Here is a 54,881-nt window from a genome sequence, read left to right on the forward strand (position 1 = left end):
GTTCCAGCGGTTGGCGTTCCAGCGGTTGGCGTTCCAGCGGTTGGCGTTCCAGCGGTTGGCGTTCCAGCGGTTGGCGTTCCAGCGGTTGGCGTTCCAGCGGTTGGCGTCATTTTTATTTGTTTATAAAATTTATTTGAGACAGATAAAACACACTCTTAATAATTAACAATAAAAAAGTTAAATTTTAAATCAATTCACCCAAGCTAAATAACCAAAGAAAATATTATAAAAAAGAAAACCCAATCAAAATAAAAAATTCAAAAAACATCACCCCATAACGACCGCTTCCACTAAGCTTTCATAGAGGTTCATGAGTCATACAAATAAAATCACCGAAAAAAAACATTACTATATTTAATTTTGGTTGGACATATATATGACAATCCGTACAATATAATTCAGAGAACAAATGACAAACGCATTTAGTGAGCCCAGCCCAAACCATGCTACTTTAAATAATATTACGCTTTATTATTTCTAATACTAAAGCTTCTAGCCAAGTAATTTCAAAGCTAAATACGGAACCACAAAAAAAGTCAACGTTATTACTTTATAGTTGCTAAGGTAGCTAAAGTACAAAACGCTACATTTAGATTCAGGAATATCAAACATTTTGGCATGTAATGGTAAAACCTTTCCTTTTAGTGCTAAAAGCAGAACCGTTGTTGTACAAAGAACAACTATATTTATGAATGCACACCAACCAAAAAACTCAGTAACTTGCTCTAACGTAACCATAGTTAAATCCATCCATTTTTTAAGTTGAAGCATAATACTTCAACGTTGGGCCGCATAAATACACAACTATACTTAGCGACAAAGGAGCACAAGCCATGCGGTTTGTGTCCTTGTCAAAATAAGACTTGTTAGCTTCCTTTCCTCTGTCGCAGTTTATCTAACGATAACTCAGCTTTATCGACCAGTGTAAAATAACCCTCACCAGCTGAAAGTTGCAGATCTATTGATACCTCGATACTTTCTGCTGTGTCAGGGTAACTTTGTAGCTTAGGAACCACTCTAATCGCTATATCGTCCGCTGTACGATTAAACAGAAAATCCTGCAATTTGTTAAATTCTAGTTCAGAAGTCTGATCAAATCTAAGACTATAAACAATTACCTTTTTCTTCGTTAAAAAGCTACTTTCCTGACTTGCCTGTGGCGGTAAAAGCTCTGTTAATTTAAACTCTCCATAATGAGTACCAGCTGATGAATTAATATCAACTCCAACCCAGCTTTTTTCTGGAGCAAGTACAAAGCCGTCAGGAATTGAGATTTTTACTCTTATCTCTTCTGATTTTATAGCTTGGAAATCATCCAAGCCAAATGTTCCCATTTTCGCCATCGTCGAAATAGGTATTGAAGTACATGCACATAGAGATAATGTCAGGACAAATAATATTATTTTTTTCATAGTGTTTGATTACGTAAATTGTGGAAGCTAACGCCTGCCGAAGGGGGGCTTAAAAATAGTTAGCTAAACTTTAGCGAGGAACAAGCAACAAGCCAACTGTTTTATCTCCAGTTGTCTTAATAAGTTTGTCATATTTTTTAATCTACTCATTTTTAAGCTGCAACTTTAACGTTTTTAAACGGTAAAGATACAACTCCCACCTAGGAGGTGAAAATACTTGGCTATAAGCTACAAAGAATGAGCACAAGCCAAGCGTTGTATATCCTTTTGAGTAAAAAATTAGCGATATTATTTTGCAAATCTTATTTTTGCTTCTTTTAACGTATTTAAAAATACAGAAAAAGCACACACTCCAGCGCATATGAGCCCGACTTGGAGAATAGATATAGAAGAAAAACTAAATTGCTGAGAGTACATGTACTGACCAAGTAACTTACCAGCGGTAAATACACCTAAAACAATCAAAAATGGACAAACTACTAAAGAAAACCAAAACCAAATACTTTTAATGTGTGTCACAAATACTTCCTTTGAATTAACGAATACGGCTAATGTATTGCCAACAAGGTCAACTTGTTATGCTATCTTTTTCGCCGGTTCAGATGAACCTATACATACATTCTCGCCATCAAAATCAGTATCAACCCTACCGACGAACTGATGATTCAAAGTGAATATAACATCAGGAAAATCATCTGGCATTACTTTAATGCACAAACACTCGCCTAAGGTTTCAACCTTGAATTTATGCTCCCCCGCGACTTTGAGTTCTGACACTACCATGCCAAGGTCACTATCAAGCCCTTTGGCAGAAATTGATGTCTGTACGAAGACGCACTCACCACAATCAGCTCCAGAAGCAGCAGATAACAACATAAACCCAACATGATCACCTTCGATGGACTTTAGAGTCATTGCCTTTGCTAATTCATTATTCAAAATATTATCCTCGATACTAAACGTTGAAAATACCTCTTAAGCGCATCGTTAGCACACAGCTCACCGCTGCTTCATAAACGCCACTGCTACCCCAGAAGAAACGAATGTTACACCTGCACCAACATTTAACCCTGACACCAACTTAGGCTTATTCTTGAACCACTGAGACAATTGAGACGAGAAAATCCCCATTAGGCTAAAGCCAATTGCAGTTAATGCCGCAAACCACACTCCATAGCCAATCATTTGAGTTGTCACTGCCCCTAAGCTCGGGTTTACAAATTGAGGTATAAAAGCAAGAACAAACATACCTGGCTTTGGATTAAGCGCAGCTGATAAAAAGCCTGTTGAGAAGATAACTTTCAAAGACTGTTTTTTCACAGGCTCTAATGAGAACAAATTTCTCGTACGAAGTACTTTCACACCCAACCAAATTAAATAGGCAGCACCAACCAGTTTTACACCGTAAAACGCGATTTCTGAAGTTTGAATTAGAAGTGTTAATCCAAAGGTTGCTGCAATAACATGAAATAAAATGCCAGCTCCAGAAGACATACCTGACATTACTGCTGCTAGTCGGCCTTGGCTCAAACCTCGACCAATAGCGAGCAAGTTATCCGGCCCCGGTGATATAACCAACAGCAAACAAGCGAGCGTATAAGCAACAAATACTTCTAATGGAAACATAAACCGCCTTAATGATTCTAAGTGCTAACGCCTCGTTAGAGGCAAGTAATAGTTGATTAAAATACTCGACGAAGAAGCAAAAACCAACTATTTTGAGACCTACTTGAATAGTTTGTTAGTAATCGATTACTTTGCATACTCATAGCAGCAATCGACCGAGTTTTTGACGTAACGCCCCCACTATGTCATCAAGAATGTCACCATGCTCACATGCCTTAAGCATTGCAACAGTATTATCTAAAGTAGAGGTAGAGCTATAACTAATTTCAGTGGCAGTTTCACTTGAGTAAAACTTAAATTTTTCTTCAGTAACTTTTTCAGAACCAAAGATTGCAGTAATTACCCTGTAATCACAACAATATAATATAACCCTATTATTTTCCTCATACTTCCTTTTTTAGTGACTCGTTTGGTGTTTAAATTAGCTTTTGCCAAAATAACGCCTTACCCATTTTAGGATCTAATTCATAGCCATTAAAACCGAACTTTATATAAGAATTTTGAGCTACTTCATTACCTTCTAAAACTTCTAAGGTGATTTTACAACACCCTTTTTCTCGAGCTCGCTCCTCAACTTTAGCCAGCATAGATTGGCTAATTCCAAGCCCTCTAAATTCATTGACTACGACTATATCGTGTATATTTATGAGGGGCTTGCACTTGAACGTTGAAAACGCCTCAAAGCAATTAATTAACCCTGCTGGTTTACCATCTACATAGCAAATAACACTAAATGCATGAGGAATTTTTGATAACTCCTTTGCAAGGTTATCCTTTGTGAAATCTGATAAAGGTAAACCACCACCCATAGGATCTTCTGCGTAGTGATTTAATAGAAATCCAATATCTACAGCTTGATTTTCATTTAAATAATCAGCAATTAATACTTCAACGTTCATTTATTCTCCATACTAAGTTTTAATCAGTTGCGCTGTTCCTATCACCTTTAATTTGGTGGCTAAATTTTTGTGCCATTACATTGAACACATAAGTCAAACTTTGAACCAAAACCACCAAGCGGTAGGAGTCTCTCTTAAATACATAGTCATGGCTAACAATCCTCGAATGACGCAAGACAAACTAACTGTTTTATAAGAATTTAACCCGCTCATCTACGCATTCATTTGAGCCCATTTCAAATTCGCGACATATCCAAGGACGATTTTCATAAATTGTACACATTAAAGTTTCTCTATCTAATGCAGCACACCAACCATCGTATAATCGCTTCATTGTCTCACCACCATACTGGTCCCGTTCGATAAACTCCTCCGGCACACCCGTGTCTGAAATAATCATAACTTCAAGACGGCAGCAACAAGCTTCGCAGTTTGAACAAGATACGTCCGATGAATAGACGTTTTTAGTTGGTATAATCATGAGTAACTACAATTTTTTTCAATTATGTATAATACCGTAAATTCAATACAAACAACCTTTGTTTTTGAGATTGTTTCTCTTATGGGTCATTACGCCCTAAATATAGGCAAAATATCGTTTGATCTATACAAAATACTTGCGCTAAAAACAGCAAGCGTTCTTCAACCCAACCTCTACGATGTTCATACGATTTACCCGTGAATTTATCTTCGCCGCACAGAAATGCGCGCCTGACACAGCGTGGCACACAATGATAATACGGAGTATCTGACAAACTGATTTGCCGCTTCCTTGCTAATCCCATCGTTCACTCCTTGAACTTAAGAATTGATTCGATTTTGAAGAACTAAAAGCTTAGACAACCCTTCCCAACATTCAAGTTGGGGTGGATGTCCATTTAAATATTTTGGTAAAAGCCTCAAAACACTGAGTGAATTTAAAACCTGAAATACCAAATGATTTTTCCTGAGTTGCAATCCTAGAGCTAAGACCCGCATAAAAAAGAAATTCTAAAAAACCGACAATTAGAATAACGATCACAATACTTATTTGTAATACCATCTACCGGTAACCCTAACGCCTCAAATAACCGACACAGACGAGCTGGCTAAACTTAAAATCAGCCATCGAGGATGTGTCCGGTTAATTTGTTTTGTTATATGCCTCATTACAACTCTTCAAATCTTTCGTTATTGATGAGCAAATTCAAATTTTTAAACTGACACTCATTGTCTTTTGCAAAGACTATCACTGCATAGTTTTTACCAGCTTCTGCATCTATGTCATATACATGATGTTTGATTGCTCCTTTGTAGTCACATTTCACCTTAAAGCTATATTGCCCAGGGAGAACCGAAACCTGACTGTTAGTTTCAAATGGAGTTCCATTAATTGATTGGGAGTTGATTTTGAGGTCTGCTGGCAAGAAGTCGCCTCTATATTCGGGATTATCTATCCACATACTAAAAATGGCAGTTTGCGAATTAGACAAAGGAGGCCCTTCATAAAACTGTTTTGTAGTCATCCCGCATCCAACCAAAGAGAACAAAATTGCTAGGACTGTAAATCGTTTCATTTTAACTCCATTTCCAAAAGGCATATAACGCCGCCATATGGGGTGCATAAATGCTTGGCTAAAATTAGCGAAGAATGAGCGCCAGCCAAGCGTTTGACGTCATTTTTGATGCGCTTGTTAGGTGAACTTATTAGTATTGGCTAGAATTCAACTCTAATTCCATACTTTTCTTCACAAGACTCTATGATTTCAGCCATGTCTTGCATGCCAGATATAACTGTTTCTGAAGGCCTAGGGGGACCATTTTTAAGCATTTCTTCCATGTTTTCCATTACTGAATTTGCTAGTTTGGCATATTCACTTAGTGCATTGCTAAATTCTGAATACTTCGTAGGCTCCCATTTCTCTTGAGCTATTTTTGCGGTGCATTTACATAGCTTTCTAGTTTTTTCATATTCATCTTCATTGGTAGGCGCAATTAATAACTGTAGGTTCTGTGAAACACTCTCTAACTCACTCAAGTTAACTTCCTTAGCTTTCAAAATTGGGGAGAACAGCATAATAATTATTAAAATAATAGTTTTCATTGATATTTCATGTTCACCTAACGAGCCTGTAGAATAACTCGTTTCAAATTTATTTTTGTAATCAACAAACGATAACTGAGTTTCTATTTTGATTCAATCGTTTAGTTGGGTGTGAGTTGTTATTTTAGGGCGTTTTTTTAAGCTGGTTTGTTGTGGTTTGAGAGGCGTTTCGGAGCTGTTGGGTCAGGTTGTTCTTGGCTTACGACACCCTTTCTCGCAACTTTTCGATATTGTGAACAAGGCAGTATAGCTGCCATTGTGCATTGACTTTTACTTGGCCGCGTAATGTGAGCTTATTCATCCCTTTATTCACCGTGATGTTGCCGAACACAGTTTCGATACATCCAAGTCGTTTGCTGTATTGTCGTCGTCCCATGGGGCTATCTATTTTCACTTTCATTTTGTCGATGAAACTGATTTTTTTGCGTGATTCATCATTCTTAAACTGCACTTGTCGCCCTGTTTTTATCGGTGGTTTTCACATACATTGCTGTTGCAGAGTGCAGATTTTACAGTCTTTTAAGTAACCACAGAATCGTGTGTATTGTTGATGATGGCTGTTTACATTGATACCACTTCGCCACATCTCATTGCCTGCGGGGCAGCGGCAGGTTTGTGTTACTTCATCATATTGGAAATCGTCTGAGGTAAATAACCGTGGCTTGCCTTTATTGCGTTTTAATCGGCGCTTTTCTTGCTCTGTTTCGTAGGTTTCGCTCTCTTTAAACAGCGGGTTGCGTTTTCTAAATTGGTTATCGGCTATGTAGCTATCAAAGCCACTTTGCGCCATGAACTCTAGGTTCGCTTCGCTATTAAAGCCGCTGTCTGCGGTGAACTTAATTGTGTGTTTGTCTGTGGGTTTAACCGTGTTCAACTTATCAAGCTGCTGCTTTAATTGCGTCACTGTAGGTGGCAGTGTTTGTTGTTCGCCCACCGAACCCCACACCTGTGCTTGCAGGATGATTTGGTGCTTATCGTCATTTATCGCAATGCCGTTGTAGCCTTGGATGGTACCTTTGGAGGTGGTCATTTTTGCACTGTCTGGGTCGGTGATATTGCTTTTAACCGGCTTCCCTTTGCTGCCTGTTTTTTCTGTATGTGTGTCGAGGAACCTTGTGATTTTAGCCGCGCTTTTATCTAGCTTTTCTTTTTGCTTTAAGTCCTGAGTGACTAGCTCTTCACTTAGGCCATCTTGTGCTTGATGGCGCTCAATGATGCGTTTACTTGCCCGCTCTAGTTTTGCTTTTTTACGGCCTAACTCATCGAATGTGCCGCTCCACTCCTTGCTCGCATTCGACTTTAACTTGCAGCCATCAATGGCAAACATATTGCGACCTATCAACCCTTCTTCGTCACAAATCATCAGCACTTGTGTGAATAGCGCTTCAATCTGTTCGTGCATTTTAGCCACAAAACCCGCTATTGATGTGTAATGCGGCTGAATATCACCCGACACACTCATAAATAAAATGTTTGTTTCACACGCTTTAGCAATTCGACGACTACTGATTAAACCATGTGCATAGCCAAGTAAAATAACCTTTAACATCACCGTGGGTGGATACGCCGCAGCGCCTGTTTTGTCGTTGTTATACCAAGCGTCAAAGCCCGATAAGTCGAGCTTATTTTCGACAATATAACAAAGCGCATATTCAAAGGTTCCTGGCAAAATTTGCTCAGCGAAATTGATTGGAATGAATTTATTTTGGCAGGATAAGTCTGGCTTGTAGTTGGCCATAACAGATTACCATGAGTGAATAATAGCTATTAGATCACAGTAACCAACTCGATTCAAGGTTAAAAAACAGTCAACCCAGAACCAATAATCCAGTACCTAAAAAGAGTAATTCTACAGCCTCAACGCCCTGTTAATGGGCGGATTACGCTTGGCTAAAATTAGCGACGAAGGAGCGCAAGCCTGCTGTTTCGCGTCCTTTTGGTTTAGGCACTTGTTATGTTTTGATTTTAAATACAAAGTACCTAAATAGTAAAGCTTCAGTTAACGCTATCAAACCTAATAACCAAGGCCCATTAGTAAAATAGCTTACACATAGAAACGAAGCTGGTACGAGCGCATAGTAAAAACAATTCGTGCAATTGAACTTACAAGCAAGCCAGTGAATAGGAAAACCTATAAATGACCACCCAACAAGTGAGAACAATAGAAACACACCGATATAAAGCAGAAAAGAAACAAATAAACCAAATAGCCCAGATAATTCGAAGCTATTTAGCTGGAATGATTCAGTTAAGTAGACGATAGGAATTAATAAACTCGAGGTGAACAAGCTTTTGAATAGCGCACTGTCCCAGTTACCTGAATTCAAACATTTCACCTAAAAACCTAACGCTTCACATATGGGGCGCAAAATACTAACTGAATACTAACTGGAAATACTAAAGCCCCAAGCATAATTGCCTTGTGATATGTAAAGAAACACCATATTTAAGAAAAATATTTTGATGCTACACCCAGAGCAATAATTAAAATAACTAATACAATCCAATGTTTATTTGAGCTATCTAAGTGTTCACCACACACAGGACATGATGATGACGTTATTGGAGTGCCATCAACATTTGTAGTCTTAACTATTGGGGAGGTAATCCCTGATTTACACTTTTTACACTTCATAAAGATCCATTTTTAGTAGAACAAAGCTCAATGTTAAAATTACACATAACGCAGCAATATGGGGCGTATTAAGCTTGGCTAAAATTAGCGAAGAATGAGCGCCAGCCAAGCTTTAGACGTCCCATCCATAATTGCCTTGTTAGCAATACTTTATGCGCTACAGCCTTTACTGATTGGTTTTTCGCTACCTTCTTTTACAACCCAATAATAAACACTCATACCTTCTCGTTTTTTCCTAATTATGTATGTGTTACCAGCTTCGGCAAAAAATTTAACACACCCATTTGAACTAATTTGACTATGCCAATACTCAACTTTTACTTCATTTTCCCCTTGAAGTATTTTAGCATCCTCAGGGTAGCCTTTAATGAAGTCACCTGCAGCAACACCATTTATTTCATGTATATATAATCGTTCATCCAGCCCAACAAAAATACCATGTTCATGCTCGGAATCAGCTTTTAAATAAGCTGAGTTTTCCGAATTAAGGCCTTTAACTTCATAAGTTGTGGCGGCACAACCAGCTAAACAAATTAATAATCCAGCTAGTCCAAACTTAAGTCCGTTTTTCATTTTTACTCCAAACTCTCATGTATTGCTAACGCCTTACTAATGGGCGCATAAATGCTTGGCTAAAATTAGCGACGAAGGAGCACAAGCCAAGCGTTTTGCGTCCTTTTGAGTAACTTGTTATGTGCCGACCATAGACCACACTATTTGAGATGGTGATTTACTTTGCGCTATTTTTTTAGCTTCTTCAATTGTTTGACAACCTACTGAATCAGGCCAAGTAGGCTCGTCACTTTCTGTGGCATGCTTAAAGCGTACGTAATATAAAACGCCAAGCTGATTTAAAGGCTCAGGTTTTTCGTCAGGTTCTAATTGATCATCAGCTTTTGCTAGCTCAAACCACCAATCGTAATTGAGGCTGATTATATCAACAGGCTTCTCTATTGAATTTGCGTAAAACCATATACCAGATTCAACGATTGATAGAGTCATAATTCTTTAGGCACATAACGCCCGCATAAAATGCGGATAATGCTTGGCTAAAATTAGCGAAGAATGAGCGCAAGCCAAGCGTTTGACGTCATTTTTGATGCGTTTGTTATGTGTAAACGTACTCATTAACTTTAAATTCGGTGAACCGTACTTTGAATATAGAACCAGAACGTAACTCGATAATGTGTTTATATAGCTCATTTTCAAATGATACTTCATGAGTTAACACGTCACCGTGGTAAGTATCATTATAATTGATTCCATTTTCATGACCGATTAACTCATAGGACTTAACATTGCTGTAAGTTAAAATAATATCACGATCATGCTGCTGCCCGAGGAGAGTTAAAATAATTGATAACGAAGCATCAAACGGACGTTTTCTATTTCGATTTTCAGCAATTGTTAAAGAAGTAACCCAACTATCATGAAGTGACTTAGGGTGATTTAATTCATAACGCTTTTGGTCAGTTCCAAACTCAAAAAGCGAGTCTGGAAAGTTTGCTTTATTGGCAACAAGATTCGAAATATATTTATCAAATTCTGAATTCACTACTGAACTTCCATTTACACATAACGCTCGATTAACGGGTTAAAAATTGTGGGCTAAAATTGAGCGAAGCGAATAGCCCGCAAGTTTTTTATCCCTGTTGAATTGCTTGTTAGCATTACTTATAAACCAACTTACTACCTTGCCTGACAAATTTAAAGCTTAAAATAAAAGTTGGAATACCCCACAGAGCCACTAACTTGCCCGAATTTTCTGGGAAGTAAAACGCCAAAATTGAAATTACTACTCCAATTGCAAAAGACCACAGCATGAAACTGTGAAATTTAGCTACTTTGCTGCGATAAAACTTAAACACAGGATCAATGTGAAACAACAGAATAAATGCTATGGCAGACGCCAAACCAATCTCCCAAAACCCGTTGCTAAATGTAATTATTGGCAACATCAGCAAAGCAAATGGATAGTTAGCGAGCCTAGCGTTGACTCTTTTCTGATTGAGGTTGATGCTGAATCTCCGTGTAATGCTAACGCCTTAATAAACGGCGGAAAGCAGGCTAAACTAAGCGAAGAATGAGCGCAAGCCTGCTGTTTTACGTCCATTGTTTAATTAACTTGTTATAAGCCATTTATATCCATTTGATTTTAACTTTAGCAGAATGAACTTTTTCACTTTGAAGTCTGAAAAAGTCACAATCAATTTCAACATAGCTAATCTCTTTAGGGGCTAAAGTTATTTCATTCCCTTTACCCGTACAATTACCAATGAACTTACCATTAGAATCGAAAGTTGACGCTATGACCTCTACAGCATAAAGCTCTTCGCTTGAAGTGTTTTTTAATTCTGCAGTAATCTTTACTCTGCCATTTTCCTTGAATATCTCAGACAAGCTAACTTCGTAGCTAGGGGTTAATTCGTTTATTGAATTCATAACTTTTAGTTGCAGGCTTTCTTTGAAGCCTTTATCCACATGCGCCGCCATATTCAATGTATAAACGGTGCCTATACTAATCACAGAGAGCGAGAAACCAAGCCCCCAAAAGAAGCCTTTTAATACTTCCTCAAAACTTTTAGATGGCACAAAATTCTCCTAGGCTTATAACGCCTTACTAATAGGCGTAAAATGCTTGGCTAAAATTAGCGACGAAGGAGCGCAAGCCAAGCGTTTTGCGTCCTTTTGAGTAACTTGTTATATGCCGACTACACCGTAATTGGACCAAAAAGTTTGATACTTAAGCCCAGAACAATTACAAAACAAAGCTGCCCTATGATTGGAACAATTACAGGTATTAATATTGTTTGCCACAAAGTTAATACTAAAAATTTTCGTATGACAGCCAAAAACAAAATGATAGTTAATAGTAATGCTGCGAGATCGTCAAGAGCGACTAACTCGCATATTGTTGAGCTAACCATTTGAATAGCGAGTAAAAGAAGACTTAAATAAATAGCTCTTTTTAACCGTTGCTCACTAACCTTTAATTTTTTTAAAACAAAGTTGAAGCCAATAAAATAGCCGACTAAGTTTGAAAACAAATATAGAAATGTAAACACAAAATCCCTTTAGGCATATAACAGCTTATTCTCTCCCAAAATGTCGGAATAAAAACAGACAAAACGGGCTATATTACGTGTGCTAATTTTCACACGTAGAAAAACCAATGTAAACAATCCATTAAAGTGTTCAAAAAACATCCCTTGTCATAATTGGACAAAACGGGCCGTAATAATGTTATTGGACAAACAGAAAACCACTGTCTATAAAAACAGTGTCTTTTAACAAATGGAATTGTTTATGAAGTCACCTTTTTTAACCATGGTGCAAGAGCATATGTATGCACGCCGCTATGCCAAGCGCACTATTGAGTCGTATCTAAGGTGGATAGCCACCTTTATTCGTTTTAACGATATGCGTCACCCAAGTACAATGGGGAGTATTGAAGCAGAGTTATTTTTAAGCCACCTTGCTAATGAACAAAATGTGGCACAGGCTACCCAAGCTCAGGCATTAAATGCACTGTGTTACCTTTATAAAGAAATACTTAAAGCACCACTGGCTTTAAACTTAAATTTTAATAAAAGTCATCGAGCCCGAAAACTGCCTGTAGTATTGACCAAAAATGAAGTCACTGCGCTATTTAAAATGTGTAATTCTCGTCACTACTTACCTTGTGCACTACTTTACGGCAGTGGACTGAGGTTGATGGAGACCGTGCGTTTGCGTGTACAAGATATTGACTTTGACTATCACTGTATCCGAATTTGGGATGGCAAAGGGGGTAAAAACCGAGTCGTCACGCTTGCCAAAGAGCTCTCTCACTTACTGAGAAATCAAATCCAGTTAGTTCAAAGCCATCTAGAATTAGACTTAAAGAACCCACTGTTCGATGGGGTTTGGCTTCCTCACCAACTAAGAAAAAAGTACCTAGGCCACAACAAAAAGCTAAGTTGGCAATACTTATTTCCATCCCACAAGCTGAGTGTAGACCCTGAAACAAAACAACTTCGCCGACACCATCTTGATCAAAAGCAAATACAAAGAGCTGTCAAAAAATCAGCTCTAATGGCTGGACTCACCAAGCAGGTTACACCGCATACTTTACGCCACTCGTTCGCAACACATTTATTGCAAAGCGGCGCAGATATAAGAACCGTACAAGCTCAGCTCGGCCATTGTGATGTTCGCACAACGCAAATCTATACCCATGTTATCCAGCAAGGCGGACAAGGTGTGGTGAGTCCTTTGTCACATTTATCTATACCGACTTAACAAGCTGCCAAGTTTTGCATCAGGTTCCCAAAAACAGGTCATAATAGCTTGATGTCATTTGTTTAAGATTATGAGATTCTGAAACAAGTTCAGAATGACGAAAAAGGTTCAGAATAACGAGACAGGTTCACAGTGACGAGACCAATTAGGAAAACGACATTGTAAAGATACACATGTCGTCTTCCTGACCAAGGTTAAGGTCTCTTAAGCTGTACTAGCTCAATCTTGCTTGGGCTTTTACTAAACAATCAAAGATTAAAACTTCGGACCACCGCCACCGCCCATCATGCCCGGTGGTAACATGCCTTTCATGCCGCGCATCATTTTCATCATGCCGCCTTTACCCTTCATTTTCTTCATCATTTTTTGCATTTGCATAAACTGCTTAAGCAACTTGTTGATGTCTTGAACTTGGGTGCCAGAACCTGCCGCGATACGCTTTTTACGAGACCCTTTGATAATATCAGGGCGTGCACGTTCTTTAGGCGTCATAGAGTTAATAATGGCTTCCATTTGAGTGAACGCTTTATCCCCCACCTGCCCCTTCACTGCATCAGGTAAGTTATTCATACCCGGCAGCTTTTCAAGCATAGACATCATACCGCCCATGTTTTTCATTTGGCGTAGCTGTTCAGCAAAGTCTTCTAATGTAAAACCGTCACCTTTAAAGACTTTTTCCGCTACTTTTGCAGCTTTGTCTTTATCGACCTTCATCTCAACTTCTTCGATAAGCGACAATACGTCACCCATACCAAGAATACGAGACGCTACACGGTCTGGGTGGAATGGTTCAAGCGCATCGGTACGCTCACCCACACCAATAAACTTAATGGGTTTACCAGTGATATGACGAATTGATAACGCTGCACCACCGCGCGCATCACCGTCAGTTTTGGTTAAAATAACACCGGTAAGCGGTAGAGCTTCATCGAAGGCTTTAGCTGTGTTTGCAGCATCTTGACCGGTCATCGAGTCAACAACGAATAGTGTTTCAATCGGGTTGATGGCACTGTGCAGCGCTTTGATCTCATCCATCATGTCGTTATCAACGTGTAAACGACCCGCCGTATCCACAAGCACTACATCAATGAACTTTTTCTTAGCGTGGCTAATCGCCCCCGTTGCAATATCCACTGGCTTTTGTGAGATATCACTTGGGAAAAACTCAACGTCAACTTCACTGGCAAGGGTTTCAAGCTGTTTAATCGCCGCAGGACGATATACGTCAGCACTGACCACTAACACCGACTTTTTCTTACGCTCTTTTAAGAACTTCGCAAGTTTACCCACACTGGTGGTTTTACCCGCACCTTGTAAGCCCGCCATCATGACAACCGCTGGCGGCTGAGCCGCTAGGTTTAGCTCTTCGTTGGCTTCCCCCATGGCTTTTTCAAGTTCTTCACGAACAATCTTTATAAAAACCTGGCCGGGGCTTAGGCTTTTTGTTACCTCAACGCCCACTGCGCGCTCTTTTACTTGTTTAACAAACTCACGGACTACAGGTAAAGCGACATCGGCCTCAAGCAGCGCCATCCGTACTTCGCGCAGTGTTTCTTTAATGTTTTCTTCGGTTAGACGGCCTCTGCCGCTGATGTTTTTAAGCGTTTTACCTAAACGTTCCTGGAGGTTTTCAAACATGTATTAGGTTCCAATAAATCGTAATTGCTCGACATTATACTGATATGGCCCCTACTAATACAGTGTTCAAGTGCAGACAAAGTTTCTTTTTAGAAACTCTATGCAAGCAGCAATGCTTAAAATACAATAGCTTTACAAAGGAAATTTATTATTAGGCACACTTTGATGTTGATTATTAGCTTGTCTTTATTCGCCAGTCTGTTCTACGTGCTTGCAACCGGCCACGTTTTATCAAGACTATTCCATAAAGAAGGGCCGAATCAAAAACTGACGATTGTTCTCAGTACGCTGGCGATTTTGGCGCATATGCTGCTGTTGGTGAACTCAGTGTTTACCAGTGAAGGACAAGACTTAAGCACGGTAAACGTTGCATTGTTGACCTGCTGGGTTATTGTTGTCAGCGTCACTACGGTGTCGTTAAAACTTCCTGCCACTTTACTGTTACCTGTGGTGTATGGCTTCGCCGCGATCTTGCTAACCTCTAGCCTATTTATTCCCCATCATATTGTAATGCAAACCATTAATGTTGATTTGGGGTTGGTGATACATATCTCGTTGTCATTATTAGCTTATTGCGTACTGATTATCGCCACATTGTACGCTGTACAATTTTTCTACATTGATAACCGTTTAAAACACAAAGACCTTGCGATTATGCACAGCCATTTACCACCGCTGATGCAAGTTGAAAGGCAGCTGTATCAACTATTAACCATTGGAACCGCGCTACTAACATTAGCTTTGTTATCAGGTTTTGTGTTCCTAGATGGCATGTTCGCCAAAGAATTCATTCACAAAACGGTGCTCTCTTTAGCAGCTTGGGTCGTTTTTACAGGCGTCACTTTAGGGCACCACCAATTTGGTTGGCGTGGTAAATCTGTAGTATTTTCAATTATGGTTGCCTCAGGGCTGGTAACACTGGCCTATTTTGGTAGCCGATTTATTCAAGAAGTCATCCTAGGCAAGTTTTAACTTGACTCTTTGGGCTGGCTAACGCTTAATACACGTTCGTAAGAAAGAAAGGGATCCACTGTTGGACGACATATCTACAAGCACCTTATTCATTATATTGGGCTTGCTAATCATGATCTCGGGCTATTTTTCTAGCTCTGAAACGGGGATCATGTCAATAAACCGTATTCGACTGCGTCACCTCGAGAAACAAAACCACCGTGCAGCTAAACGCGTTAGCAAGTTGCTACGACGTCCCGATAGGCTTATCGGCCTGATCTTAATCGGTAACAACCTAGTAAATATCGCCGCGGCTCAAGTCGCAACGATTATCGGCTTGCGTTTGTACGGAGACATGGGGATTGCAATCTCAACCTTTGTACTCACCCTAGTGGTACTGATCTTTGCCGAGGTAACACCTAAAACGCTCGCAGCGTTATATCCTGAAAAAGTCGCTTTCCCAAGCTCTATTATTCTAAAGGGCTTATTAAAAGTACTATTCCCGCTGGTTATCACAGTAAACTGGATCACCAATGGAATGCTCAAATTATTTGGTATTTCTAATAAGCAAATTGCAGAACATAGCCTCAGTAAAGAAGAACTCAAAACTGTGGTAAATGAATCTAGTGCGTTGTTACCTAGTAACCACCAGAACATGCTAACTTCCATTTTAGATTTAGAGCAAGTTACCGTTGAAGACATCATGATCCCGCGTAATGAGATCAATGCAATCGACATCAACGATGACTGGAAAGACATCTCAAGACAATTGACCAATGCACAACACACCCGAGTGTTGTTGTATCGCGATCAAATCGATGATGCTGTAGGCTTTATTCATGCCCGTGATGCGTTGCGATTATTGACCAAAGAGCAGTTTGATAAGCCCTCACTACTGCGAGCTGTACGCGAGATTTACTATATTCCTGAAAATACTTCACTGAACACTCAGCTATTAAAGTTCCAACAAAGCAAAGAGCGTATTGGCTTAGTGGTTGATGAATACGGTGATATTCAAGGTCTTGTGACATTGGAAGATATTCTTGAAGAAGTCGTTGGCGACTTTACCACTACACAAACCCCCGCTGCCAGCGACGAAGTGAACGTGCAAAGCGATGGTTCAGTGTTGGTTGATGGCGCTGCTAATATCCGAGATATCAACAAAGAGATGAACTGGGAGCTGCCGACCGAAGGCCCAAAAACACTTAGCGGCTTGATTGTAGAGCATCTTGAAGATATTCCCGATGCGCCTATGAGCTTGATTGTTTCAGGCTACCCTATGGAAGTCGTCGAACTAAAAGAGAATATGGTTAAGCTAGTAAAGGTTATGCCTGGTAAAAAACACCAAATCTAGCACTATGTTCAATATTTAGCCGAGCTTTAGCTCGGCTTTTTATTGTCTCGTTTTAAGCTAAATAACAGCCAAATAGTGACTATCACTTATCACTTATCACTCATCACTTATCACCATTTAATAAAAGCCGCCTAGCCGATTGATTATGGTTTAAGGCAAGCAATTAACATCTGCCTTTCAAACAAAGCTATATTTAAAATAGCGACGACTTAACTCGCTTCCTTGCGTTGTGTCTGTGCAATTCGCGAAGCTAGCCAAAAGGTCGCGCCGATATATTGGCTGACCTAAAAACACACACGCAATACAATACAAGCACACTAACTACCTATTTATTAAAAGTTTAAACGAACAAAACGCCTTTCCAATAAAAAATAAGCAATTTAATCATAAGGTTATAAAAGTAAAAGTTATTGTTACCGTTTTTTTACAGTGTTTTTCTCGTAATTTTTACCACCTCAATAACAATGGCTATCAGCTCACACAACGAGTGAGCGACACACTTTATTAATTCTTCATAAGGAAAGTTACAATGAAAAATAAAATCTTAACGTCTGCGTTATTACTGGGCACAGCACTATTTGGACAACAAGCGTTTGCAACTGATTACAAATATGCTCAGTGTAAAGACAATGAATATTCAGGTCATAATGCTCGTTGTCTATGGAATACAATAAATGGTGCAGATCCACTTCCGCCCAATACCGTTCGCTTCGATAAAGGCACCGAAAATGGCGTAAATGTTTATGTTTGCCGCGACCGTGGCAAGTTAGTGGGTAAATACATTAACGGCACTTGCTATGTACCATCGTATGGTAAAGAATATGCGCAACCACAAAACAGTTTCGAAATTCTCGAGGTACACCCAAGTTACATACAGTGGGAACAAGTAAACACTCGTGTCGACTTAGAGAGCAATATATTCCACCCGGGTAAATACTTGATTAAAAGCGGCAGAGACAGTGGCTATCCTATGTACGTGTGTGGTGTCAAAGACGGTCACGGTAACTACATGACGGGTAAACTAGTAAATGGTCACTGCTGGTACGCTGCAGGTGGTCGTGAGTACAATTACTCTCTGGCTTCAGGCCATGTATACGTGCTTTGGTACACAGGCCCAATGTAACACTCTCTTGATGAGGCGTAACCTCTTAATGCTAGGTTACGCCTATGCCTCACACTCTTTGTAAAAGATCTGCCACTAAAATATCGTCCCTATATTACAGTTCACATAGCTACCACGGTTATCCAAACAAAAACTATTGCGGTATAAACAATAAAATTGAAAGAATACAGTCACATCTAAGTCATCTATTTATGTTTGACTATTCCCTTTTTAAAGCAATCACAATTAAAGGGTCAAACATGTTGCAGCACTCATTAAAATATACTCTCATCGCCATATCTATCACCGCTATTTTGTCTGGCTGTTCGCTAGATGGCGACGATGGTAAAACCGGCACACAGGGGCCTATCGGTGAACAAGGCATGGCAGGTGATAAAGGAGACAAGGGCGACAATGGTCAGAATGGATTAAATGGATTGAATGGACAAAATGGCTCCGATGGTAAAAATGCCAATCGTTTACTTGATATTCAATTGGTTGGCCGCGCCGTACTCAATTCACAAAGCCCAGAGGGTGCTGCAGAGATTGTTGCATACCAAGCGTCTAAAAAGTGGATCTATGCAATCAACAGTTCAGGCGAAAACGCAGTGGTAGAAGTGTTACCTGCAACGACATTTGATAGCGCTGCTCTGGCTAAAAACAGTGATGATGTGATCACTACCACGAATTTAAACAGCACCCTTACCATTAATTTAAACCAACATACCCCAGGTGATGCCAATAGCATCGCAATCGATAATAACAACCAATTGCTAGCCGTCGCGATGGCCGCAAAAACCACTGGTGAAGCGGGTCATATTGCATTTTATGATATCTCTGGTGATACCCCTGTATTTTTAAAAAATGTTGAGGCTGGTGCCCTACCCGATATGGTGACTTTTAATCACGATGGTACGAAAGTTGTCGTTGCCAATGAAGGTGAACCCGCTGGCGATTACAGTGTTGACCCTGAAGGTACAATTAGTATTATCAATATTACCAATGGGATAGTCGCAAACACGGCGACACATATTGATTTTAAAGCCTTCAACGACAAACAGGCTGAGCTTGAAGCACAAGGCATGGTATTCGCCAATCCAACTGGACGCACCATTAATGGCAAGTTGATCAATACAACCGTCGCGATGGATTTAGAACCAGAGTATGTAACCATCACCAAAGACAATCGTTATGCCTATGTATCAATCCAAGAGAACAATGCCATGGCGGTGGTTGATTTAACCGACAACAGCGTAAAGTTATTAGGTCTTGGCTTTAAGGATTGGTCAAACCTAACCATGGATGCCTCTGACAAAGACGGTAAAATAAACTTTCGCTCATATTCTGGTCTATATGGCATGTACCAACCTGACACTATCACCAGCTTCACTTGGAAAGGGGCGAACTTTATCGTCAGCGCCAACGAAGGTGATGGTCGTGAGTATTTCTTTAATACAACCGACGAAGCGGACTGCTTGGCTAAAGGCGGGTTAGATTATGACGAGGACGACGGCTGCCTTGCTTATGTAGATGAAAGCCGCGCTAAAAAGTTAACCTTAGCCAGCAACTTTTCGTATTTGAACAACGACAATGATGACATTGGTCGTTTAAAAGTAACCACGGTTAAGGGCGATGCAGATAATGACGGGCAGTACGAGCAACTTTATACCTATGGTGCGCGCTCATTTACCATTTGGGACAGCAATGGTCTAGTTGTGTTTGATTCTGGCGATCAGATTGAACGTATTACTGCCGCAATCCATGGCGATGCGTTCAACAACGATGAAGATTCTAACGAAGGCGATACTCGCTCCGACGCCAAAGGCCCAGAACCTGAAGCACTGGCTCTTGGTAATATCGGTGAGCGCCTGTTTGCATTTGTGGGTTTAGAGCGCATGGGTAGTGTAATGGTATACGATATCACCAATCCATATGACGTAAAATTTGCAGACTACTTTTATAACCGTGGGTTGACAGAAGACGCGCAGATCTCAGGGGATTTAGCACCAGAAGGAATGACATTCGTCAGTGCTGAGCAAAGCGCTACTGGCAAGCCGCTATTGATTATCGGCAACGAAATATCAGGGTCAGTTGCCGTGTGGCAGGTGGCGCTTAAAGACTAGTCTCATAGCCACTTTAACCCTATCATTGCCCAGTGCACGCATACAACAGTATGAGAGCACTGGGCATACAAAAAACAAATATTGAGTCTAGTCCTTAAGGAGACTCTCACAGGAGCTAGCAATATACCGACTGTAAGTTTTCCATTGGTTAACCTGAAAACATTATGCCAAAACCTCTCTTTGCATAATAACCAACAACTTATTATCTGGCACTGCATAGGCACCCATTATTTTATCTGGTGAGATCACCTGAGCCAGCTTCCAACCAGCCTGTCCATGTTTGTTCAAAACAGCATTAAGCTCAGACGCTAGAGGCTTATTAAAATCTAATGCAATTCGGGTATCAAATTCTATTTCCACCACCTTAAACTCATACTGTATTGGCTCCTCATACTCACTGAGTAAGTCTACCTCCACATCAAAAGCAGCAGCCAGAGCCTTGCTTGAACGCATTGATGCAACCCCTTCATTTTCAATGCGTTGAATCGTTCTTAAGTTTAACCCTGTATGTTCTGCCAGTTGCACCTGAGACCAAGACCTACTACGCCGCAACTGAATAACCTGCTTTGCATTTATTTTCATAATTTTTTACAACTTGTTCTTTGCGCACACTGTCTAGAATTCGATACAGGCGAGCACAAAAATTTAGCCGACACTTTTACGACATTTTTTCAAAGCACAGATACAACAGATGAAGTAGGAAACACCCCCACAAGGTTATTTATTCAATTACACAGAATAAAAACCCATGAAACCCGCGCGATATCTACGTATTAAAAGTGCACGATACTCAACAATACTCACTCAAAAAAGCACAAATGCGAGCAAACACTAACTTAGAGTGAAAACTCAAAACATAAAAACCGATTTATGGGACGCAATAGTAAATTAATCGTAAACATTAATCCACATTAATGAATATTGTATTCATTCCAATCTGTGTTCCCATATATAAAACTGTAATAAGGTAGCGCCAGTGACAACAACTAAAGAGTAAAAAACCGTGCAAAAAATCAATAAAATAACTCTCAGCCTCTTAGGGGTATGCTCTTTTTTATCAACCACTTGCGTGCAAGCAAATGCAGATGAAAATGGCGAAGACAAAGTCGAACGTATTTCCGTAACGGGTAGCCGCTTGTTGAGTATTGAGGCAACTTCCCCTTCTCCTGTTACTGTTATCGGAGAAGACATCATTGCTGCCAGTGGCGCAACAGATATTGCTGAATTGCTAAACAAGCTTCCTTCAATGGCCCCAGGTTTAAGCTCAGCTACCAGTAACTACAACGGCAGTGCGGGTGTAAGTACTCAAGATTTACGTGGTCAAGGCGCTAAACGCACACTGACACTGGTCAATGGCCGTCGTCATGTTGGTTCTATTCCTGGTGAAAGTACGGTTGATATCAGCTCAATTCCAACTGGGCTTATCAAGCGTATTGAAGTACTCACTGGCGGTGCTTCATCGGTTTATGGTGCCGATGCGGTGGCAGGTGTTATTAATATCATCACCAAAACAGATTATGTTGGCTCTAAGCTAAACGTATCAGCGGGTATATCTTCACGCTCTGATGGTGAGAAGCACGGCTTTAACTTCCTTCATGGTTTAAATTTTGATAATAACAAGGGTAATGCCACCTTCTACTTTTCATATAACAAAGAAGCTGAAATTAATGCCAAAGACAGACCATACACCAACTCAAACTGGCAATACTTGCCTAACCCTGAGCACGTTGATTTAAAACTGAAGCTGCTGGCACAAGGCAAGACCTCTGAAGAAGTTGCTGAAATCACCAAACACGATGATATTCCAAACAGCATCATGGCTCGACGTTACTCCATTTCTGCCAGCCCAACCACTGTAGTATTTATTGGTGGCGTGGCATATACCTTCAATGCAGACGGCTCTATGCGCCCTGTAAAACTGGGTAAAAGCGGTGAGTTATACCGCCCTGAAAATGGTTTAACTGGCATACAAACCGACGAAGGCGGTGAGCAGCTTGGTGCCTACGAGTTCCAACGATTGCGCGTGCCTGTAGAAAAGGCCATGTTTAATAACACCATTAACTATGAATTTGATTCTGGCCACCGCCTCACACTAGATACCAAATATGTAAAAACTGAGTCAGAGTCTCGTATGTTTCCACACTCAGTATATGGCAGTGTGCCACTTTCCAGAGACAACGCCTTCATTCGTTCAGATCTCGGCGCTTTGATGGATCAGAACGAAATGTACTACCTGCCTATCGCCCGACACTTTACAGAAATGGGTCGCCAAGGCAGTGACTACAGCCGAGATTTATTTCAGATTGTAGCGGCTGTTCAAGGTGAGTTCTCGAACAACTGGCAATGGGAATTTTACGCTCAATACGGTAAAGCCACCGCAGATGAAACAACCATAAACAGCTATTATGAAGATCGCTGGCAGGCAAGTTTAGATTCAGTAAGAGACGAGAATGGCAATGCGGTTTGTCGTGCAACCATTGATAGCACTGCGGCACCAATTCCTGGTAACGATTATAGTAACTGTGTTCCCCACGATGTGTTCACCCCTATGTCTGAAGAAGTGCTCAGCTACATTGACCTTGAGCACACCTCTTCACAGGAGCAATCTCAAAAAGTGGTCCACTTTAACACCAGTGGCGACTTGTTCGAAGGTTGGGCAGGCCCGATTGCTGTCTCATTAGGTGCTGAATACCGAAAAGAAAGTGGTGCAACATCCCCCTCAGAAGCACTTCAAGAAGGTTATGGCGCAAGCTATGGTGTTTCTCGCCCGGTAGTGGGCGAATACGACGTGAAAGACGTATTTGTTGAAGCCAACATTCCGTTGCTCAAAGATGTGTTTATGGCGTCAAAGCTGGATATGAATTTGTCTGCCCGTTCAGCACATTATAGTGAAGCCGGCCAAAACACCAGTTGGAATGTCGGCGCAACATGGCAGCCAATAGACGATTTAACAGTACGCGTGTCTCGTTCTCGCTCAGCGCGAGCGCCAAATATTAGCGAACAGTTTACCTCTGAAGGTGAAGGGTTTGCGTGGTTGTACCAGCCATGTAGCCAGACTCGGATCCAAACAGCTGAAGCTCATGTGGTTGAAAACTGTAAAAAGCTCGGCGTCAACGTCTTTAAAAACGAAGATGGTATCACCACCAGTGATATTCGCTGGTATCAACCCGGTACGCTTCTTACCTCTGGTAACAAAGAGTTAGATGTAGAAACCGCCAATACCTTAACAGCAGGTCTAGTGATTACCCCTCAAGCTATAGAAAACTTTGAGCTCACTTTCGATTACTGGGACATAAAGTTGGCAGGTTTGATTAGCAGCTTTAACGTTTCTACGGTTGTTGACGCTTGTGTTGAGCAAAGCTCACTTGATAATCAGTTCTGTGCGCTACTAACGCGTCAACCAGATGGTATTATCACTCATGTTAATCTAAAAACCCTTAACCTAAACCAACGCCGTACCAGCGGCTTAGATATTATTGCCAATTATAAGTTTGATGCGCTAGGTGGTGAGTTCACGATGAACACCATAGTGCAAAAACTGATCAGGCGAGACATTCAAACCGACCCAACGCTAGATTTGGAACCAACCGTTGGCTTGTTTGCTCACCCGCGCTGGAAAGGCACTATTAACTTAAGTTATGAAAATGATGACTTCCGTATCGGAGCCTCTACTCGCTATGTGGGCAAACAACGCAGTAGAGAATCCTATACCGCATCTATCGTTACGCCTCATGAAACACCGACCATGATGTATACCGATTTAACAGCGTCTTACAACATCAATGAGCAATTACGTATTAATGTAGGTGCCAATAACGTGTTTGATAAAGAAACGCCACAAATGCCAGAAGCCTACATTGGTGGCGGTAGCTACTACACAGGCACCAGTGGCGGCCTGTTCGACACATTTGGTAGAACCTACTTTGCCAGTGTTAACTGGGAATTTTAACGACATTAATTAATCAAGTTGAAGCACAGGGAGGCTCCCTCCTCTTTGTGCTTTTTTAGCTCAACGGCCGCGTTCTTTCAAATACAAATACAAAGGGAAGCCAAACGACACACCCACACACAACGTCCCCACTATTGCATACCAACGCCCCGCGACCTGATGTTTATTACCATCAACAACAATAAAAACCACCAGCACAAGCGCCGCAACTATTACATCTAACCAAGCAAACAAACTCACAGGGTGACTGATAGCACCGTAATAAAACGACACAACATCAAGCCCATGCTCAGCTAACCACGACAGCAACACCACCAAAGGAACACATGCGCCTAAAAAAGTAAGAACAAAATAGAGATGCTTCATTTTCAGATACTTCCCTTAGTACTTATTTGTAGCTGAACCTACTTATCTAACAAAATAGGTTTTAAAGATATAGCGCCAAGGTAACACCAGTGGAGTCAAAACCACACCGATAAAACAAGCAAACGCCACATCTGTCGCGTACTCATCCAAGCCTGCGCTCAAATGTATTGGTAGCGCGAACATGGCCAGCCATATTACTTTCCATAGCAACTCAAACATTAAAATAGGCAGCATCTTTAAAGGAAAAAACACCCCAACCAATGCCAAAATCATAAACCCCATCAGCATCGCATTGATCACCGTATATGAATCCGCAGCTCTCCCCATTTCAGAGATGGCCTCAGGCGTATTTGAAAGCCCCAGACCGATAACAATAAAAACATACATAGCTCTTAGAAAGTTGAGCCGAACCTTTCCCACCTCTTCCATCACTCACTCCTTTATGTGGTTTAGCTTTCTTTATGAAAGTACTTGTTAAACAACGTGTTAAATAAGTTTCATATTCCCCAACAAATACAAGAACAGCACTTCTTGTCAACACTCCCTATTGCAGACTTTGTCTTTGTAGCTACTCAAATATAACAGTAAAATCTTACTTTTCATCTAGCCTGATTAGTCTTTGTAGTCACGACTTTCATAGTTAAGTCACTGTGCTACCTTGGTTAGGTTTAAAGTACTAAGCTTTGAGTTTCAACACCTGAAAAATTGCTTATACTGTATTCTACCTTTCAAGTTATGAAGTTTTGGTTACTCTTTAGTAATAAAATGCTTCGCATGTAAGTTGAATAAACGGTGCAGCAGCGCCATCCAACATTGCTTATAACAGCAATAAAAGGGTCAGATCAGACTCGAACTTCCAGCTGCTTCAAATAAGAAAGCCCACTGAAGTGGACTTTTTATCAACTAAATCATCGGGCTAGTTTTACTCTTGTAAAGAGGCGAGATCTTCCGCTAGTTCATCGAGCTCACGGACCAAGCGTGCACGCTGTTTGTCAGTTAAACTGTGGTAGATTTTAACTAAAAACTCACGGTCCAATGCTTGATTATGAGCATTCATCTTGTTCAATTCATCAGATCTAAATTGTTCAGGGTCGTTCAACAAAGCCAATAAGGTGGTGGTGAAATTTTCGCCTCTGTCTGGCTGGTCAAACAGCGCTTTTAGCTGTTGGTGGTAAGTTGTGCGATATTGATGCCAAAGCTCTGCTGTACTGGATTTTTTACCATGTACTTCCTCTAATAATAGCTCTTGCTCATCTGTTAGCTTACCCAACCACTGTGTAAGGTTATCCTTATTGCCCTCAATCCAGCGCTTTTTACGCTGTTCAGCGGTTTGCTTTTCACGTCTTTTGGCATTTTTTTGCTCAGACTCCGTTAACTCTACAAACAGTTCATTGACCTGTTCTTTGCTAAGCATATGCGCCATTTGTGCCAAGTCTGGGGTGAGCTTACTTCTTACTCGATGCCAATGAGACAGCATCTTCTGCTGGTGTTCAGCGATACGCTGCTCCGAGATTTTGCCCGTTTGTACATCGCTTTTAATCTCATTGAGGTGTGCAACATATTTACCCAGCTCTTGAGTTTTATGCCACTGTAACCAATCTAATAAACGCTCGTCAAAACGATCTTCTTGCTCACTGTCTAAAGAAATATAATCATCTAAATACCAGTAGGTTAGCCAATCGGCATTTCTGTACACGAATTTTGTCGAACAACCAGCCAATATCAGCAAGGTGAGCATCAATATTATTTTTTTCATTTTTTATCCCATTGATAACGTTTCTCCCCCTAGTCTATACATGGTTGCAAAGAAAATAGATTAAAAAAGTGTCTGAAAGTATTTCAAAATATGTATTTTAGTCCGGTTCAGCCAGCTATTACTCAGGCATCAAAACTCACATAATGCTTGTATAGCCTCATGTGCCTTATGTGTTTGTACAAAAATATGGTCATGGTAATAACCCGCTATCACGTTGGCGCTGATGCTCTTTTCGGTCAACTTTGCAGCAAAAGCGGCTGTCAGTCCAACCGCATCAAGGCTTGAATGAACATTCAGGGTAATACAATTAAACACCGAGTCATAAGCGTGATGATGCTTGTCAGCCAGCGCCTTGGGAACAACCAATGTCATCCCCTCAGACTCCATAAACATCGCTTTTGGTTGTAACTGTGCAGCATCACCATAACATCCATCCGCCAAGGAGATAAATACAAACTCTCCATCGAGCAAAGTGGGCAACATCGACTTAAGCAAGATGGCTAAGTTAGTTTCACCTGTCATAATTTTTTTCCTCTTAATATCTTTAACTCGTCGCTTTAAGGCCAATAATGGCAATGAACAACATCAGCATAAAAGCGCTTTGCATGAGCGATATCGTGCTACCTAGAAATACATGGTTAATAACCGTAAGACTAAATACGCCTACCCCAAGCCAAACCATATAGGCAATTGCAACCGCAATCCCCTTGATAGATATAGCAAATAAATACAGACTAATAGCCATTGAGCCACACGCCAAAATCACAAAGCGTGGGTTAGAAAAAGACGCCGATTTTTCCAAAAAGACAAGCCAGAGCGCTTCAAACAAACCAGCTAGAACAAGATAAAACCAAGACATATACACTCCATCTATGGGGCCGTCCCCGTATGAGATAGAGCGGTGAGGTCGTCCTCACTTCATGGTAAACAAGAGTACTTAGGCTAAAACGCATTTTATTTACTGTCAACAATGTGCAGCGTCACAATCCTTCGATGTGATAATGACGAGCAACATTTTGTGTTTTTGCCCCCCAATCAGAGGCGATGACACGGTTTTGATGTTGTTTAAATGCCTCAGCATCAACAAACTCTTCGTAGACATCAAATCGCAGTGGATCATCAGAGTGTTGGGTCACTTCGAACACAATGCAGCCTGATTCAGAGCGTGTTAGCTCAATATGCTCGTCTAATGCTTGCTTCACCTGACAAAGTTCCGGTTGCGGAACCAAAATATATCCACGCAATATAATTTTATTCATAACCGCCTTATTTTTAGGAATTATTTATATATTTGAACATAGCTACACCATCACCTTATAGCCCTAAATAAATCTAGGCTGGTCCCACTATTTTGCATATTTCAGGTTCAAGTAGCAGCATTATAAAGTGAAAAATTAGATTGAAAAACAATCTGTTTCTATTTACGGTAGATTAAACGTAAACAACATAGGAGTCGATTTACGCTGTAAAAATATTACCAAATAACAATAACTATCAGTAATAAGGAAATAACATGAAATTAACTTCAGCAATGATGCTGCTCGCGTTATCAATCACGACCAGCTACGCCACCACGCAGTCAAACTCAAAGCTTCCTAGTAATTCAGACAATACCATAAACACCTTAAAAACTTATCGTATATTAGCCAACAGTGAGCAACACAGCTATCAATTGGCACATGAATATCATGATGCCCTTATAGACAGGCAAAACAGTGTTGTTACCCTGTTACTTGAGAACCATGATGTCGATGAGCTGCGTGAGCGCGGATATTTTGTGCTGCCGGTTGAGGCCAAACATGCACTTAAAAACCAGCCTCACCTCAAACAAGCACTGCAACAAGAGACCACCGCCAAAACGGCGCAGTCAATTAAAGTCAGTAGTCTCAATAGCCAAACAGGGATCCCTGGTTTTCAGTGCTACCCCAGTGTGGAAGAAACCTATCAACAGGCCCAAGACATTGCTACCCGTTATCCGCATCTGGCCTCATGGCAACCAATTGGTTCATCATGGGAAAAAACACAGGGCTTAGGTGGTTATGATCTGAATGTTCTAGTACTTGGCAAGAACAACAAAAAACGCAAAAAGCCTAAGCCTGTTGTATTTATGCAAAGCGCCATACATGCTAGAGAATACACCACAGCGGCAACAACCCTAGCGTTTGCTCAATATTTGGTAGACAACTATCAAAATAACACCGACGTACAATGGATATTGCAAGAACGTGACATTCATATTCTCTTCGTGGCAAACCCTGATGGGCGTAAACAAGCCGAGACAGGCTTGTTATGGCGTAAAAATACCAATGATAACTATTGTGCAGACACGCCACAAAGGCGTGGGGTAGACCTGAACCGCAACTTTAGTTACGAATGGTTTGCCATTGATAATGGCTCAAGTGGCGATCAATGTGCGTCAACTTATCGGGGGCCCGTCGCCGCCTCGGAGCCAGAAGTTCAGGCTATCGAGCGCTATGTGCGCAGCTTGTTTGAGGACCGCCGCGGTGACTTGCCAAGCGATGCCGCACCACTGGATACGCAAGGCGTATTTTTGGATATTCACAGCGCTGGCGGTATGATTTTATATCCCTATGATACAACCGATGAAGCTGCGCCTAACGAGCCACAATTAAAGCAACTGGCCCAGCGTTTTGCTGCATTTACGGGGTACCGAGCGATCCCTGGCGTGCAATTGTATCCAGCGGATGGCACTACAATGGGGCTTGGTTACTCAGAGTTGGGGGTCGCCAGTTTTGCATTTGAGCTGGGTCGCACCTTCTTTGAAAGCTGCCAAAGCTATCAACAAGAGGTATTGCCCAACAACTTGCAGGCTTTGCTCTATGCAGCCAAAATAGCCGATGCCCCATACATAACTCCACAGGGCCCAGAAGTACTGGACTTAAGAATCTCGGGCGCAGGCTCAATGGCGGTTCCTCAAGGGAGTGAACTTACCCTTCAAGCAAGGGTAAGCGATGAGTTTTTACTCGCCCCTGACGATGGTCAAATTGAACCTGGCCAAGCTATCAAGAAGGTTCGATTAAGAGTTAAACGCCACGGTAGAAAGTTTGGTCGAAAAGTTAAACTCAAACCTGTCGATGGAGTATTTGATTCACCCGAAGAGTTTATTAGTCACTCATTAAATACCCGTTATTGGCCAAACGGCAAATACACTCTTATTGTGCAAGCACAAGACAGAGATGGAAACTGGGGAGTCAAAGCCACTCAACAGCTAACGCTAGATAGCAGCGCACCAACCCCTGTTGCTGCACCTCAAGCAGACTTTATCACAGAGTGTGAATATGGCAGCTGTACATTAACCGCCACGCCCGAGTCTACACCAAAGGAGCAATTGACCTACAAATGGTTCATCGATAACGAAGATGTGCCCTTACACGGGCCGACAGTACAGTTTCTTGGGCTAAAAGGCACATACACAGTTAAGCTCGAAGTTGAGAACAACTATGCTCAGCGTAACTCTACAGAAAAGTCCTTCGAAATGGATGGCCCTGTTTTACCTATCGTCAATGTAAGCTACGAGTGCGAAAAATTACGCTGCCGATTTGACGCTTCGAAAAGTTACGACCCAGACGGTTCGGTCGCGTTTTACGGCTGGAGAATAAACGGTGAATACGTAAGATCTGACGAAGCCGTGCTTGAATATGAGTTCGACCAAGCCGGTGAACAAAAAGTAGAGGTAATCGCTGTAGACAATGAGTACTACTTTGGCTTGAAAGTGCTTTATATCTCGGTAACTGATTAGAAACTTGATGGGCTCTGGCGAAAACGTTCGTCTTCGTCAGAGCTCTTTATATATTTGGCTTTTAAAAAAACATGACAATATATTGGAAGGCGCTTCGCTTTTTCAACCTACTTGCTAGCAAGAACGCGCTCTGTTATTACCCCCTTTGCGCTGGCTCCATCTAAAATCAACGCCATCTCATAAGCCTGCATGATACTCATCACAGTTCTACCACTTTCAAAATTGCTGATTGTCGCCTGGTCCACTCCTATCAGTTCACCGAGTTGTGCTTGTGTCAACCCTTGAACCTTACGCAAATATCGATAACGTAACCGCAGCTCTGTCGCGTACCTGCTAGCAGCCTTGCGTCTGTTAATGAAATTATCTTTCATATCTGCCCTTATCACAGCCTAGTTCCCACTCCCAACTCACTCTTTAAAAAGTGGGGTAATTTAATTCATAGGTTTAAATAGCTATGACCCTCTGTCATTGCCTAATGCCATTCACTTTAGAGATCCTGACCTTCGTCAGGAAGACGACGTGTGTGTTTGGGCAATGCCACCTAATTAGTCTCGTCACTATGAACTTATTTCGCCATTGTGAACTTGTTTCGTCATTCTGAACTTGTTTCAGAATCTCATCATCTTAAACGAATGACGTTACTACCATTCCCCGCTACTGACGTCGCTTATATGCTCGCATGTATACTCGTAACTCTTGCGCGAGCGCTTTGGCGTCAAAACCAGGCGCGAACCTCCCCACTAAGGAGCCATCTGGCGCTATCACCGAAAACATTACACTGTGAGATACGTTATAATTTTTCCCCGTCGATGAGATACGAAAACGTACCCCTAAACTGCTAGTAAGCCGCTCAAGCGCTAATTTATCTGCGGTGGCTCCAAGGAATGAACCGTCAAAATACTCTACAAATTGTGCGATGTGCTCAGTGCTGTCCCGCTCAGGGTCAACTGAAACAAAAACAAAAGACACAGGCACTGGTTCTGTGCCCAGTTTGTGCAGTTGTTTTGCAAGTTCCGAGGCCTGCATCAAGCTCAAAGGACACACGTCAACACATTTTAAAAAGCCAAACCATACGATACTAAAGCGCCCAAGTAATGATTGCCGGTTGTATTTCCCTGTTTGTGTTCGCAGAGTAAAATTCACAATATCTTTCGGTTTAGCTAACCACTCTATGCCATTAGATGAGCTAACCTTAGGTGCAAATAATGACAGCATGACCCCAAGCATAATTGCCATGCTGATAACAGCCATTGCCATTATGAGGCGCCTACTAACGATGTAATGTATAACTGACATAAATTAGATACACACTTAACAAAGCCGGTAAGGTCACGCCAACAAAGTCAATCACAAGGAATATTGGGCTACATAAACCAACAAATACTTCCCAAATATGAAAAAGTGCATGGCCCAACAACCAAGCCGCAGGAAAAAGCCAAAGTGCCAATCTTTGCCTTTCGTAAACGCAACCTAGTACAAAGGCAGCGCCTATCAGCAGATAGTTTATGCCAATATCACGCAAAAAATGTTGATTAAAAGGTCCCCTATCTGACACTCCTGGCACCAACCAATACCAAGGCTCGGGCGCTAAAATCATAAATGTGCCATTAACCATAGCGAGCAAGCCCAGTAACATCGCGATTCTAACGCTTATCGTCTGTGACATGATTAACCTGCGCGAGCTAAAATCGGTCAATATTGGGAGTCAATGACAGGTCATTAAGAGTTATGCGACTACAGCTTTTACCATAACCCAATGTATATTTTAGCGTGGGATAAACACGCATTGAGCTGATAGCTAATCCTAGAGAGACAAGCCCTTTTTGCCCCCAAACCGTTTGAATCTTTTCTCTTAATTCATCTGCCTGAGTGTTATGCGCTAACACACAGTCGGTAAACTCAACGACTAAAGCAACCTCTGGTGGCAACTGGTGCACATCTTTAGCAATAATCGCACGGATATGCTCAGCACTGATCCCCGCTTCTAGCGCCATATTGACAACCAATTGTGTACAAGGTCCACAGTCATCAAAAAGGATCGCTCTAAGCCTTGCTGCGTACACCACTTCTGCCGGTAAATTGCCTGAGTAGGAAGCCATCGTCTGAAACCCCATAAATCTAAGGAAAGCCGATAAATCAGTGGTTAAAATGTCCTGCATGTAACCCACATCGTAATCGTAGCGCTGTGCCGTTGAACGCAGAGTTTTGTTAAGTAGTAAGCGGATCATATCTATCTCCTTGAGCAATTATTCGCTGTTTTTGTAAAACCTATCGCACCGCATGCTCACGTGGCGATGTTGTTATTTGTTTGTTGTCGGATATTTCGTATCTGCCTATCTGTTTTAGTAGCACTAAAAAGCTCATCCCAAACAGTAATGCACAGCCACATAACATGGTTAAGAAACGTTCATCAATGAGTAACAAAGAACTCAACATTGGTCCGGTTGCCAACGAACCATAAGACAAAAGCGCCGCAATGCTTGCTAATTTAGTATGCTTATCATCTTGCGTAATTACTGCAAGAAAGTAGGAGTGAACAGCTGGCCAAGAGAAAAATAGCAATGACATCGCAACAATATATGCAACAAGGTGATAAGAAAAACACAGCAACACCGCGGCACAAAACGATAGCGCCACCCCAGCAAGCATCCAGTACAAACGGCCAAATCGGTGAATGCCTATTACGGGCAACATTGCCCCAGCCAGCCCTAATAACCCAGTCAATGCGATAGACATATTGATTATTTCTTCATCGAAACCTGCTTTGAGGCCAATCTGACCTACATAGGTCCAAATTGCACTAGCGGCAATAAGATAGACACTCATAGCAAACAGTAAAAGAAGTTCATATGCCCGAGTGTCTTTTTGTTGCTTGTGACGCTGTTGTGGTTTGGCTGCACCTGCCAACAGAGGTGGAGTATTAAAGTTTGGCAGTAGCAACAGACAAATCAAACCAAGCGCACACAACGCTGACATCACATAGAAAACAGCAAGATCGCCACCCCAAGTCCGTAACGTAGGTAATACATAAATAACCAGCGAACCAATACCAAATTGCATCAACAACAGTAAGCCAAAAGCTCGGTCGCCATTGTGTAACTTGGCTAATATGGTAAACGCTATACCCACGCTCACACCACCCAATATCCCACCCATAAACCGCCAGACCAGCGTCGTCGCGTAATCATCTAACCAAATAGTGCTAAAATCCACAACACACAGTACCGCTAACATCACAAATAGCACCGTTCGCCAAGGCAAACGTTCAATTACCAAGGTCGCCCCTATTAAGCCTAACAATGCGCCATAGCCATTGAGCGCCACAACTTGTCCTGCTTGTGCTTCAGTTAATCCCATACCATAAACCAGCGCGTTCACAACAGAAGGTAAAAAGTTAAGGTAAGCCAGCCCTACCATGGCAATAAAAGCAATAAGTAGATAATCGAGCGTGCCACTGGCCGACACTTTGTTGAGTCGAATAGGTTTAAACATGATGTACTCACAAAATGATTAGTTAATCGTGAGGTTGATTCTATGCTGCTGAAAAAAATAGAAAAACAGGCAAAGAACCCAAAGAATCATGAATAGTATTCACGAATCTTTACTGCTATATTCGACTTATATATTGAGCAATAGAGACACAAGGAATGGACAAACTTAGAACGTTAGAAATGTTTTTAGCCACCTGTGATAGTGGCAGCTTCGCCTCTGCCGCCAAAACCTGTAATACCGACCCTTCAACGGTCAGCAAAGCTATTTCTCGCTTAGAAGCACAATTGAATCTAGTACTGTTTCAACGCTCAACAAGACAACTACGTATCACTGACAGTGGCCAGCGGTATGCCAATACTGTGCGCAAATTCATCCAAGAATTAGCGAATGTTGAAAAGGAATTGAAGCATGCTAATGACGCGCCAAGCGGCACATTACGAGTCAATTCCGCGGTTTGCTACGGGCACCTTTATCTGAGCAAAATCCTGCCTGCTTTTTGCAAGCGCTACCCCGATATAAAATTAGATTTAGAAATTAACGATTTACATGTCGACATTATCGAAAATAACATCGACATTGCGATAAGAACTGGCTTCGTGAAAGACAGCCGTTTGGTAGCCCGCCGCCTCAGCCCTATGGATTTTCTCACCTGTGCGTCGCCCGAATATTTACACACGCATGGTACTCCTCGGACAGCAAAAGATTTTACGCATCACCAATGGATTGGTTTTCGCATCAAAGAAACGCGCCAGCTACAACCGGTTTATTTACCCAACGAGCAAGGCGAATTTGAGTTATGTGAGCTACAACGAACACATTTGACGGACGATGGCGAATCTATGGCGAGCATGTGTGCACAGGGAATGGGTATTGCGCAATTACCGCATTTTTTAGCAAAGCATTACCTCGACACGGGAGCACTGGTTTCTCTGTATCCTCATATCAGGCCGCCACAAGCCGATAGCGGCGTATTTGCCATCTACCCTAAACGTGAATATTTGCCCGCTAAGGTCAGGGTCTTTTTGGACTTTTTAGTAACATCGCTTGAAGAACAAGGGGAAAGCAGCCATCAAACGTGGGCGCAGCACTGTGATCCCAAAATTAGGTTTTAAAACGACTACATTTTACCGCGGGTGCGCTACTGACGGCTAATTGCTTGTACGCAACAATTGCACAGCCCACCAGCAAAAGCCCCCAAACATTGATACCCAAGGTATAACCACTCACTTCTAGTGAAGCGCCCATGATAATTCCCGATGGCAGCTCAATGCTAAATGTGGCCCCGGAAATACTCAAGACTCTGGCAAGCGACATACCGGCGATCAATTTTAAAGACCATAACCGCCTGTTGAAAAGGCCAAGCAAGCTCAATATATCCAGCACAAGTACAATAATCAGGATGAGCGTTTCCTTTGGACGATACGCAACATCAGCGATAGGGAGTAGCCAAAACAACACGATGAAAACGATATTTAGTAGCTGTGCACCTAAGATGAACTTCGTCAATAAACTGTGTTGTATAAACATCACCACTAACTTTTTAATACCAAATTAAACAAAGACCACTCAGGTGTATCACGAACATATCGCTTCGGTTGATTGTAGCAAAACGACAAAAAGTATACTGAGCTTTTTGCAACTTATGCCGTGTAAGACGCCGCCAAAGAACGGGAACTGAAGAATAATTAATCCCCAAAACTATTCACAATAGAATAATTCTCCATATTCCTTCCATTTTCTATTGCTATAAAAGCACTGTTTTTGATAATGGAAATAATAAAATATGCGCACAAAATATTTAGCCCTAGTGCTACCACTCTTTTTAACCGCTTGTTCAAGCGATGATAATTCAATCAAGGTTAACACTGACGATTTAATCAATAGTGATGTTGAAAACGTCGCCTTGGATGAAATTAAAGACCCAGAGCAAGGCCTTTTTCAGCCAGGTCAGCCTATTAGCCTCGACTTTTCAATTAACACCACTTTGCTTGAAACTGAGCATGTGGGAGTGACCTTTATGGCCATCCCTAAAGACAAAGTAGAGCAACTTAAAACCCATGATAACCCAGAAGGTTACAACTTGGGTGTTCACTATATTGCGCAACTAACACCGGGTGAGCAAAGTTTCACCGCCCAGTTGATGTTGCCAAATGAAGAAATGCCAAGTGGCGAATACCTCATTGCAGGTTATGTTGACAGTGCTAGAAGCATTGAAGATGAGCAAGACCTCGAAGATAACGCCTCGCGCGGACACGAAACGGGTGATTTAACAACCTACGCACAGGTTACTATCGACTCATCTAAATACCATGACTTCGTCATGGACAAACTGGTTGTGGGCGATGGCTATGCTATTTTCCCTGATGTTGGTTTGCGTGAAACCACCACTGAAGATGCGCCAGAGCACAAAGAAGCTGACTTAATTGGTCACTTTGATGCAAGCAAGTTTGGCTCTGGTGTAAACAGCGCGAACGTATCAGCATCAATTACAATTAACGGTGAAACCTTACCTGTTCACTTTTGGCAAGAAGGCCTAAATCACTACGATGACAAGATGCACATTGAATTCAAAGATCATGAGCAAAGTCATTACTTCCCTTATGATATCGCTATCAATGGTGTGCTACTTAACAAGTTACACCAGGCATATAATGCAGATTCAGACAGTAACAGCTTTGAGCTGACCATGACGATTGAAGATACCTCTGAGTTTGCTGAGAGCAACACGACCAATAACACACTGACTATCGAAGTTCCTTACTCGCTTTACAAAAATGAAGTGCCTGACGATCACCCACAGGCTGCACAATTGAAAGAAGCAGCGGCAGCGCAAGAAAACCAAATGCTATACCCAATGGCCGCAAGATCAGACATAGGTGGCGATGATACCTCAGCTGTCATCATAAAAGGTAAAGATTCACTGTTAATTATGGACTTTTATGCAAGTTTATATGGTGACAAATCAAAAGTGGCGGTTCTGCCATTATTCTCCTCATCAATGTCTTTTGCTAATGTGAATGGCGGTCAGGCTTACGCGTCGGCAATCGGCACTTTCTCTTTATTCATGTTTGATAAAAGTAAAAACCTATTCAGCGCCAGTGCCTATGGTAAAGCCGATGGCGGCAATGGCACCATAGAGTACGGTATGAAAGCCAGTTTGATTGGTAATTCATTGTTTGACGAATCTGAAACACTTGAAGCGCTTAATAGAAGCTTTGGTTATGACTGGGAAGAAGAACAAAAGCTGTTCTCAACTACTTTCACCATCGTCATCGTACCTATCTCTGTCTCAGCGGGTGTGAAGGGCAGCGTGGGTGTCAACACTGACCTTAAATATGAACAACAACGCTTTAGCATTGGCGGTGATGTACTAACAGCCAGCCTTGAGGCATATGCGACAGCGGGAATCGACTTGCTGATTGCCAGCGGTGGCGTTGGCATAGACTTCCTGATCATTGGTGATACCCTATCAGCAGAAGCGTATATCGATATCAGCAAAGTTTTGTCTGATTCAGAATTAGTTTATGGTCTCGACATCAGTAATAACATGAAAGCAATCGAAGGTGAGTTTTATCTGTGGGTTAAATATCCAGGCTATGAATTCTGCTGTTCATTCCCAACCAGAGAAGCTACCAAAACACTTTATAACACTGGCGCGCTGTACGATAAAACTTGGGAACTAGTTAGCACTCAAGGCAGCCTGAACTTTGCCAATTAAGGAGTAATATGTCGCGTTTAACCTTATTTATGGTTAGCGCCCTGACACTGCCATTTGGCAGTGTCAGCGCCAACGATAATTGCACTAGCTGGGGTAACTTTTCCACCACAGCAAACACTCAAATGACTACATTGAACCACCCTACCAATAACCAATTAAGTATCTCGGGTTCGCTGGTATACAGGCCATTGCTGCGCACTGAAAAAGCATATTGGTTGGGTTTACAGCTTCATAAAGCATCTCTTAGTGTGGATGGTACGCAGGCGCAAGCTGCGTTTTACCAAGTTCCATTTGCTGTAAAAATAAGTGCTGTCTCGGGCCAAATACTGGACTATCACTTTGCAGCCAAACTCAAAAGCGAAGATGAGCAGAAATTAATCGCCATCTACCACAACATGCATGTTGAACATCTCAAGCATCAAGATTTGGCCATGCCGGTGACGCTTGAAGAAGATGACAGCATGGGGCGCTACAAGGTCCGCTACGAGCGTGTTGACCAAGCGTCGATAATTAGGCAAAAGCTGGCTTACCTGCAAACAACACAAGGCAATAGTCTGTTTAACTTTAAATTGCCTGAAGTTAAAGCAGATACGTTCAACATTACACAAAATGCTTGTTGGATAACCCAGCTACAGGGTGAAAATCAAACCTATGTTGAAAGTGAAAAAGGCGACATTCGCATTAATGTACGCCAACAGGTTTCATACAAAGTGAGCCCTCAGCCTTTGTCTTCAGAAATTGTGTTGCTATCACTACCTCTAGACCCTAAAAAATGGCCAATGCTGGCAAGCAATGTTGTTTATCCAAAGCCTGCGCCTAATCCACTACAAGATGCACAAACATTCATTAATACACTCACGGCTATGGATTTAGCGAGCCTTGATGAAAAAACATTGGAACAACTGCTATACGACAACCAAGCGTACTTACTGTCTTTGCAGCAAGCCATTCGTGATGGCCTGTTTACAGACAAAGCCTTGAGTCGTTTATTTTTGAAACTCGGTCAGAATGATACAAGCAATGCACACCAGTTGCTCGTCAACTTGTATCTTGATAGTGAAATAACAGGAAAACAGCGTTTTCGCAGCTTAATGGCGTTAAAATACATCGAAAATCCGTTATCCGAACACTTAGTTGAGGAAATTTTCTCTCAACTAGATAGCACCGAGCTAAGTAGTGAAGAGCAGCTTCTTTCTCGCAGTTCAATGATGGTAATGGGCGTGATCGCCAACAACCAAAGTGGCAGTGATTTTGCGGACAAGATTACCGATAAGCTTGCAGATAAACTAGTCACCACGCGAGATCAGCAAAAGCAAGCGAGCTTATTGAATGCTTTAGGAAACAGTCGTGATGAACGTCATCAAGACAATATCAATAAGTTTATGAGTAACGATAACGCTGATTTACGTCGCCGCGCGGCTGAGGCGCTGGGTAAAATGCCCAACCCACAGAGCTTAAAAATGCTCGAAAAGCGCTTAGGTTCAGAGCAAAACAACACAGCGAAAAGCGCTATTCTTGACGCTATGGGTAACAATCAGCTTGACCGACGACAGCTAGATACCTTGCTTACTTACACAGAAAAATCAACGAATAAATCGTTACGCCTCAGTGCCATTAACGCCGCAGCCAAGCAGCAAAGTGCTGACATTGATGTAAAGTCCCAGCTTAAGCCCCTGCTTAAAAAAGAGAAGGACCGAGAAGTTCTCAGAGCCCTAATGCAAGCCATTCATGGCGACAATTAAAAAAGGGACCTTGGGTCCCTTTTTCTTTCTAAACACTATGGTTGAAATAACTTGTTTTACTGACTATTAGTCGCGTAACACTAGCTCAACCACTTCCTTTCTTGAGGATAGTTTAATGTCCATCAACACATGGGTGGCGTTAACATCAGTGAGATAGTCCACGTTACTTGGTGCATCTCCTATAATCGCGAATTCTTCACTGTCCAGTTGATAAGACCATAATTGAAGTGCTTCATTGATACCATACAATGCGCCATTTTTTATAACGAATCGTTTGCGACTACCTTGTTCTTCTAGCGTATCTAAATGCTGAGCCTCTAAAGAAGATAACTGCCAGAATCGGTGCATTTTATCCATATATACCACCTGCCCATCAGCGCCTCTGTCAGCCCAAACTACTTGTGAATCTAATAAAACTTGTACACTTAGTAGATTCAAATCAAGCAATGCCAGTTTAACTATGCCATTAATTCTTATGTGTGCCAGCGCAGTATTCGATAGGCTATCCCATTGAAACAATTGTTCTATGGGGTGATCAAAGGTGAGCGTATCTACCTTTGCATCTAAGCTAATACGTACCAGTGTTCGGTTCACATTGACCAAAATACGGTTACCTTGGTTTGCCCATTTTAAGCCAGACACTTGCGAGTCCATTGCAAAGTTTGAAAGCTGCCAGGTTTTATTGCCATCAGTTAACCATATTTGTGGGTCACCCGAGCGCTCTGATACATATGCAATCAACCCTTTATCGGGCGCAAAGGTCGCGCTATCCTCAGCAACATTAGAGCGATGGAGCACGTTATATACGTCATGTTGGTCATTTTGCCCTGATTGGGTCGTCGCATTTGCTACATTATCAAGCACACCTAACACCACATCGCTGTCGTAATAGCCCTTAATCGCCAACATTTTTCGACCTTGAGGATGAACAACGGGCACGCCTATGGGCTGAACCAACGGTAAGCTAATTTCTGCAACTTTGCCTTGTTGTGTCACAGTAAATAGTCTTCGACCAGTGCTAAAAATTAACTGATTTGCCATTGGTGAAAAGTTTGGATAAATCAGCCTATGTTGTGCAACATTTGCCGGATACTCAATAAGGTGGCTTGATACCACCTCACCTTGTGGTGTGAGCATTTCAATATAGTAATGACCATCATTGTGAAACCCCGTCAGCGCAATTTTGTTGCCATCGCTAGAAACATCAAAGTCATTAATGCTGCCACCTGGCATGTCGTAAAGTGGTGTACTTTCCCCTTGTGTAACTGAATAACGTATCAGCTGCCATGCATCTGAGCGCTTTTGTAACAAAGCGATGTCATTGTTATTTAACCATATTGGTTTGCGGATCTCAGAGTTTTTACACTCCATCAGTACTGTGGGAGATTGAGGAGCATTTAGCGCCTGAGCAAAATCCAAACTCACCAATTGATAACACATTTTTTGTGTAATGGGCTTGTCACACTCTTCTTGAGTGATAAAAGCTAACCTACTACCATCATTAGAAAAACTATGGGCGCCATACGCTCGCAAGTTTTTGGTCAATTGGAATTCTTCCTGCGTTTCGATATTTTTAGCCCAGATATGGTTAATACATAACTCATCCGAATAGCGGCTAAAAACAATAAATTTACCGTCAGGTGAATAGCTACCAGAACTTTCTTTATAATCGCTTGCAGTGAGTGCTCTTATTTCACTAACCGATATATGGACGGGTTTTGATGAAGAAAAGTAATGAAAACCAACCATGAACACGACACACAAAGCAATGAACGCGGTTCCCCATCTAACAGGCGCTTTAGCAGTTGTCGATACGGGTTCATGGCCAGCAGCCAAAGCTGTTGCTGAAGTCTCCACGGGGGTTGTATCAACTGAGGTCATCTCTACGGTTTCTTTTTCAGTGCGAACCTCACATTCCAAGCTATAGCCTTTTTTGGCATGAGTTTTAATCAGTACCTGAGTTTTACCGTCATCCCCCAGCGCCTTTCGTAGTTGAGCAATACTACGCTGTAAGGTATTTGGCGACACCACTGTACCTGCCCACACACTATCAAGCAATTCATCCTGACTAATCACTTTGCCCTGTCGCTCAGCCAAATAAGTTAATACCGCTAACGCTTTTGGGGCTAGAGTTTGTGATGTGTTGTGGTGTGTGATCTGATTTCTCGACAAATCAATAAAGAAGTCACCAATCCAGTAGTGCAGCATTGCTTATTACCTTAATCCTGATGAATACACTCATTCAAAAAAGAGACTGTACAGGCTCAATACCTTATCGAAACCTATCCATTAGTCAAACAAAATATATATAACAGATTGATAAACCTAATTTTTGATTCATCATCAAGACGTCAGATAAAAATCATCTCAACATCAAGTTATTTACTCTCTTTTGTCCGAAACTTGGGCTATTCGTCACCTAAGTTTAAGGACTCCTGATATGTTCAAAGCCATTTTGTTAGTTATTTTTCTACTGCAACCCTTACTGTTAATAAACGCCGAAGAAAAAAGCCCATATGCGATACCCAGAACACATGTGGTTGCTCTCAAAGACACTCGTATGGGATACCAGTATGAGTTGTTGGTTAAACTCCCCGAGGGGTATCAAAAAAATAAACATGTAAAATATCCCGTGATCTACTTCACCGATGCAGTTTGGCATATTGAAACCCTTTCTGGCATCAGCGATTTTTTGATAAATGACGTCATTTTGGTCGGCATTTCATGGCAAAAGGACAATCACAACCCGTTGTTGATGAATGAAGGTGAGCATTCAAGTCGGTTTCGTGACTACACCATCAGAACATCAAAAAATGCAGCAAATCAGGCCAAATATAAGTTTGGTCAGGCACAAAAACACTTAGCATTTATTAACCGCGACGTGTTTGGATATGTAGAAAATCACTATCGCACTGACCCCAGCAAGCGCACTTATTTTGGCTACTCTCTAGGTGGACTATTTGGCGCTTACGCATTGATGGTACAACCAAATACCTTTAAGAATTATATTCTTGGTAGCCCGTCGTTAAGAAATAACTTAGCCAAACTTGAAGCTGCCCATCAAAGTATCAAAACCAAGCAACTCGATACAAATATCAATGTATTTATTGCCCACGGAACGCTGGAGCAAGATCGCAGCAGCCTAATTGATGATTTTGTGGCAACACTCAATAAACAACACCAATCGAACCTGAGCATAACAAAGGTGATTGTCGCAGGAGATCACCAAAGCGCTTTTCCAGCTACAGCCATACAAAGCCTACTTTGGCTAGCGAACCTAAAAAACACAACTAAACCATGATTCTTTTTGAGGACTTTTTATGAATATACGTGTAAAACACCTGATAGTGATGTCTTTATTACTTGGTTCGAATATCACTGTTAACGCAAACCCCCTTGATAAAAAACCGTGTACTAAGGAGGGTGCAGTAGAGGTTCTTGATACTCAAAAAACACTGTCATTTTGGGATTTTCCTAACCTTGAAAAGCCGTACCTTGAGGATAACCCAAGCAACAGAGCTGATGGTATTAAGGTGGGTAAGCTTGGTGCTGATGGTGGCAATAAAAATAACATAATTACGCTTGCAAAAGAGATAGCAAGCAAGCAGCACAGCGATATTGATAGCTTGCTCATTGCGCACAAAGATAAGCTGATATTTGAGTCTTATTACCTCCGTGGCCGGGTTGACCTACCACATCCACAGGCATCAGCAACCAAGTCCTATGTGAGTATGGCCCTAGGGCGTGCTATTGAGTTAGGCTATCTATCAATGGCTGACTTGCACAAACCTCTTATCCATTTTTTAAAACACCTCGACACCAGCGAATTGGTAGAAGGTGCTGACAAAATTACCTTACATAAAGCCCTCACCATGCGCTCAGGCATTCGCCTTACACGTTCACAGCTTGATGAACTTTCCAAACAAAAAGAAAAAATGAAAGGTCAAACTCAAGTCCAGACCTTTTTACAACACAGCCCTGCCATCTCTGCTGAGTCACAAAGCTTTAACTATCAAAACCTTGACCCTAAACTAGTCATGCAGGTATTAGAGGCCGTTGTACCAGGCGGCGCAAAAGCATTTGTCAAAACTGAACTGCTCGACAAGCTGGGCATAAAAACATACCAGTGGGCCGATGACGTCAGCGGATTACCAATGGCGCCATATCATTCACAGATGACCTCGCGCAACATGCTCAAATGGGGTCAACTGGCAAAAAACAAGGGCAAATGGCGCGGTGAGCAACTGATCTCCCAAGCCTTCATGAAAGAAGCGACTCACAGTCATGTTAGGCTTAAACAAGGTGATATTTTCTTCACAGGAGAGCACGTGAGCAATCCAGGTTATGGCTATTATTTTTGGCAAGCTGATATGCAGGTGGGTGATAAACGCTACGCAACTTCATCGGCACAAGGTGGTGGCGGTCAGTACATTATTTTGGTTGATGAGTTGGAGCTGATCATTGTTTTCACCGCAAGTACCGATAAAGAGCGTATCATGGAGTTAACCGCACAAAGGATCTTGCCTGCGTTTATCTAACAATATATGAGGTTGGAGAGTTAGCTTTAGCTTATCCAACCTAACAAGTGCCAGCACCAACTACATTAACGATTCGCACAAGCTTCAGTAATGGGTCATTTTCTCTTTATATGGCATTTAAGCTTGCCAAGACAAATGATCAGATCCATAGAAGCGAGCACCTCGGCAATAACACTAGTTTATTTTAATCACATTAGGATGCTTTTCTGACGCCAGCTCATGGTATATATCATCTAAATACAACACCAATTCCGACTCGTCTAAATCTGCGGGAATAACCACGTCATACACACGACTGCGGATACCGCTATCAGATTCATTGAATAACAACCACTGCTGCTCTTGCCTCATAACAGACACTTTTTTGCCAAAAACATTAAATTTTGCAATCACTTCCTCTGCTCCGTGCTTTGCTGTGATAGCACATATCAGTGAGCAATATGTACCATTACCTAAACTATAAATATAGATACCTTTTGGCTCAAAATATACTTATTATTGAGCAACTTTCGCAACTCACAGACAAAACCAAAATGCTGTTTTTGTCTTTCAATAAATATGGAGATTTATATCGCAATGAAGACACTGTTGAAGTTAATCACTACCACCCTACTTACAGGTGTAACCATAAGTACTAACTTGTCATATGCTGACAACTTAGCCTCTGTAACACAGGCTCAAATTTAACAAGCTAATGCTATCGACTACAACTTCGAAGTTGTGGTTAACGGTGTATCAGTAGGTAAAGTCAGCACCACGTTAGCCGCTGGTGTGCCAGGCACAATTACATTTTTCGATAACAACAACAACGAAACCTACCAGATTAGCCTAAACGCTGACTTTGATAAAAGTGATAGCAACTACGCTACGATGGTGGATCATACAGTACATGAAAAAATCTCTGATTCTTGGGCTGAATTGATCAATGCACAAATGACTTTTCACCATGATATGCAAGGAAGTGTAACGCTTTACAGCAATAACTCACAAAATGTCACCATCACCGGCAAAGTAACGCCAAAGATGCTGTAAGATTTTGACATTGATGTAAACATCTTTTGCTTAGACTGAACTTTGAAGACTTGGGATTGCAAATAGCCCACCAGATACCCTCTAAAAGTTGATTTGAAGGTGTCTGGTGGTTTTCTTAGCACATCATTTGCTAAGCGTTATGGCCTATAGCTTGCTGATATCTACCTCAAGTTTTGCCAGTTGTTCTGCGGTTTTAGCACTCACATCAGGTGACTTGCGCCCACCTAAATGTTCCGCAAAGAAGGTTTCCATCGCACGTATAGAGGCCAATTTATTTTCTCGCTTTGCAAATCCATGCCCTTCATCTTCTGCAAGATAATACTTCACAGGTAAGCCTGCTTTATAAAGCGCTCGAGCAATATTGTCTGACTCTGCTTTTGTCACTCTGGGGTCGTTTGCACCTTGTAACAGCATCAGAGGTGCCTTAATTTTATCGACAAAATTGATAGGTGAACGCGAAGCCATATCTTTACGATCTGCCTCAATCAATGGGTCACCAACAGCATTAAACCAATCTCCCAGATATGGGCGAAAATGCTCTGGAAAAGATTCAACCAAAGTGATCAAACTAGACGGCCCTACATACGAGATAACCGCTTTATACACATCGGGCGTAAACGTAGCACCAGATAGCGCAGCATAGCCACCATAAGAAGCTCCCATGATGCCGACTCTCTCTTTATCTGCAATGCCCTGTTCAACAAGGTAGTTTACTCCATCAGTTAAGTCGTGCTGCATGTGACCAGTTCCCCAGTTACGCTCACCAAGTAGCGTAAAGCGCTTACCAAAGCCGATTGAACCACGATAATTCGCCTGCAATACCGCATAGCCTCGGTTAGCGAAGTAATGCGCAATGGGCCCAAAATAGTCACCGTCATAGGCCCAATGATCACGCGCCCAAGGCCCACCGTGTGGTAGTACAATCGTTGGTAGGTTTTGTGCGTCTCCCTTTGGTAAAGTAAGATAAGCTTGGATCTGTTCACCGTCTCGGGCGGTATAGTAAATGGTTTTTCTTGGCGTTAACAATTCAGGCGCGATTTTTGGTGCCTTATTCAATAAATCTACCAATTTTTTAGTTTCGGCTTCATACACAAAACGTCTTCTCGGTTGCACCGAAGAAGTAATGCTGATATCCCAATGGCCCTTTTTATGGTCAATTTTATTGACTAAAATATCAACATCTTCATTGCTAAACTGTGACTCAATTTCTGCCAGTCTTTGCTTGGCTTCTTCCTGTAAAGGATAGTTACGCAACCTATCGCCATAGTATGTGACTAAGTAAGGCGCACCATTTTCATCGAGTAGTACTTCTTCTAAATCGGACTCATTTTTTGGGTCTTGATGAATTGGCTGAACATCACCATTAATGACATTAAGAAACAGCAATTGTTTTTTGTCACGCCCGTCAATATTTGAACGTACTAACGCCGTATTTGTCTCTTTGTTAAAATGATAAAAATCGATATCTTCACCCTTTAATACGCTCAGAACCTTAAGCCATTGACCATCATTTTTACGATACAAGGTGCGAGTGTTATCTTTGTTTTTCACCAGACCTAATATCACCTCGCCTTGCTCATCAATATACTCATCAGCAAAGAACAGCGTGTTAGTGTGTACTGACTGTAATTCGAGTGTGTCTGCATTTAAGTGATACACATCCAATCTGCCGCTGTCACTATGATTGGCCTTAACAACCAGCGTTTGTGGCTGCTCGCCCAGTTGTTTAATAAACCGGAACCCCGCATTAGGGTTAGATGTTAGCTGCTTGATTTCAGGCACTTTATGTAAGTCTTTAACATCAAACCGCAACGAAAAGATCTGGGTGTTTTCATTGCCATGATGATCTTTGAAAAAGAACAGCTCGCCATCTCTTGCTGACCAAGTATAACTGTCAACTGGGTCTTCAAGCTCAGTCAGTGCTACCGCCTCAGATATTTTGCCACCTTTGGGAACTATAAATAGGTTACTCGCGCCATTGAGGGTTTTCATAAATACTAAAAAGCGACCATCTTGCGAGAGCTTTACATCGCGAATTTGCGCCTTATCAAACAAGTCTTCCATCTGGATTAAAGGTACTTGTTGCTCTACCGATGCGGTGCTTGTATTGGTTAACACCGCAGTGCCCTGACATCCAGTTAAACACACGGCCACAGCCATGGCTGTACCTAGTATAGTTTTTCTAAAAGTGGTTAGTTGTATTGTCATGGAATTACTCCTCCTTAAATTCAAAATCATCATTACACGAAATTTTATTATTGTAAAACGATAATTTATTGTTTTTTTGCAATCATTACTTTGTGATTTATAATAATTCATGCAAAATAACCCGTGTCGTATAGGAACAATAAGAGCAATTGATAATGGATAAAATACAAAAAATCAGTGGTGTAATGCGCTGGACAGTGTTGCTTATAGCGGTTGTTGTAATCAGTTATTTGCTGTATCAGCAGTGGATAGAAAACACAATTGCCTACTTTGAAAATGAGATGCTTTACCACCTTTGGGAGTCAGACCAAGCCAGTAACGGTCTTATTACGTTATTCCTCGCCCCTATTCTCGTACTAATGGCCCTAAGTGTGTATTGGATCTTTGCTTTACTTGGACAGTTTCAACAAGGTGAATTTTTCAGCCCACTGGCACTGCGTTACTATGTGGCTTTTATTTGGACCAAGGTAGCAGGTTTACTCTATAAATTGCTATTGAGTATTGTGGTTGCAAAGTGGCATGGCGCGCTATTTGACAGCAACAAGCTCATCATACATCTTGAGTTTGGCTATTTAACCACATTAATCTTGATGGGCTTGGTTGCTTATTTACTCAAAGCAGCCAAAGCAATCGAAGACGAAAACAAAGAGTTTGTCTGATGGAAATAGTCGTAAACCTAGACGTTGTTATGGCGATGCGTAAGGTCAGTTCAAAGGAATTGGCCAAAGCCATTGGCATCACCGAAGCCAATCTGTCACTGCTCAAGCGTGGTAAGGTAAAAGGCGTGAGGTTTGAAACGTTGGCACAAATTTGTCAGTATTTAGAGTGTCAGCCCGGCGATATTCTTGCCTTTAAAGATAGTGAATAGCCTATGGGTCGGCGCAGCTCGACCCACTCCCACTAAAAGTAGCGTTGATAAGTTTTGCGACTCATTTTAGCGCTTTTTTTTGCGCGGAAATAAATTAAACCAAAACGCCATTTCAAAGACGAACCCCAAAATAATAAATAGGAATATTCCCGTTGTACTGCCATAGCTGTATGCCGCAATTGCACCAATGAGTAACAGTAAAACAATAAGTATACGGTATAGTTTATTCATTAGGGTCTTGTTTTAGTGGTTTTTATTAAAAATATCCTTATCGATACTAGCCGTCAATCTGCTGCTCAATGTTAATTTGCACCTATACGCCCACAGAAACAACAATCATATTGTTGTCGAAAATGGGCGTATAGGTGCGTCAATTACATGTCAAATACAACGAGTATTAGCAACTTATTTGCGGCGGTACAGCAGTGTTTTCAACTTGTGGATCACAATGAATATTGACTTTCGGGTTACCTGCATCTTGACACCAGATTGCAAAATAAAAATCTCCTTGTGCAGAATCAATGTCTTCGAGCACTACTTGCGTGTTGCTCTGTGAAGACAAGTCAAACTGCTCTGGTACATTTGCTGTCATCCGCTGGCTCACACTACTAATCGTAAATCTTGGGTTAGCCTGAAGAGTGACTAAAATATCTGTTACTTTATCAAGATCCAGTGGGCTTGGCAGCGGTTGAGGCTCTGCACCAGTTTGTAAAAAGTACTGGTAATTATATTGTCCATCTCCCGTGTTACCGCCTTGTCCGACTTCTTCAAGGTGCAGTATTACTTGTAGTTGAGTGGGTTTCATAGGTTTTCCTCAGTTGGGTTAAATAATAAAGTGAACTCATCTGGGCGATAGCCAGACGCTTTAAATGACTCTAGTAATACGGGGTTTGCAGGACTATCTGTTAGCGTTTTTAGCAGTAAATAATGCCCAACAATTTCCCATCTTATAAACAACTCTTTATTGTTGACATGCGACTCAATGAGCGGCCGATAAAGCGCTATCCACTGTTCAGCCATTGCTTGTTCTTGCTCACGTATTGCTATTTGATGTTGGTTCAACATTTCAATATAGCGCGTAAAGACAACAAACTGTGCGAGTGTGAGCTGATTGTTTTCGGTCGCATCAGGAACTGGACTTTGCTTGTTTTTGAGGTACTCAGTCGCAACTAAGGTCGAATGATTAGCTAGTGAATAGGCACGTTCCAGCTCTATTTTTTTCAAAGCAGAGCGCGCTAATAAAGTGCGCGCTGAATCTGGAATTGCCTGCCAGCTATCATCAAGGGTTGCCAGTTTCAGTAAAACTTGATTGTGTTGCTTAGTCTGTCTGTAACAAATTAACTCTATCAATGTGTTTATAAGCGACTTTTCATGGTGAGAAATATTCTCAGCATCAACCTCTAAAAGTTTGTCAATTAACACATTACTGTCTTTAACTGTATCTAACGCACCTTGGTAATCACCAATACTCAATAATGCTGCGCTCATCTTCTGAACAATATCGAACAACCTGAGGGTATTAACCGAGTTCTCAGTATCCTTGTTATATATTACTTTTCTCAGCTCGGTGGCTTTTTCATAGAAACTCAATGCTTTATCTAGCGCACCTTTTCTATCTTGAATATTACCTTGCCAAGAGTAAGTACCAGCAATATCAGAAATTAATGCATTATTTTGCGGTTGATACTTTAATACTTGAGTTTTTAAATTTAGTGATCTTTCAAAGTATTGCTCTGCCGCTAAAATATCATTTGTTTTATAGGCCACTGACCCCAAATTATTGAGCGCGTAGGAGAGTTCCAATTGGTAATACTGATTATTCGGCGCAAGCGCCAATAATCGCTCAGCATTTTCGAGGTAACCATTAAATTCTTGCTCGGCAAGATTATATTTTTCTTGCTGATAGTGTAGCTGTCCGAGCCAAAAGTAGTTTAGCATCTGCTGCTCAAGTAACGGCGCATCTTCTGGAGTTTTATGCAGTTGAACCGCCAACGTTTGAGCCCCTTGTCGAAACAATTTATAGGCCTGTTCAAATTGTCGCTTTTCATAGGCTACCTGACCCAGCAATGTAAACGCATCAGCTAACTGAGTGGCGGCACTGGAACTTAATTGTTCGCTGCCCTGATGGTCAAAATACTGCAAAGCTTTGTTCGCAACCATAGATAACAACTCTAACTTACCGATTGGCTCCAGTTTGGCTTTTAGGTCTGAGAGCATAAACGAAATTAAGTTTTCTGCCGCTCGGTTCGCTTCACTAATTTGCTCTTTTTGCTGATTAACTTTGACGCCAAACATGACCAAAGCCAGCGTTGCTGTAAGCAACATAGCAGCCACGGTACGCTTTAACCTGACACCGGCCCGGTACTTTCTCGCGCTTAAGGCAAGATAGTTTTTGATCTGTTCATTGACCAGCGCAGATTGCTTTTCTATCAGTCCAATTTTAATGATTTCTTGAATTTGGCTTGGGTTCTTAAGTAGATAATCCTGATGTCGATGCTGTCCTTGCCAGCGATTATAAGCAATTGATATATCTTGTGTTAAAAACAACACATCAAGATTATCTGCAATCCACTTAGAGAGCTTTTCCCAGTCTTTAAGCAATGCATCACAAGCTAGCTGAAGCTCAACCTGCTGCACACCATTACCAGTACATTGCGCCGCGGGTACCAATAAATCAGCGCGTATAAGTATTTGTAACACGGGCATATTAAATTCAAGAGCGCCTTCTTTAAGGAGTAAAGTTTGCAAGACACTTTGATGATGATTTTCGCTAGAAATAGTGACTAAACCCGGAAAAAAATAACTAAGCTCAGCCTGCTCGCTTGCACTAAGTTGCTGTGTTACCTCGGCGGTGTAATTTTTTAAAAACTGTGAAAAAGTAAAGTGCTGATAACTTTGCTCATCCAGTGGGACTTGACTATGTTTTTGGTAAAGTTGCTGTAAGTAACTTTGCAGCAACCCAATCGAAGCCACGCCTTGTGATACCTGATCTAGGATCAGTTCATCGACACCGTTACCCAACGGACTGTCCGCAAGTTCAAAAGGACGGCTAATGATTTGATATAAATCTGCATAACTAAACGCCGGTAAAATACTCTCACTTTTGGTGTATTCATCTGAGTCCGCAATCAGTCCTGTCGCGCAAAGCTGACTAACTCGCTCTGATGGTAGCAAATGCGCACACGGCACGAGCCAATGAATACGACGATCACCGCTAATCCGTTTGATACATGCCAAGGTATCAACACACTGCGGTACTTTCTCTAGATCATCAAGTAATACTATCAGCTTTTCTTGAGCACCAAGCTGGGTTAACGCCGCCTCCACCTCTTGCAGTGGCTTACCAGAGTGCTCAAGCAGGCTACAGTAGAATACACCGCGAAAAGTACTGTCAGCCGTAAGCGTCCTCATTTTAAGAACTGGATATAATCCCGCTTTGAGTAGCGAAGTGCTACCTTGTCTAGGAAACGCAGTTATTATCTGTACTCGCACCTTAGAAAGCCGCTTAACACACTGATGAATAAACCGCTGCCGACCAAAAAATACATCTTGATGCTGTGATTGGTAAGCATCTTGCCCAGGGTAAGGATTGCCATTGAGCCATTTGGGTTTACGAGTCTCAGGTGTGGTTATCAGCTCATCACTGTCTTTATCGATTGCTGCGACGTGAGCGACTAATAAGTAGCCCTTCTTGGGCAGAGTTTTTATGTAGTTAGGATGCGCTTTATCGTCATCCAGCGCTTTGCGAAGTGACGCAATACACTTATGAAGCGGACTGTCGCTGATATATTGATTGGGCCAGCAGTTTTCAATCAAAGCGTCACTGGTAACTAACTCCCCCGCATTTGCAGCAAAATAACACAATACTTCCATTTGTTTGGGCTGAATGGTAATCGCTTGTCCTGCCCGTTCAATCTGGTTTTTATTGGGCACCACCAGCGTATTATTGAGGTAAAAAGGACTAAGCTGTTTTGATGTTGAACCCGCCATGAAAAATGTCATCAATTACTTAAATAGTGTGCGTTTAGCAATCTTAACGTACCCGTAAAGTGAAATCATTAAAAAATATTGTGAAATAATTTAATTCAACGTTGTTACTAATGTTAATTTTGAACTTTCCTCTTCTTTCTCCCCCTTTTATACATTTTTACCCTGACGCAACGGTGCTCCTATTAAATTTCCCTTGACAAAAAACCCATAACACATTGTTAATTAACAATATAAAAACTGGTAAGAAAGCGGTAAGAAAAGACCAGTAAGGCGTAAGGTGTTCTTCGTCGGGGTTCTCTAAATTGTAAACCACTGAACGGGGCACACGAAGATGCTCTGAACGGACATAAAGATTAAACAACCTCGAAGGAATTTATCATGAAGATTAACTGCACAACTAAAAGCATTCAGTTAGCTATTAAACAATCAGTGATTGCAACATCACTAATGACAATAACAATGGGTACTGCCATCGCACACAATAATCCGGGTTATTCGCATGATGACCATATTGGTTACAGCAACCCCAACTGGATGGCTAGCATACAAAATGGTGCTTTACTGAGCGAGATGTCAATACCCGGCACTCATGATTCTGGCGCCTATAACTTTGGTGGTGACGCAGTTGAAACCCAAACAATGTCATTGTCTACACAATTAAACTCAGGTATTCGTGCTTGGGATATCCGCCTAGGTTCGTGCTTGCTTGAAATACCCAGCGCATTATGTGTTTACCATGGTGTAGCGCCTCAATACATCGCTTTTGACAGCGTTTTACAAGAAGCCGAGAACTTCTTAACCGCTAACCCTAGCGAAACCGTGTTAATGCGTATAAAACATGAAATTGGCACAAAAGCGATGTTCGAGCATTTCGTAAATGCGGACCTCAACCGTGTTGACCACCTTTTATACAAGGGCCAAAGCGATAACCCTACAATGGGTGAAATGCGCGGAAAAATCGTTATTTTACAAAACTATGATGGAGCAGACAAAGGCATTCCTTGGAGCAGCTTCGACACTCAAGACAACTACAACCTCGACACTAACTGGGACTTATATAGCAAATGGGAATCTGTCAAAGGACATCTTGATAAATCATCCAGCGGTGCCACGGTAACCAAGTACATTAACTTTTTGAGCGGTTCAGGCGGTTCATTCCCCTACTTTGTTGCAAGTGGTCACTCAAGCCCAGCCACTGGCGCATCACGGTTATCTACTGGCAAGACTATTGGTGTTTTCCCAAATTCTTACCCTGATTTCCCCCGAGTTGCATGTGCTTTTAACCCATTTATATGGGGTGAAGACTGTACCATTGCTTTTGAAGGCACCAATACGCTAACGATGGACAGACTCAACAACAACCCAATACTGCGAGCAGGTATCGTATATGCAGACTTTCCTGGCGGTGGTCTAATAGACTCAGTGATCAGAAAAAATGAATCGCTCACAGCACGACGTAGCACAGTCAACAATGTTGATTTCGCTTGGAGTTCGTCTGGCCCAATTGAGGGCATGCACTGTAGAATGATTTCTGAACCTTCAGATCCAAACACTTGGCATGACAATTACTTCTGTAGCTCAAGAGATGTAGGTATGCGTTGGAGCAGCTCAGGTCCGATTGGCGGCATGAAATGTACGCAGATACTAGAACCCTCTGACCCACACACTTGGCATGACAACTATCTGTGCTTACCAGGCTCTTCTGAGTTTGGTTTCCAATGGAGCTACTCGGGTAGTGAAAATGCCAACGCTGTACAATGGCATGAAGCGGCTGACCCACATACGTGGATGGATAATTACTTAACGGTTATTCATGGTGACACGTTAGTGCAAAGCTCCTATTTAGAAGCAAATGAACAAATAGTTTCTCACGATGGCCGTCACCGTTTGCTCATGCAAAGCGATGGTAATCTAGTGATTTACTCTAACAACCAACCAATTTGGGCAACGAATACTCCTGGCAGCACGGCCGTTAGAGCCCACCTGACAAATGGTATCTTTGGTATTGGCGGTAACCTAACGCTACTCGATGCTCAAAACCAAGTTGTGTGGCAAACTAATAGCTCTGGTGTGAACACACGACTAGTCATGCAAAGTGATGGCAACTTAGTTATTTATGATGCCAATAATGCACCAGTCTGGGCCAGTAATACATGCTGTCGCTAATCACATCGATGTTTGAAAAAAAGGCGCTATAGCGCCTTTTTTCTTTTTAAGGTATATAGATCAGTTAAAATTACACACTCAACCAATCAGGTAATGTGTTATTAAAGCCACTTGGATGGTAGATGGTAGTGTAAGTGTACGCTATCAAAGTTTACTTTCTAAGACCTCCACCCTTTGCACGCTACCTAGTGCGCCTCCCATTGAACTTTTATTTGGGTAAGTATTTAACCTACCTACTGATTAAGCAATCAGGTAATGTGTTATTAAAGTTGTTTGTATGGTCAATGTTAGTGTAGATGTACGGTATCGAAGTTTATATTCTAAGCACAACAAGCTGCTCACGCTCAGCACAGTGATTTGTATACACCTCACATTAAGCTTTGATTTGGGGAAGTATTTGGTCTGTCTGAGCAAATGAGATGTTCTTTTTGGTTGGTTTAGTCTGGTGCCATTACTGCTAAAAAACAGAAATGGCACTCATCTTTGTTTGTGCTCGTAAGACCTAACGCTCTAAAGGTTACCTTTTATTTTACTTTGTAGGGCACCTGCTTCTTGTTGCACGCCTTGCGGTCCGTTACTAATGACCTCTTCAATCACCTTGTTGGCCGAGTCATAGTCTTCAATTTCAATATAAGCTCTCGCCAAGTCGAGCTTCGCTGAATAACCTTCTTCTTCAAGATCAACGTCAGTAGCATTCTCTCCCGCTAACAAATCGTCAAACTCTGACAATCCTACATCCATATCAGGATCTGAATAGGGTTCATCTTCTAACTCGAAATCATCACTTTGTGCGAGCAGTTCATCGATATCAACAAATTGTTCGTCGTCCTGATCATCTTGTTGCTCGTCGCCTTCGACATCCGAGATACCTTCTTCGTCTTGTAACAGTGACTCAAAGTCTACATCAACCTCATCTAATTCAACTCTTTCGATGGGTTCAGGTTCAGCTAGTTCATTTAGCAGTGAATCGAAATCTGATTGAGTTAGATCAGACATGAACTCTTCTTCTATTGCAGCTTCATCAAGCGCAATCTCATCGTCTGTTTGTTCCTCGTCTGCGGTATCATCTAACTCAGAAATCAGCTTATCAGTCGCTTCATCATCTGACTCTAATTCGAACTCTGGTAGCGACTCTAAATCAAGCGCGTCATCTTCATCGTCTAACTCATCGCTTGTGATGTCTGACTCGTCA

51 protein-coding genes and 2 pseudogenes are annotated in these 54,881 nt (G+C 41.7%); 17 read left to right on the forward strand and 36 right to left on the reverse strand.

The window, feature by feature from the left end; all coding sequences use genetic code 11:
- Nucleotides 1-492: 492 nt before the first annotated feature.
- From BIW53_RS13095 to BIW53_RS13165, 14 genes and pseudogenes are all read right to left on the reverse strand, one after another.
- On the reverse strand, nt 493-771 hold the full coding sequence (locus BIW53_RS13095) for a DUF6868 family protein (protein ID WP_217495714.1): 279 nt from the start codon (nt 769-771) through the stop codon (nt 493-495).
- 95 nt (nt 772-866) lie between these two features.
- Nucleotides 867-1,412, reverse strand: coding sequence for a hypothetical protein (locus BIW53_RS13100; RefSeq protein ID WP_139158848.1), 546 nt, complete (start codon nt 1,410-1,412; stop codon nt 867-869).
- 288 nt (nt 1,413-1,700) lie between these two features.
- Nucleotides 1,701-1,931, reverse strand: coding sequence for a hypothetical protein (locus BIW53_RS13105; protein WP_070992465.1), 231 nt, complete (start codon nt 1,929-1,931; stop codon nt 1,701-1,703).
- 57 nt (nt 1,932-1,988) lie between these two features.
- Nucleotides 1,989-2,351 (reverse strand): hypothetical protein, encoded by a 363-nt coding sequence (locus BIW53_RS13110; protein ID WP_139158849.1) that lies wholly within the window; start codon nt 2,349-2,351, stop codon nt 1,989-1,991.
- Nucleotides 2,352-2,411: 60 nt separating this feature from the next.
- Nucleotides 2,412-3,038, reverse strand: coding sequence for a LysE family translocator (locus BIW53_RS13115; RefSeq protein ID WP_070992467.1), 627 nt, complete (start codon nt 3,036-3,038; stop codon nt 2,412-2,414).
- 416 nt (nt 3,039-3,454) lie between these two features.
- The gene (locus tag BIW53_RS13120; RefSeq protein ID WP_070992468.1) at nt 3,455-3,937 is read right to left on the reverse strand and encodes a GNAT family N-acetyltransferase; all 483 of its coding nucleotides are present in this window, start codon (nt 3,935-3,937) and stop codon (nt 3,455-3,457) included.
- 190 nt (nt 3,938-4,127) lie between these two features.
- Nucleotides 4,128-4,418 carry a YkgJ family cysteine cluster protein gene (locus BIW53_RS20545; RefSeq protein ID WP_084228159.1) on the reverse strand — a complete coding sequence of 97 codons (291 nt, stop codon included), beginning with the start codon at nt 4,416-4,418 and terminating at the stop codon, nt 4,128-4,130.
- Between the two features lie 121 nt (nt 4,419-4,539).
- Nucleotides 4,540-4,722: pseudogene (locus BIW53_RS13125) on the reverse strand (transposase); the annotation flags it as partial.
- Nucleotides 4,723-5,085: 363 nt separating this feature from the next.
- Nucleotides 5,086-5,493, reverse strand: coding sequence for a hypothetical protein (locus tag BIW53_RS13135; protein ID WP_139158850.1), 408 nt, complete (start codon nt 5,491-5,493; stop codon nt 5,086-5,088).
- Between the two features lie 140 nt (nt 5,494-5,633).
- Nucleotides 5,634-5,954, reverse strand: a complete 321-nt coding sequence (locus BIW53_RS13140; protein ID WP_139158851.1) for a hypothetical protein — start codon at nt 5,952-5,954, stop codon at nt 5,634-5,636.
- 265 nt (nt 5,955-6,219) lie between these two features.
- A pseudogene (locus tag BIW53_RS13145) lies at nt 6,220-7,758 on the reverse strand (transposase).
- 1,047 nt (nt 7,759-8,805) lie between these two features.
- Nucleotides 8,806-9,228, reverse strand: a complete 423-nt coding sequence (locus tag BIW53_RS13155; protein ID WP_070992474.1) for a hypothetical protein — start codon at nt 9,226-9,228, stop codon at nt 8,806-8,808.
- Nucleotides 9,229-9,345: 117 nt separating this feature from the next.
- Nucleotides 9,346-9,657 (reverse strand): hypothetical protein, encoded by a 312-nt coding sequence (locus BIW53_RS13160; protein WP_070992475.1) that lies wholly within the window; start codon nt 9,655-9,657, stop codon nt 9,346-9,348.
- Between the two features lie 106 nt (nt 9,658-9,763).
- A complete protein-coding gene (locus BIW53_RS13165; protein WP_070992476.1) occupies nt 9,764-10,210 on the reverse strand; it encodes a hypothetical protein in 447 nt (148 codons plus the stop codon).
- Between the two features lie 322 nt (nt 10,211-10,532).
- Here BIW53_RS13165 and BIW53_RS20700 point away from each other — a divergent pair, with 322 nt between their 5' ends.
- The gene (locus tag BIW53_RS20700; RefSeq protein WP_139158852.1) at nt 10,533-10,742 is read left to right on the forward strand and encodes a hypothetical protein; all 210 of its coding nucleotides are present in this window, start codon (nt 10,533-10,535) and stop codon (nt 10,740-10,742) included.
- 52 nt (nt 10,743-10,794) lie between these two features.
- On the opposite strand, the gene BIW53_RS13175 is transcribed toward BIW53_RS20700, so the two are convergent.
- Together BIW53_RS13175 and BIW53_RS13180 are read right to left on the reverse strand one after the other, a co-directional pair.
- Entirely contained in the window at nt 10,795-11,247 is a 453-nt protein-coding gene (locus tag BIW53_RS13175) for an FxLYD domain-containing protein (protein ID WP_070992478.1), read from the reverse strand.
- 119 nt (nt 11,248-11,366) lie between these two features.
- On the reverse strand, nt 11,367-11,720 hold the full coding sequence (locus BIW53_RS13180) for a hypothetical protein (RefSeq protein ID WP_070992479.1): 354 nt from the start codon (nt 11,718-11,720) through the stop codon (nt 11,367-11,369).
- A 241-nt stretch (nt 11,721-11,961) separates the two neighbouring features.
- On the opposite strand from BIW53_RS13180, the gene BIW53_RS13185 reads away from it, so the two are divergent.
- A complete protein-coding gene (locus BIW53_RS13185; protein ID WP_070992480.1) occupies nt 11,962-12,936 on the forward strand; it encodes an integron integrase in 975 nt (324 codons plus the stop codon).
- Nucleotides 12,937-13,191: 255 nt separating this feature from the next.
- Here the strand turns inward: BIW53_RS13185 and ffh are convergent, their stop codons facing one another.
- Complete coding sequence (ffh, locus tag BIW53_RS13190) at nt 13,192-14,574, reverse strand: signal recognition particle protein (RefSeq protein ID WP_070992481.1); 1,383 nt, start codon at nt 14,572-14,574, stop codon at nt 13,192-13,194.
- 165 nt (nt 14,575-14,739) lie between these two features.
- Here ffh and BIW53_RS13195 point away from each other — a divergent pair, with 165 nt between their 5' ends.
- The 4 genes from BIW53_RS13195 to BIW53_RS13210 all read left to right on the forward strand — a co-directional run bounded on the left by BIW53_RS13195 (nt 14,740) and on the right by BIW53_RS13210 (nt 20,104).
- Nucleotides 14,740-15,546, forward strand: a complete 807-nt coding sequence (locus BIW53_RS13195; RefSeq protein WP_070992482.1) for a cytochrome C assembly family protein — start codon at nt 14,740-14,742, stop codon at nt 15,544-15,546.
- Nucleotides 15,547-15,607: 61 nt separating this feature from the next.
- A complete protein-coding gene (locus tag BIW53_RS13200) occupies nt 15,608-16,879 on the forward strand; it encodes an HlyC/CorC family transporter (protein ID WP_070992483.1) in 1,272 nt (423 codons plus the stop codon).
- Between the two features lie 529 nt (nt 16,880-17,408).
- A complete protein-coding gene (locus BIW53_RS13205; RefSeq protein WP_070992484.1) occupies nt 17,409-18,002 on the forward strand; it encodes a hypothetical protein in 594 nt (197 codons plus the stop codon).
- A gap of 239 nt (nt 18,003-18,241) precedes the next feature.
- Nucleotides 18,242-20,104, forward strand: coding sequence for a choice-of-anchor I family protein (locus BIW53_RS13210; protein ID WP_070992621.1), 1,863 nt, complete (start codon nt 18,242-18,244; stop codon nt 20,102-20,104).
- A 162-nt stretch (nt 20,105-20,266) separates the two neighbouring features.
- Here the strand turns inward: BIW53_RS13210 and BIW53_RS13215 are convergent, their stop codons facing one another.
- A complete protein-coding gene (locus tag BIW53_RS13215) occupies nt 20,267-20,686 on the reverse strand; it encodes a DUF4177 domain-containing protein (RefSeq protein WP_070992485.1) in 420 nt (139 codons plus the stop codon).
- Between the two features lie 487 nt (nt 20,687-21,173).
- On the opposite strand from BIW53_RS13215, the gene BIW53_RS13220 reads away from it, so the two are divergent.
- Nucleotides 21,174-24,053, forward strand: coding sequence for a TonB-dependent receptor domain-containing protein (locus tag BIW53_RS13220; RefSeq protein WP_175442139.1), 2,880 nt, complete (start codon nt 21,174-21,176; stop codon nt 24,051-24,053).
- A gap of 60 nt (nt 24,054-24,113) precedes the next feature.
- Here BIW53_RS13220 and BIW53_RS13225 read toward each other — a convergent pair whose 3' ends face one another.
- The 6 genes from BIW53_RS13225 to BIW53_RS13250 form a co-directional block, all read right to left on the reverse strand.
- Nucleotides 24,114-24,419: a DUF2834 domain-containing protein gene (locus tag BIW53_RS13225; RefSeq protein ID WP_070992487.1), complete on the reverse strand. Its 306-nt coding sequence runs from the start codon at nt 24,417-24,419 to the stop codon at nt 24,114-24,116.
- Nucleotides 24,420-24,461: 42 nt separating this feature from the next.
- Nucleotides 24,462-24,848, reverse strand: coding sequence for a hypothetical protein (locus BIW53_RS13230; protein ID WP_070992488.1), 387 nt, complete (start codon nt 24,846-24,848; stop codon nt 24,462-24,464).
- 493 nt (nt 24,849-25,341) lie between these two features.
- Complete coding sequence (locus BIW53_RS13235; protein WP_070992489.1) at nt 25,342-26,175, reverse strand: DUF6279 family lipoprotein; 834 nt, start codon at nt 26,173-26,175, stop codon at nt 25,342-25,344.
- 129 nt (nt 26,176-26,304) lie between these two features.
- A complete protein-coding gene (locus tag BIW53_RS13240) occupies nt 26,305-26,697 on the reverse strand; it encodes an ACT domain-containing protein (RefSeq protein WP_070992490.1) in 393 nt (130 codons plus the stop codon).
- 22 nt (nt 26,698-26,719) lie between these two features.
- Nucleotides 26,720-27,034 (reverse strand): DMT family transporter, encoded by a 315-nt coding sequence (locus BIW53_RS13245; RefSeq protein ID WP_070992491.1) that lies wholly within the window; start codon nt 27,032-27,034, stop codon nt 26,720-26,722.
- A 121-nt stretch (nt 27,035-27,155) separates the two neighbouring features.
- The gene (locus tag BIW53_RS13250) at nt 27,156-27,434 is read right to left on the reverse strand and encodes a putative quinol monooxygenase (RefSeq protein ID WP_070992492.1); all 279 of its coding nucleotides are present in this window, start codon (nt 27,432-27,434) and stop codon (nt 27,156-27,158) included.
- Nucleotides 27,435-27,688: 254 nt separating this feature from the next.
- Here BIW53_RS13250 and BIW53_RS13255 point away from each other — a divergent pair, with 254 nt between their 5' ends.
- Entirely contained in the window at nt 27,689-29,935 is a 2,247-nt protein-coding gene (locus BIW53_RS13255; RefSeq protein WP_070992493.1) for a M14 family zinc carboxypeptidase, read from the forward strand.
- A 107-nt stretch (nt 29,936-30,042) separates the two neighbouring features.
- Here BIW53_RS13255 and BIW53_RS13260 read toward each other — a convergent pair whose 3' ends face one another.
- The 5 genes from BIW53_RS13260 to BIW53_RS13280 form a co-directional block, all read right to left on the reverse strand.
- A complete protein-coding gene (locus tag BIW53_RS13260; RefSeq protein ID WP_070992494.1) occupies nt 30,043-30,306 on the reverse strand; it encodes a helix-turn-helix transcriptional regulator in 264 nt (87 codons plus the stop codon).
- Between the two features lie 283 nt (nt 30,307-30,589).
- Nucleotides 30,590-31,192: an SCO family protein gene (locus tag BIW53_RS13265; protein WP_070992495.1), complete on the reverse strand. Its 603-nt coding sequence runs from the start codon at nt 31,190-31,192 to the stop codon at nt 30,590-30,592.
- A gap of 13 nt (nt 31,193-31,205) precedes the next feature.
- A complete protein-coding gene (locus BIW53_RS13270; protein WP_070992496.1) occupies nt 31,206-31,601 on the reverse strand; it encodes a hypothetical protein in 396 nt (131 codons plus the stop codon).
- A gap of 16 nt (nt 31,602-31,617) precedes the next feature.
- Nucleotides 31,618-32,163, reverse strand: a complete 546-nt coding sequence (locus BIW53_RS13275) for a hypothetical protein (RefSeq protein WP_070992497.1) — start codon at nt 32,161-32,163, stop codon at nt 31,618-31,620.
- 40 nt (nt 32,164-32,203) lie between these two features.
- Nucleotides 32,204-33,427, reverse strand: a complete 1,224-nt coding sequence (locus BIW53_RS13280; RefSeq protein WP_070992498.1) for an MFS transporter — start codon at nt 33,425-33,427, stop codon at nt 32,204-32,206.
- Between the two features lie 155 nt (nt 33,428-33,582).
- Between BIW53_RS13280 and BIW53_RS13285 the strand changes: the two genes are divergently transcribed.
- Nucleotides 33,583-34,539 carry a LysR family transcriptional regulator gene (locus BIW53_RS13285; protein WP_070992499.1) on the forward strand — a complete coding sequence of 319 codons (957 nt, stop codon included), beginning with the start codon at nt 33,583-33,585 and terminating at the stop codon, nt 34,537-34,539.
- Here the strand turns inward: BIW53_RS13285 and BIW53_RS13290 are convergent.
- On the reverse strand, nt 34,529-34,954 hold the full coding sequence (locus BIW53_RS13290) for a hypothetical protein (protein WP_070992500.1): 426 nt from the start codon (nt 34,952-34,954) through the stop codon (nt 34,529-34,531). The two genes, BIW53_RS13285 and BIW53_RS13290, sit on opposite strands and share 11 nt — an antisense overlap.
- A gap of 256 nt (nt 34,955-35,210) precedes the next feature.
- Between BIW53_RS13290 and BIW53_RS13295 the strand changes: the two genes are divergently transcribed.
- Nucleotides 35,211-37,145: a hypothetical protein gene (locus tag BIW53_RS13295; protein WP_070992501.1), complete on the forward strand. Its 1,935-nt coding sequence runs from the start codon at nt 35,211-35,213 to the stop codon at nt 37,143-37,145.
- A gap of 8 nt (nt 37,146-37,153) precedes the next feature.
- The gene (locus BIW53_RS13300) at nt 37,154-38,887 is read left to right on the forward strand and encodes a HEAT repeat domain-containing protein (protein ID WP_070992502.1); all 1,734 of its coding nucleotides are present in this window, start codon (nt 37,154-37,156) and stop codon (nt 38,885-38,887) included.
- Between the two features lie 66 nt (nt 38,888-38,953).
- Here the strand turns inward: BIW53_RS13300 and BIW53_RS13305 are convergent, their stop codons facing one another.
- A complete protein-coding gene (locus tag BIW53_RS13305) occupies nt 38,954-41,095 on the reverse strand; it encodes a winged helix-turn-helix domain-containing protein (protein WP_070992503.1) in 2,142 nt (713 codons plus the stop codon).
- 232 nt (nt 41,096-41,327) lie between these two features.
- Here BIW53_RS13305 and BIW53_RS13310 point away from each other — a divergent pair, with 232 nt between their 5' ends.
- Nucleotides 41,328-42,188, forward strand: a complete 861-nt coding sequence (locus BIW53_RS13310; protein ID WP_070992504.1) for an alpha/beta hydrolase — start codon at nt 41,328-41,330, stop codon at nt 42,186-42,188.
- Nucleotides 42,189-42,207: 19 nt separating this feature from the next.
- Complete coding sequence (locus tag BIW53_RS13315) at nt 42,208-43,425, forward strand: serine hydrolase domain-containing protein (RefSeq protein ID WP_070992505.1); 1,218 nt, start codon at nt 42,208-42,210, stop codon at nt 43,423-43,425.
- Between the two features lie 174 nt (nt 43,426-43,599).
- Here BIW53_RS13315 and BIW53_RS13320 read toward each other — a convergent pair whose 3' ends face one another.
- Nucleotides 43,600-43,818: a DUF7661 family protein gene (locus tag BIW53_RS13320; RefSeq protein ID WP_070992506.1), complete on the reverse strand. Its 219-nt coding sequence runs from the start codon at nt 43,816-43,818 to the stop codon at nt 43,600-43,602.
- Nucleotides 43,819-44,145: 327 nt separating this feature from the next.
- On the opposite strand from BIW53_RS13320, the gene BIW53_RS13325 reads away from it, so the two are divergent.
- Nucleotides 44,146-44,457: a hypothetical protein gene (locus BIW53_RS13325; RefSeq protein ID WP_070992507.1), complete on the forward strand. Its 312-nt coding sequence runs from the start codon at nt 44,146-44,148 to the stop codon at nt 44,455-44,457.
- Between the two features lie 144 nt (nt 44,458-44,601).
- Here BIW53_RS13325 and BIW53_RS13330 read toward each other — a convergent pair whose 3' ends face one another.
- A complete protein-coding gene (locus tag BIW53_RS13330) occupies nt 44,602-46,665 on the reverse strand; it encodes a prolyl oligopeptidase family serine peptidase (RefSeq protein ID WP_070992508.1) in 2,064 nt (687 codons plus the stop codon).
- A 155-nt stretch (nt 46,666-46,820) separates the two neighbouring features.
- Here BIW53_RS13330 and BIW53_RS13335 point away from each other — a divergent pair, with 155 nt between their 5' ends.
- A complete protein-coding gene (locus tag BIW53_RS13335) occupies nt 46,821-47,324 on the forward strand; it encodes a hypothetical protein (RefSeq protein ID WP_070992509.1) in 504 nt (167 codons plus the stop codon).
- Nucleotides 47,324-47,533 carry a helix-turn-helix domain-containing protein gene (locus BIW53_RS13340; protein WP_070992510.1) on the forward strand — a complete coding sequence of 70 codons (210 nt, stop codon included), beginning with the start codon at nt 47,324-47,326 and terminating at the stop codon, nt 47,531-47,533. The genes BIW53_RS13335 and BIW53_RS13340 overlap by 1 nt, the downstream gene beginning before the upstream one ends.
- Nucleotides 47,534-47,930: 397 nt before the next feature.
- On the opposite strand, the gene BIW53_RS13345 is transcribed toward BIW53_RS13340, so the two are convergent.
- Together BIW53_RS13345 and BIW53_RS13350 are read right to left on the reverse strand one after the other, a co-directional pair.
- Nucleotides 47,931-48,338, reverse strand: a complete 408-nt coding sequence (locus BIW53_RS13345) for a hypothetical protein (RefSeq protein WP_070992511.1) — start codon at nt 48,336-48,338, stop codon at nt 47,931-47,933.
- Entirely contained in the window at nt 48,335-51,523 is a 3,189-nt protein-coding gene (locus BIW53_RS13350; RefSeq protein ID WP_175442140.1) for an nSTAND1 domain-containing NTPase, read from the reverse strand. Before BIW53_RS13350 ends, BIW53_RS13345 begins: the two co-directional genes overlap by 4 nt.
- Before the next feature lie 378 nt (nt 51,524-51,901).
- Here BIW53_RS13350 and BIW53_RS20705 point away from each other — a divergent pair, with 378 nt between their 5' ends.
- Nucleotides 51,902-53,689, forward strand: a complete 1,788-nt coding sequence (locus BIW53_RS20705; protein ID WP_070992513.1) for a phosphatidylinositol-specific phospholipase C domain-containing protein — start codon at nt 51,902-51,904, stop codon at nt 53,687-53,689.
- Nucleotides 53,690-54,199: 510 nt separating this feature from the next.
- Here the strand turns inward: BIW53_RS20705 and BIW53_RS13360 are convergent.
- On the reverse strand, nt 54,200-54,881 hold a 682-nt coding region (locus tag BIW53_RS13360; RefSeq protein ID WP_281179879.1), incomplete at its 5' end, for a FimV/HubP family polar landmark protein.

It is taken from the genome of Pseudoalteromonas byunsanensis, from assembly GCF_001854475.1.
Taxonomy (GTDB): domain Bacteria; phylum Pseudomonadota; class Gammaproteobacteria; order Enterobacterales; family Alteromonadaceae; genus Pseudoalteromonas; species Pseudoalteromonas byunsanensis.

Excerpts from the sequence above, each read along its gene's own strand:
- BIW53_RS13095 (WP_217495714.1), bottom strand. The coding sequence starts at position 771 with ATGCTTCAACTTAAAAAATGGATGGATTTAACTATGGTTACGTTAGAG.
- BIW53_RS13100 (WP_139158848.1), bottom strand. The coding sequence starts at position 1,412 with ATGAAAAAAATAATATTATTTGTCCTGACATTATCTCTATGTGCATGT.
- BIW53_RS13115 (WP_070992467.1), bottom strand. The coding sequence starts at position 3,038 with ATGTTTCCATTAGAAGTATTTGTTGCTTATACGCTCGCTTGTTTGCTG.
- BIW53_RS13120 (WP_070992468.1), bottom strand. The coding sequence starts at position 3,937 with ATGAACGTTGAAGTATTAATTGCTGATTATTTAAATGAAAATCAAGCT.
- BIW53_RS20545 (WP_084228159.1), bottom strand. The coding sequence starts at position 4,418 with ATGATTATACCAACTAAAAACGTCTATTCATCGGACGTATCTTGTTCA.
- BIW53_RS13135 (WP_139158850.1), bottom strand. The coding sequence starts at position 5,493 with ATGAAACGATTTACAGTCCTAGCAATTTTGTTCTCTTTGGTTGGATGC.
- BIW53_RS13155 (WP_070992474.1), bottom strand. The coding sequence starts at position 9,228 with ATGAAAAACGGACTTAAGTTTGGACTAGCTGGATTATTAATTTGTTTA.
- BIW53_RS13160 (WP_070992475.1), bottom strand. The coding sequence starts at position 9,657 with ATGACTCTATCAATCGTTGAATCTGGTATATGGTTTTACGCAAATTCA.
- BIW53_RS13185 (WP_070992480.1), top strand. The coding sequence starts at position 11,962 with ATGAAGTCACCTTTTTTAACCATGGTGCAAGAGCATATGTATGCACGC.
- ffh (WP_070992481.1), bottom strand. The coding sequence starts at position 14,574 with ATGTTTGAAAACCTCCAGGAACGTTTAGGTAAAACGCTTAAAAACATC.
- BIW53_RS13195 (WP_070992482.1), top strand. The coding sequence starts at position 14,740 with ATGTTGATTATTAGCTTGTCTTTATTCGCCAGTCTGTTCTACGTGCTT.
- BIW53_RS13205 (WP_070992484.1), top strand. The coding sequence starts at position 17,409 with ATGAAAAATAAAATCTTAACGTCTGCGTTATTACTGGGCACAGCACTA.
- BIW53_RS13210 (WP_070992621.1), top strand. The coding sequence starts at position 18,242 with ATGTTGCAGCACTCATTAAAATATACTCTCATCGCCATATCTATCACC.
- BIW53_RS13215 (WP_070992485.1), bottom strand. The coding sequence starts at position 20,686 with ATGAAAATAAATGCAAAGCAGGTTATTCAGTTGCGGCGTAGTAGGTCT.
- BIW53_RS13225 (WP_070992487.1), bottom strand. The coding sequence starts at position 24,419 with ATGAAGCATCTCTATTTTGTTCTTACTTTTTTAGGCGCATGTGTTCCT.
- BIW53_RS13230 (WP_070992488.1), bottom strand. The coding sequence starts at position 24,848 with ATGGAAGAGGTGGGAAAGGTTCGGCTCAACTTTCTAAGAGCTATGTAT.
- BIW53_RS13235 (WP_070992489.1), bottom strand. The coding sequence starts at position 26,175 with ATGAAAAAAATAATATTGATGCTCACCTTGCTGATATTGGCTGGTTGT.
- BIW53_RS13240 (WP_070992490.1), bottom strand. The coding sequence starts at position 26,697 with ATGACAGGTGAAACTAACTTAGCCATCTTGCTTAAGTCGATGTTGCCC.
- BIW53_RS13245 (WP_070992491.1), bottom strand. The coding sequence starts at position 27,034 with ATGTCTTGGTTTTATCTTGTTCTAGCTGGTTTGTTTGAAGCGCTCTGG.
- BIW53_RS13250 (WP_070992492.1), bottom strand. The coding sequence starts at position 27,434 with ATGAATAAAATTATATTGCGTGGATATATTTTGGTTCCGCAACCGGAA.
- BIW53_RS13255 (WP_070992493.1), top strand. The coding sequence starts at position 27,689 with ATGAAATTAACTTCAGCAATGATGCTGCTCGCGTTATCAATCACGACC.
- BIW53_RS13260 (WP_070992494.1), bottom strand. The coding sequence starts at position 30,306 with ATGAAAGATAATTTCATTAACAGACGCAAGGCTGCTAGCAGGTACGCG.
- BIW53_RS13265 (WP_070992495.1), bottom strand. The coding sequence starts at position 31,192 with ATGGCAATGGCTGTTATCAGCATGGCAATTATGCTTGGGGTCATGCTG.
- BIW53_RS13270 (WP_070992496.1), bottom strand. The coding sequence starts at position 31,601 with ATGTCACAGACGATAAGCGTTAGAATCGCGATGTTACTGGGCTTGCTC.
- BIW53_RS13275 (WP_070992497.1), bottom strand. The coding sequence starts at position 32,163 with ATGATCCGCTTACTACTTAACAAAACTCTGCGTTCAACGGCACAGCGC.
- BIW53_RS13280 (WP_070992498.1), bottom strand. The coding sequence starts at position 33,427 with ATGTTTAAACCTATTCGACTCAACAAAGTGTCGGCCAGTGGCACGCTC.
- BIW53_RS13285 (WP_070992499.1), top strand. The coding sequence starts at position 33,583 with ATGGACAAACTTAGAACGTTAGAAATGTTTTTAGCCACCTGTGATAGT.
- BIW53_RS13290 (WP_070992500.1), bottom strand. The coding sequence starts at position 34,954 with ATGTTTATACAACACAGTTTATTGACGAAGTTCATCTTAGGTGCACAG.
- BIW53_RS13295 (WP_070992501.1), top strand. The coding sequence starts at position 35,211 with ATGCGCACAAAATATTTAGCCCTAGTGCTACCACTCTTTTTAACCGCT.
- BIW53_RS13300 (WP_070992502.1), top strand. The coding sequence starts at position 37,154 with ATGTCGCGTTTAACCTTATTTATGGTTAGCGCCCTGACACTGCCATTT.
- BIW53_RS13305 (WP_070992503.1), bottom strand. The coding sequence starts at position 41,095 with ATGCTGCACTACTGGATTGGTGACTTCTTTATTGATTTGTCGAGAAAT.
- BIW53_RS13310 (WP_070992504.1), top strand. The coding sequence starts at position 41,328 with ATGTTCAAAGCCATTTTGTTAGTTATTTTTCTACTGCAACCCTTACTG.
- BIW53_RS13315 (WP_070992505.1), top strand. The coding sequence starts at position 42,208 with ATGAATATACGTGTAAAACACCTGATAGTGATGTCTTTATTACTTGGT.
- BIW53_RS13330 (WP_070992508.1), bottom strand. The coding sequence starts at position 46,665 with ATGACAATACAACTAACCACTTTTAGAAAAACTATACTAGGTACAGCC.
- BIW53_RS13335 (WP_070992509.1), top strand. The coding sequence starts at position 46,821 with ATGGATAAAATACAAAAAATCAGTGGTGTAATGCGCTGGACAGTGTTG.
- BIW53_RS13340 (WP_070992510.1), top strand. The coding sequence starts at position 47,324 with ATGGAAATAGTCGTAAACCTAGACGTTGTTATGGCGATGCGTAAGGTC.
- BIW53_RS13345 (WP_070992511.1), bottom strand. The coding sequence starts at position 48,338 with ATGAAACCCACTCAACTACAAGTAATACTGCACCTTGAAGAAGTCGGA.
- BIW53_RS13350 (WP_175442140.1), bottom strand. The coding sequence starts at position 51,523 with ATGGCGGGTTCAACATCAAAACAGCTTAGTCCTTTTTACCTCAATAAT.
- BIW53_RS20705 (WP_070992513.1), top strand. The coding sequence starts at position 51,902 with ATGAAGATTAACTGCACAACTAAAAGCATTCAGTTAGCTATTAAACAA.